Here is a 57,009-nt window from a genome sequence, read left to right as displayed (position 1 = left end):
CCACCCGGCACGTGCCGACCCGGGTGACGTGGGTCGTGGGCGCCGGGGCGGCCGCCATCGCCGGGTTCGTGCCGATCGGCGAGGCGGCCGAGCTGACCAACATCGGCATCCTGCTGGCCTTCGTGGTGGTGTGCGTGGCGGTGATCGTGCTGCGCTACCGGCAGCCCGACCTGCCGCGCGCCTTCCGCACCCCGCTGATGCCCTTCATCCCGGCGCTCGGCGCGCTGTTCTCGCTCTGGCTGGTCACCTTCCTGGAGTGGCAGACCTGGGTGCGGTTCGCCGTCTGGTTCCTGGTCGGCTGTGTCATCTACTTCGGCTACTCCTACCGGCACTCGGCACTGGCCCGGCGGACGCCCGCCGAGTGATCACTGCCCCATGGTGAGCCCGGCCTCGGCCGCACCCCGGCTCAGTACGGACTTCCGTACCCGGTCTCGGATGGCGGCGAGGTCGGCGCCCGCGGCGACGGCCCGGTTCACGTCGATGGCGCGGCCGGCGTCGAGGTCGTACACCTGGGGCAGGAACTCTGCGCGGCTCACCTCCCAGCGGGCGCCGGGCCCGGTGGGCGGGGCGAAGGCGAAGCGGGCGAGGGTGGACTCGTTGCCGCGCCACTCCCCCGGGCCGTCGCCGCCGTCCGCGATCTGGTCGCCCATGCCGTAGACCACCCAGGTGCCGTTGACCTTCTCGTATGGCTGGGGCACGTGGGCGTGGTCACCGAGGACGAGGTCGATGTCGGGGCGGCCGCCGGTCCGGGCGGCGGTGAGCTGCCTGGCGAGGGTGACCTGCCCGGCGTCCGGGGCGTCCTGCCAGGCGGGGCCCCAGTTGACGGAGAGCACGACCACGTCGGCGCCCGCCTTCCGCGCGGCCCGCGCGGCGGCGGCGATCCGGCCCGCGTCGGCCGGGTCCACCGCCCCGGACCGGCCGGTGGTGTCGTAGGCGTAGGACAGATGGGCGACCTTCGCGGTGCCCGCGCGCAGCAGGGTGACGGTGCGGGCCTCCGTGTCGGTGCGGGAGGTTCCGGCGTGACGTACGCCGGCCTGGTCGAGGGCGTTCAGGGTGCGGGTGATCCCGGCGGCGTCGGCCTGCGGGGACGCGGTGGAGCAACTGTCGTAGCCGGTGGCGGCGAGGGCCTGGGCCAGTGGGGGCAGCGCGGCGACGGCCGGGTCGCCGTCGGCTCCCTGCACCGGCTCCAGGTGACACAGCGCCAGGTCGGCCCCGGAGACGGCCGGCCGGGCTCCGGCGAGCACGGGGCGGAAGTCGTGCCCGCCGCCGGAGGCGTCGAAGCCCGCCCGGTCGGCGGCGGACGCGTACGGCTGGACGCCACCGGCGGCGACGAGCGTGAAGCCCTTCCCGGGGGGCGCGGGCTGCCCCGATCCAGCCCCGGCCCGGTCCTGATGCTGGCAGGCGGCCATCGCCGCGAGCACGGCGGTCAGCGCGAGGCCCACCTGGTGCCTGCGTCCGATCATCAACTCACCCCGGGATCGCCGGAAGGTACTTGTCGTATTGACAGACAAGTTCTGACGGGCATATGGGTATGAAGCTGACCTGCCGCCCAAACAGCCCCTAGCCCATCCGGTGCCGCCGGGCCGCAGGGCGACCGTTCGTCCGACCGTTCACCGCGCCCGGGCGACCGCCCGCCGCACCGGCGTGCGCGCGGGGTGTCGCCGGCGGCCGGGCTGCGCTGCCATACGGCCATGACGGCCGGGACCACTGCCCCAGGGACGACGACCGCCGAGCACGAACTCGCCGCGCTGGCGCGGGAGCACGGGCGGCCCCTCTTCGCGCTGCTGCTGCGGCTGAGCGACGGGGACCGGCAGCGCGCCGAGGACCTGGTGCAGGAGACCCTCGTCCGGGCCTGGCAGCATCCCGAGGCGCTGCGCGCCGAGAACTTCGCCTCGGCCCGCCCCTGGCTGCTGACGGTCGCCCGGCGGCTGGCCATCGACGCCCGGCGGGCACGGCGGGCCCGGCCTCCGGAGGTGGTGGAAGAGGTGCCGGAGAGCGCGCGCGTCACCGCCGACCACGCCGAGCGGGCCGCCGCCGCGCTCGACGTCCGCGAGGCTGTGAAGACACTCACGCCGCACCACCGTGACGTGCTGGTACTCGTGTACTTCCGCGGGGCCAGTGTGGCGGAGGCCGCGGAGATCCTGGGCGTTCCACCCGGTACCGTGAAGTCCCGCGCGTACTACGCACTGCGCGCCCTGCGCCAGGTCCTTCCGGGATACGCGACTGACCTGCGGTGAAACCGGACGCCTGGTCAAGCCTCGGTAAAGCGCCTTGCCGTGACCCCCGTCGGGGCCATGAGCTGTCCTCATCCGTGTTCCGGGCGGGGGGCCGGGTTCGGGCGACGCGCACGCACCGGAGGAAGGCAGGCAGGGATGCTCCACAGAGGCCACGAGAGCACGAGCGGCCCCGGCGGCGGTGAACTCACCGTCCCGATGGCCTGGTTCTACGCCGAGTACATCGCCGACGAGCTGCTGCGCACCGGCGACCTGATGCCGCCGACGTCCTTCGAGTTCCGGGCGGGCCGGGACGCGCTGGCGCTCACCGTCTTCCTGTCCGACACCGAGGGCGAACTCTCCGGGGTCCGGGTCATCTCGCAGTTGGAGACCTGGCTCTCCCTGACGGCCTACGACCAGCCGTGGCAGGAGTGGATCGGCGGCCGGATGGCCGAACTCACGGCCCGGGCGGCCGCTTCGAGGACCCCCGACCCGGACCTGGCGCTCGCGGGGGACGCCTGGCGCTGGCTGGAGGAGACCGAGCTGCTCGCACCGGACCTGGACGCGGTGCCGGGCGGTGGCGCGCCCTGGAGTGAGGACGAGGGGCCGAAGGTGTGGACCCCGGCCTGGCGGCTCGGCCTGCCGCTCGGCCACCTGGCCATCCATCTGTTCTGAGCCCGCCCGGGACACCGGACCCGGCGGGCTTTTCGGCCACTTGGAACTCGGACCAATCCGGGGCCCCGGCCGCTCCGAATCCCCATCGGGTTTCTGCGTGCGGCTTGAGTCATTCCGGCGTCCGGTGCGTACCAATGGGTGCACCGCGTAACCCCACCCGCACCCATAGGCACGAGGATTCGGCATGAGGTCCCTGGAAAGGCATCGCGCCGTCGGCGCGTACGCGCTCGGCGTGCTGGACGAGGCGGAGACCTTCCGCTTCGAGGACCACCTCGCCGAGTGCTCGCAGTGTGCGACGGACGCGGCCGAATTCGGCCCCACGGCACGGCAGTTGATGCTGTACCGGGAGGCCACGCCCGCCTTCGTACCCGTACTGGCCCAGCCCGGCCCCCGGCTGCTGGACCGGCTGCTCGGCGAGATCGCCGTACGCCACCGGGCCCGCCGGCGCAGAGTCCTGTACGGGCTCGCCGCCTCGGTGGTGCTCGCGGTGGCCGGTCCCTCGCTGATGGCCTTCGCCGGTCACGGGCAGCCCTCGTCCCGGGTCACGGCGGCGACCGATCCGGACACCGGGGTCTGGGCGCGGGTCACCACCGAGGGGGAGCGCTGGGGCAGCGGGCTGCGCCTGGAGGTGCGGGACAGCGCCGGTCCGCACTCGTGCCGGCTGATCGTGGTCGGCCGGGACGGCTCGGAGCAGGTGGCGGGCGGCTGGACGGTCGGCGCGCACGACGAGGGCACCACCGCGACCACGGCCGGCTCCTCGCTCGGACCGGACGACATCGACCACTACGAGGTGCGCACGGACAAGGGCGAGCGGCTGGTGACCCTTCCCGCGCGGTGACCGGCGCGGTTCACTTCAGCAGGCGGGACAGCCTGCGGTCGGCCAGCGGTTTGCCGCCGGTCTGGCAGGTGGGGCAGTACTGGAGCGAGGAGTCGCTGAAGGAGACCTCGCGGATGGTGTCCCCGCACACCGGGCAGGGTTCGCCGGTACGGCCGTGCACGCGCAGTCCGCTCTTCTTCTCCGCCTTCAGCCGCCCGGCCGCGACCCCCCGCGAGCGCTCCACCGCCTCGGTGAGGGTGCCGCGCAGCGCGGTGTGGAGGCGGGTGGTCTCCTCGGGGGTGAGGGAGGCGGCGAGCTTGAACGGGGACATCCCGGCCGCGTGCAGGATCTCGTCGCTGTAGGCGTTGCCGACCCCGGCGATCAGGGACTGGTCGCGCAGCGCGCCCTTGAGCCGGCGCCGCTCGCCCTTGAGCAGCCCCGCGAAGCGCTCCTCGTCGAAGTCGTCGGCGAGCGGGTCGGGGCCCAGCCGGGCGATCCCCGGCACCTCGGCCGGGTCGCGCACCACGTACACCGCGAGCCTCTTCTGGGTGCCGGCCTCGGTGAGGTCGAAGCCCTCGCCGCCCTCCAGCGCCACACGCAGCGCCAGGGGGCCCTTGCCGGGGCGCGGCGGGGCGTCGGGCACGGCGTCACGCCAGTGCAGCCAGCCCGCGCGGGCCAGGTGGGTGACGAGGTGCAGGCCGTTGTCGCTCTGAAGGTCCAGGAACTTGCCGTGCCGGCGCACGGCCGCGATCTCCGTGCCCTCCAGGGCGCCGACCGGCGGATCGTAGGTCTTCAGCACGCTGATGGCGAGCGGCTGCACGCGGGTCACCCGGCGTCCGGCCAGGTGCTCGGCGAGGAAGTCCTTGAGCGCTTCTACCTCGGGCAGTTCCGGCATGTGTCCAGGGTGCCACCGGCGGGCCGCGGTGACAGGCGGCGGTCAGCCGTCCGGGTTCGTCCGGAACTCGCACCACACGGCCTTGCCGCCGCCACGCGCCTCCACGCCCCAGGCGTCGGCCAGCATGTCGACGAGGAGCAGCCCGCGTCCCGAGACGCCGTCGTCCTGCGGTTCGCGGCGGCGGGGCAGCGCGCTGGAGGAGTCCTCCACCTCGACGCGCAGCCGCCGCTCGCCGCCGGTCAGCAGGCGCAGGGTGACGGTCGCGGAGCCTTCGGTGTGCATCAGCGCGTTGGTGATCAGCTCGTCGGCGACGAGTTCGATCTCGTCGGCGCGCTCCCCGGCGCCCCAGGCCCGCACCTCGGCGCCGATGAGGTGCCGGGCGCGGGTGAGGGCGTCGGGGTCGCCGGGTGCGACGTGCTGGCGGAGCCGGCCGCGTGCTCCGGGTTCCTCGGGTTCCCGTCGGCGCAGCAGGAGCAGGGCGACGTCGTCCTCCCCGCCGCGTTCCTCGGCCATGGCGATCAGGCGTCCGGCGATCTCACGCACGTCGTCCGGTCCCTCGGCGAAGAGTTCCGCCAGCTCACGCATGCCGTCGTCGAGGTCGGCGCCGGGCTGTTCGACCAGGCCGTCGGTGCACAGCAGCAGGGTGTGGCCGGGGTCCAGCTCCAGGGTGGCGACCGGGTACTCCAGCCGGCCGAACTCGGCGGAGAGGCCGAGCGGGAGCCCGCCCTGCAGGTGGAGGCGCCGGGTGGTGCCGTCGGCGTCCCGCAGCAGCGGGTCGAGGTGGCCGGCCCGGACGACCTGGACGACACCGGTGGAGAGGTCGGCCTGGGCGTACAGGCAGGTGGCGAAGCGGTCGGTGTCGAGCTCGTCGAGGAAGACGGAGGCGCGGGCCATCACGGTGGCCGGGGTGTGCCCCTCGGCGGCGTAGGCGCGCAGCACGATCCGGAGCTGGCCCATGACGGCGGCGGCATGGCTGTCGTGGCCCTGGACGTCCCCGATGACGGCGCCGACCCGGCCGCCGGGCAGCGGGATCAGGTCGTACCAGTCGCCGCCGATGTCCCGGCCGAGGGCGGCGGCCCGGTAGCGCACGGCCACGTCGGCGCCCCGGACGCCGGGGATGGTGCGGGGCAGCATGGCCTGCTGGAGGCTCTGGGCGAGGTCCTTCTCCTGCTCGTAGAGCATGGCGCGCTGGAGGCTCTGGGCGATGCTGCTGCCGAGGGCGACCAGCACGGCGCGTTCCTCGGCGGAGAACCCGCGCCGGTCGTCGTAGAGCAGGCCCATGGCGCCGAGCGGACGGGCCTGGGCGATCAGCGGGAGGTAGGCGGCGGAGGTGATGTGCAGGTCGGTGATGTGCGGCCAGAGGATCGGGTACTCCTCGGCGAACTCCTCGGGCGACTCGATGAACCGGGGCGCCAGGGTGCGCACCACCTCGCTCATCGGATAGGGCTCGTCGATCCGGGTGATGCTGGTGCCGGGTACGGAGCTCTCGGCGGGACCCTCCGCGACGAGGCGGATGCGCCCGGCCTCCACCAGTCCGATGACGACACTGGCCGCGCCGAGGTGGCGGATGCCGTGGGTGTCCTTCAGGGCGTCGATGACGTCCTGGACGCTGCGTGCGTGGGCGAGCGCGGCGGATACCGCCTCCACGATGCCGGCCTGCTGGCGGAACGCCTCCTCCTGCGCGGTGCGCGGGGCGCCGGCGGGGCTGTCGGCGAGTTCCCGGGTGGCGTCGCGGAGGAGGCCGACGACCCTGCGCGGCCGCCCGGAGCCGTCGCGGCGGATGGCGCCCTGGCTGTGTGCCCAGCGGACGGCGCCGTCGCGACGGCGGACGCGGAAGTAGGCGCTGTAGGTCTCGCTGCCGTTCTTGATGGCACGGGCGATCGCCGCGTCCAGCCGGGCCGCGTCCGGCGGGGGGACCCTGAGGGCCAGGGAGGTGGCCCGGCCGTCGTACTCGCCGGGGCGCAGGTCGAAGATCTCGTGGGCCCGGGCGTCCAGGTGGAGCAGGCCCGCGTCCAGGTCCCAGTCGAAGCTGCCCATGTGGTTGAGCGCCAGGATCGTCTCCGGGTCCGCGGGCCGGTTCTCCGGGAGTGACAGGGCACTCGCACCCCGATCAGCCATGGGGCCACCTTGCCAGCAAACGCAGGAATCTTCGAGTGGGGCGGGGCAGGGTGCTCCGGCCCGGCGCGTACCGGTTGCGCGGGCCGCGGCGCGGTACCCGGAAGAGCGGGCGGACGCCACGGGCGGGGAGCGGCCCCGGCCGGGCGGCAGCCGCCGAGGCAGGAGTACGTGCGCGATGGAGTGGTTCACCGCCCCCGACTACTTGCTGAGCCGGCTGGTGCTCCAGCGCGGACTGGCCGCGCTCTACCTGGTGGCGTTCCTGGCGGCGGTGCGCCAGTTCCGGCCGCTGCTGGGCGAGCGCGGGCTGCTGCCCGTACCGCGCTACCTGGCGCGGGTGCCCTTCAAGAAGTCGCCGAGCCTGTTCCACGGGTACTACTCGGACCGTTTCTTCGCGGGGTGCGCCTGGGCGGGCTGCGCTGTGTCGGCGGCCCTGCTGGCGGGGGCGGACTCGGCGCTGCCGCTCGGGGCCGGGATCGTGCTGTGGCTGGTGCCGTGGGCGCTGTACCTGTCGATCGTGAACGTGGGGCAGACCTGGTACGCGTTCGGCTGGGAGACACTGCTGCTGGAGGTCGGCTTCCTCGCGGCGTTCCTCGGCAACGACGAGGTGGCGCCACCGGTGGTGGTGCTGTTCCTGCTGCGCTGGGTGCTGTTCCGGGTGGAGTTCGGCGCGGGGCTGATCAAACTGCGCGGTGACGTCTGCTGGCGCAAGCTCACCTGCCTCGACCACCACCACGAGACCCAGCCGATGCCCGGCCCGCTGAGCTGGTTCTTCCACCACTTGCCGAAGCCCCTGCACCGGGTGGAGGCGGCCGCCAATCACGTCACCCAACTCGCCGTCCCGGTACTGCTGTTCACACCGCAGCCGGTCGCGTCGGCGGCCGCCGCACTGATGATCGTGACCCAGCTCTGGCTGGTGCTCTCCGGGAACTTCGCCTGGCTGAACTGGATCACCATCGTGCTGGCCCTGTCCGCGCTCCGGCTCCCCGCCGAGGCGCCCCCGGTGCCCGCCGCTCCGCTCTGGTACGAGGTGCTGGTGTCGGCGCTCGCCGTGATCCTGCTGGCGCTCAGCTCCCGCCCGGTGATGAACATGGTCTCCCGGCGCCAGGTGATGAACCGCTCCTTCGACCCGCTGCGCCTGGTCAACACCTACGGCGCGTTCGGCAGCGTCAGCCGGACCCGCTACGAGGTGGTGATCGAGGGAACCGGCGACGAGCGGCCCGGCGAGGACGGCGACTGGCGGGAGTACGAGTTCCACGGCAAGCCCGGCGATCCCCGGCGCTGGCCGCGCCAGTTCGCGCCGTACCATCTGCGGCTGGACTGGCTGATGTGGTTCGTCGCGCTGTCACCCGCCTACGCCGGGGACTGGTTCGGCAGGCTGGTGGAGAAGCTGCTGGAGGGCGACCGCGACACCCTGCGCCTGCTGCGGGTCTCGCCCTTCCCGCCCGGTGCCCCGCCCCGCTTCGTCCGCGCCCGCCTCTTCCGCTACCGCTTCACCACCTGGCGTGAGCTGCGCGAGACGGGCGCCTGCTGGGAGCGGACCTACGTCAGGGACTTCCTGCGCCCGACCCGGCTCGGCACGACGCGCTGACCGCGCCGCAGGGGCTGCTCCCCGCGGGCTCCGGGGGGGCGCGGCACGTCGTTGCGCTCGCCCCTGCCCGCGCCTCCGGACGGCGGGGTTGCCGGCCTCTCGACGTGGGGCGCGGGAGCGGGCACAGTGCTGCCGTGCGCGCCGTCCGCGCACCCGGAGTCCCCGAGGAGTGCCCGTGAGTACGTGGGTGGGCCGTACGGCCGCCGAGATCGCCGCCGCCGTCCGCGGGAAGCGGGTCGCCCCCAGGGAGGTGGTGGCGGAGCATCTCGCGCGGATCGCGGAGCTGGACGGGCGGGTCGGCGCGTTCCGCGCCGTGCGCGCGGAAGCGGCCCTGGCGGAGGCGGACGAGGTCGGCGCCCGCCCGGATCTGGCCGAACTGCCCCTGGCGGGCGTGCCGGTGGCGGTCAAGGACAACCTCGGCGTGCGCGGCGAGTCCACCCGCAACGGCTCCGCCGCGACGCCGGACACCCCGGCCGCCGAGGACCACGTGGCCGTGGCGCGTCTGCGCGCGGCGGGCGCGGTCGTGGTCGGTCTGACCAACGTGCCCGAGCTGTGCGTGTTCGGCACCACCGAGGGCGTTCACGGCACGGCCCGCAGCCCGTGGGACCTCAGCCGCACGGCGGGCGGCTCCTCCGGGGGCAGCGCGGCGGCGGTCGCCGCGGGCCTGGTCCCGCTGGCGCTCGGCAACGACGGCATGGGTTCGCTGCGGATCCCGGCGGCCGCCTGCGGTCTGGTGACCCTGAAGCCGGGCCACGGCGTGGTCCCCGCGGGCATCGGCCACGGCGACTGGTTCGGCATGTCGGAGAACGGTCCCCTCGCCACCACCGTCGAGGACCTGCGCCTGATGCTCGCCGTCCTCGCGGAGACCGCCTTGCCGGCATCCGGGGAGCGTACGCCACGCCGCATAGCGGCCGCCGTACGCAGCCCGCTGGCCGGGGTCACGGTGAGCGCACCGTTCCGCACGGCGGTCCGCGAGGCGGCGGCCCTGCTGAACGGTGCCGGGCACACGGTGCGGCGGGCCGAGCCGCCCTACCCGCTCGACCTGGGCGTGACCGCGCTGCGCCACTGGACAGCCGGCACGGCGGTGGACTCGGCCGGGCTGGACCCGGCCCGGCTCGCCCCGCGCACCCGCACCCACGCGGCCGTCGGCCGGCGCTTCGTCCGCTCGGTCCGCACCGGCACCGCCCGCGACCGGCTCCGCGCCCGGCTGCTGCCGTTCCTCACCGAGTACGACGTGCTGCTCACCCCGGCCCTGGCCCGCCGATCCCCCGCGGCGGCCCCCTGGCACCAGCGGAGCTGGCTCGCCAACGTGGCGGTGAACACGGCCACTTCGCCCTTCACCCCGGTCTGGAACCTGACCGGCTGGCCCGCGATGTCGGTCCCCTTCGGTGCTCTGCCCAGCGGCGCCCCGGCCGCGGTCCAGCTCGTGGGGCGTCCGGGCACGGAGGCTGATCTGCTGGCGGTGGCGGAGGACCTGGAGCGACTGCGCCCCTGGGCGCGTACGGCGCCGCTGGGCTGAGGGCCCGGCCTGTTTCCGGTCACGGCACTAGAGCACCTTGTGCATGATGTGCAGCCCGACCGGTCCGTCACGGGGGTGGTCGAAGGCGTTGGGGACCGTGCCGAGGACGGTGAAGCCCAGGGAGGTCCAGAGGCGGACGGCGGGGTTGGTCTCGACGACGGCGTTGAAGACCATCGCGCGGTATCCCTGGGCCTTCGCCTCGGCGAGGAGGTGCTCGGCGAGCGCCCGGCCGGTGCCCCGTCCGGCCCGGTCGGGGTCCACCAGGAAGCCGGCGTTGGCCACGTGCGCGGCGGCTCCGCCGTAGTTCGGGGTGAGGTAGGCCGTGCCCAGCAGGGCGCCGTCGGTGTCCTCCGCCACGTACACACGTTTGGCGGGGCTCATCCAGAGGGCGCGGGCGGCTTCCTCGGGGGTGCCGGGGTCCCAGGTGTAGGTGTCGCCTGCGGCGACGATGCGGTGCCAGACAGGCCAGATCCGAGGCCAGTCACCGGCCCCGGCTTCTCTGATCAGCATGGGCGTGAGTCTGTCACGCCCATGCGCCCGTAGGGTCGCGGGTGCGGAACGGGTCAGTCCACGCTGGGCAGGATGTGGGGCTCGGCGAGGTCGTCCTCGTAGCCCGCCAGGCGGATCGGGGCGGAGCGGGCCCACACGTCCAGGCTGCCCAGTTCTCCGGGCCTGCGGCGGGAGCGCTCCGTGCGTTCGTCGGGGCCCTGTTCGCTGGTCGTCGTCTCCGGTGTCACCGCGCACTCCTTATGTGTCGGATCACCCTGGGGGGCGTCCCGGACCCCCAGATTAACCAAATGAGCGGACCCTCGCTCGATAGGGAGTGCAAACAAGACGTAACTTCCGCCCGGCCACCACCCCCTCAATCCCCCTCAATATCGGGCCGATTACCGCAAAGCGCATCCTCTGCGGGGGCCGTCGATTCACCCACTCGGCCCAGTCATGCGTCTGCCCGGCCGATGCCCCGTCAATACGACGGCGCGGCACCGGACCGAGGTCCGGTACCGCGCCGTCAGGTACGCGGGGCGGGTCGCGTCACCACTTTCCGGGCGCGTAGTCCTTCATGAAGACGCCGTACAGATCCTCGCCCTGCTCGCCGCGCACGATCGGGTCGTAGACGCGGGCGGCGCCGTCGACCAGGTCCAGAGGGGCGTGGAAGCCCGCCTCGGCCAGCCGGAGCTTGTCGTAGTGCGGGCGCTCGTCGGTGATCCAGCCGGTGTCGACCGAGGTCATCAGGATGCGGTCGGTGTCGAACATCTCCTGGCCACTGGTCCGGGTCACCATGTTCATCGCTGCCTTGGCCGCGTTGGTGTTGGGGTGGCCCGCGCCCTTGTAGCCACGGGCGAAGACGCCCTCCATGGCGGAGACGTTCACGACGTACGCCCGTCCCCTGGCGGCGTGCTTCGCGGCGGCGGCCATGGCCGGGCGGAGCTTGCTGATAAGGATGAACGGCGCCGTGTAGTTGCAGAGCTGAGTCTCCAGCAGCTCCACCGGGGAGATCTGCTCGATGGACTGCACCCAGGTGTTGGTGTCCACCACGTCGGGCAGCAGGCCGCCGGCGTCGATCGCGGTGCCGTCCAGGTGCCGGGCGACGCTGGCGTTGCCCGCGACCAGGGCCAGGTCGGCGACCTTCTGGGCCTCCAGGCCGCTGGTGCCGACGGGCAGCGCGGCCAGGCCGTCGACCGCGCCGGAGTTGAAGGCACCGATGACCTCGTGGACGGGCAGCTCACCGGCGGGCAGCGGGGCGCTCTCGCCGTCGACCAGCGCGGCGTAGGCGGACGGGAGCCGGCGCACGGTCTGCGTCGCGTTGTTGATCAGGATGTCCAGCGGGCCGGCCTCGGTCATCCGGTCCGCGAGGGCGACGACCTGGGCCGGGTCGCGCAGGTCGATGCCGACGACCTCGAGGCGGTGCAGCCAGTCCGCGGAGTCCTCCATCGCCTTGAAGCGGCGGATCGCGTCCTTGGGGAACCGGGTGGTGATCGTGGTGTGCGCGCCGTCGCGCAGCAGCATCAGCGCGATGTACATGCCGATCTTGGCGCGTCCGCCGGTGAGCAGGGCGCGCTTGCCGGTGAGGTCGGCGCGCGCCTCGCGGCGGGCGCGGTTCTCGGCGGCGCAGCCCTGGCAGAGCTGGTGGTAGAAGTAGTCGACCTCGGTGTACCGCTGCTTGCAGATGTAGCAGGAGCGGGGACGCTGGAGTATGCCCGCGATCCGGCCCGCCTCGATCTTGGAGCTGGGCAGGATGCCCTCGGTCTCGTCGTCGATGCGCTCGGCGGAGCCGGTGGCGGTGGCCTCGGTGACCGAGCGGTCGTGCGCGGTCTTCGCGGCCCGGCGCTCCTGGCGGCGGCGCTGCTTGACCGTGCGGTAGATGTGCGAGGTGGCCCGGCGCACCTGGATGGCGTCGGGGTGGTCGACGTCGATCCGGTCCAGCTCCTCCAGCACGCTGAGGCAGACGGCCAGGCGCTCCGGGTCGATACCGGGCCCGTAGACCATCTCGTCCGTGGACACCGCGTCCGTGGACGCCGCGCCGTCCTCTGTCACCGTCATCGCGCTGCCGCTTCCCTGATCACCCGCGCGGGGGCATGAGCGCGCCCGCTGTCGGCCGGGGAATTTTACGGAGCGCCCGGCCCCTGGACCAAACCCGTACCGGTGGCGGGCGGCCCGGGAGCCGGGAACGGCCGAGGTCAGACCTCGCAGGCTGTGAGCAGGGTCTCCATCTCGCCGGTGAGCGCTCGGGCCAGGACGTCGAGGTCGGGCACCGCGCGGGCGTCGGCCACCAGCCCGTAGTGGACGCGCCCCCGGTAGGTGGAGACGGCCACCGCGAGGGACTGGCCGGGGGCGAGGGGGGCGAGCGGGAAGACCTCGGCCAGCTCCTGGCCGCCGAGCCTCAGCCCGATGCCGGGCAGCGGGACGCTGGTGACGAGGATGTCGAACCAGAGCCGCGCCGCCTGCCCGACCAGCGGTCCACCGAGCCGGTGCCCGAGCGCCGGGACGTGGTCCGCGAGCAGGGCGACGGCACCCGCCCCGCGATCGGAGCCCGCTTCCTTGTTGCGGACCATCGCGGCGCGCACCGTCTCCAGCCGGGCCAGCGGGTCGGGGTCGGCGACCGGAAGCCTCATCAGGTACCCGGAGAGCCGGTTGCCCTGCGGCTGGGCGGTGCGCGGACGGCGCCGGGAGACCGGGATGAGGGCGCGCGGGGCGGCTCCCTCGCTGCCGTCTCCGCGCTCGTCCAGCCAGCGGCGCAGTGCGCCCGCGACGATCGCGATCAGCACGTCGTTGACGGTGCCCCCGGTGCTCTTCCTGACCCGGTGCACGTCGTCGATGTCGAGCACCGCCCCGGCGGTGCGACGGGTGCCGCTGGGGGTGGAGGTCAGGGCCGGGACGGGGCTCATGCCGAGGGTGGAGCGGGCCAGCGAGGCGCCGATGTCCAGGGCCCGGCCCACGTCGGAGACCGCACCTCTGAACAGGTCGGGGACGCGGCCAGGCAGCGCGCGCACCTCGGAGATCAGGCCCGGCCGGGACTCGGCGGGGCGCGGGGCGCGGTCGGGCAGGTCGACGGGGTCGAGCAGGGAGGCGGCCAGCTTCAGGGCGCGCAGGCCGTCGGCGAGGGCGTGGTGGAACTTGAACAGCACGGCGAAGGACACACCGTCCGCACCGGGCAGCACGTGTGCCTCCCACGGTGGCCGTCCGCGCCGCAGCGGGCGCTGCATGAGCCGGCCGGCCATGCCGTGGAAGTCGTCGGTGGGGGCGTGCAGCCGTACGTGGTCCACGGGGTCGAAGTCCGGGACGGGCTCGCGGGTGGCGCCGCCGAAGGCGAGGGGCCGCCAGACGTCGCGGATGCGCATGCGCAGGCCGGGTACGGCGGCTGCGCGGGAGGCGAGCAGGTCCGCGGCGTGCGCCCCGGCGGTGGGCGACCGGGTGGCGAAGACGCCGAGCGCGCCGAGGTGCATGGGATGCCGGGCGGACTCCATGTTCCAGAAGGCGAGGTCGAGCGGGGCGAGCGGATCGGAAGTCAAGGGCGTGCCTCGCGTCGTCGACGGGTGGGCTTTCCCCGAGTCAATCCCCGAATCCTGATTACGGTCAAGTGCGATCGGCTCACGCACAGTTAACAACGGATAAAGTCCCGCCCCCGGACGGGGGCGGGACTCGGCAGACCCTCAGGTCACCTCAGTGCCGGGGGTGCCGCATGGGGTCCGGTGCCCCACTCGGACGGGCGCGGGCCGACCGTGAACGCGAGCGTCCGCAGTGACCGCAGGGTGCGGGTGGTCAGGTAGGTGCGGTCGTGCGCGGTGCGGTCGGTGCGGACGCCCTGGATGTAACGGTCGGCGGCGGAGGTGCCGGGGGCGGTGACGGTGAGGGCACCCCTGGGCCAGTAGCGGCGGTCCAGGGTGAGGTCGACGCGGTCGAAGACGGGGGTCGACAGGCCCCAGGTGCCAAAGCCGGGCTGGACCGGGAAGACGCCGATGGAGGACAGCACGTTCCAGGCGGACATGGTGCCCAGGTCGTCGTTGCCTGTCATCCCGGTCGGGCCGTCGGTGAACAGGGTCAGCGCCGCGTGCACCACGTCCGTCGTCTTCCACGGCTGCCCGGTGGACAGGTAGGTGTAGGGCGCGATCAGGTCGGGCTCGTTCTGCGGGTTGTACTTGTCCGCGTCGTAGTAGTCGTAGGCGTTGCCGTGGACCCACACCTGCCGGGCGGTCGTCCCGGGGTCGGCGAGGAGCCTGTCGTAGGCGAAGAACGAGTCCAGGCGGCGTTCGGCCGCCTGCTTGCCACCGATGAGGCCGATCATGCCGGGGAGGTCCTGCGGCACCAGCCACTGGTACTGCCAGGACGTGCCCTCGTGGAATCCCTCGCTCTTCGCCGGGTCCGCCGGTCCCGTGAAGGCGCCGGAGGCGTCACGGGCCCGGAAGAACCCGGTCGAGGGGTCGAAGACGTTGCGGTAGTTCCGGGACCGGGCCGCGTAACGGGCGGCGTCGCCGTGGTGACCGAGGGCGCGCGCCATCTGGGCGAGCATGGCGTCGGAGAGCGCGTACTCCAGGGTCACGGAGGCGCCGAAGTGGTAGTCGGAGTCACCTGCCTTGGCGTAGGGGCGGCCCTTGACGTACGGCGCGAAGCCGTGTGCCAGGTACTCGGCGTTGGATTCGCGGCCCACTCCCGGATAGGCGGTGGGCGGCACGCCGTCGGCGTTCCTCCTCAGGGCCCGGTAGGCCCGGTCCTCGAAGCCCTTCAGCAGGCCGAGGTGGTAGGCGGTGGTCAGGAAGGGGGTCACCGGGTCGCCGGTCATGATGTTGGTCTCGACCGGCCCGTATCCCCACTTGGGCAGCCAGCCGCCGTCCTCGTCGACTCGGACGACCGAGCGCGCCATGTCGCGCGCCTCGCGCGGGGCGAGCAGGGCGAGGAGCTGGGCCTGGGTGCGGTAGGTGTCCCACAGGGACCAGTTCTGGTAGTAGGTGAAGCCCCGTGCGTGGTGCGCCCGCTGGTCCCACCCCTTGTAGCGGCCGTCGGCGTCGCTGCCGATGTTCGGCGCGAGGAACGAGCGGTACAGCGACGAGTAGAAGGTCCGGCGCAGCGCCGGGCCGCCGCCGTGCGCCCGGACGGCCGAGAGCCGTTTCTCCCACGCCTCTCGGGCCCGCCGGCGCACGGTGTCGAAGGAGGTCCCACCCTCGGCGGCCAGGTTGACGGCGGCGCCGCGCGCGTCGACGTACGACAGCGCGGTGGTGGCCTCGACCGTACGGTTCTTCGTGGTGTCGAACCGGACGTAGGCCCCGCCCGTCCCGGTCCGCGCCCCGGCGGTGACCGCGCCGGAGTCCCAGGCGCCGTAGGCGGTGAAGGGGCGGCTGAACCGGGTGACCGTGTACACGGTGTACGGGCCGGTGCCGCGGCAGAAGCCGTGGCCGGAGATCTTCGTGCGCACGGTGCGGTCGTCGAGGATCTCCGCCTCGGCGCCGCCCGGTTTGTGCAGCGACTGGGCGGCGTTGAGCAGGACGTTGGCCTGCTTCGTGGCCGGGAAGGTGTAGCGCTGGACGCCGGTGCGGGCGGTGGCGGTGAGTTCGGCGCGGATGCCGGTGCCGAGGCCGACGCGGTAGTAGCCGGGGCTCGCCTCCTCGTCGTCGTGGGAGAAGGCGGCGGCGTAGCGGGAGTTGTCGGTGGCGGTGACCTCGCCGGTGGTGGGCAGTACGGGCAGGTCGCCGCCGATGCGGCAGCCGACGCCGGAGACGTGGAGCAGGGAGAACCCGCGGATGTGGTCCTGGGTGTGGTCGTAGCCCGTCCGGTGCCCGGTGTCCGGTGAGAGCTGCACCATGCCGAACGGCACGGCGGCGCCGGGGAAGGTGTTGCCCTCGTTCTGGGTCCCGATGAACGGGTTGACCAGATCGGTGAGGTGGCCGTCGGACGGTTCGGCGGCGCGGGCGGGGGTGGCGGCCAGCGCGGACGCTGCCATCACCCCGGCCAGGCACAGCCGGGTGCGCCGGGTCCCTCTCATGTCGGATGACCTCCGCTGGTTCGACGTCGTCGTTGCCTGCATCGTGCGGGGCGAACGGCGTGAACTCGGGCATCCGGAACGATTCGCGGGCGGCGCGTCGCGGGGGCCTCCGGTTTCCGGCGGCGGGTCAGGTGACGAGCTGGCCCTTGCCCAGGGCGATGACCCCGCCCTGGGAGACGGTGTACAGCTCGGCGTCGCGGTCGGGGTTGACCCCGATGGTCGCGCCGGGCGGGACCTCGACGTTCTTGTCCAGCACCGCGCCCCGCACCACCGCGCCCCGGCCGACGCGCACGTTGTCGTGCAGCACCGAGCCCTGGACGACCGCGCCGGGGTCGACCCGCACGCCGGGCGAGAGCACCGAGCGGCTGACCTGGCCGCGGATCAGGCAGCCGGCGCTGATGATGGACTCGCTGGCGATGCCGCCCGCGCTGAACCGGGCCGGGGATAGCTGGCCCGAGTGGGTGTAGACGGGCCACTGGGTGTTGTACAGGTTGAACGCGGGCCGCTCGGCGATCAGGTCCATGTGCGACTCGTAGTACGCGTCGAGGGTGCCGACGTCCCGCCAGTAGCCCTGGTCGCGGGTGGTCTCGCCGGGGACGTGGTTGTCGTGGAAGTCGTAGAGCTGGGCCTCGCCGCGGCCGGTGAGCTGGGGGAGGATGGAGCCGCCCATGTCGTGCGCGGACTGCTCGTCCTCGGCGTCCCGCTGGAGGGCCTCGATGAGGACCTTCGTGGTGAAGATGTAGTTGCCCATGGACGCGAAGACGCTGTCCGGGGCGCCGGGCAGGCCGGGCGGGTCGACGGGCTTCTCCAGGAAGCGCTGGACCATGCGGCCGTCCGACCCCGGTGTGATCACGCCGAACGAGGAGGACTCCGCGCGCGGCACCCGGATTCCGGCGACGGTGACACCGGCGCCGCCCTCGATGTGCTGGCGGAGCATCTGCCGGGGGTCCATGCGGTAGACGTGGTCGGCACCGAACACCGCGACGTATTCCGGCTGTTCGTCGTGAACCAGGTTGAGCGACTGGAGGATGGCGTCGGCGCTGCCGAGGTACCAGCGCGGGCCGAGGCGCTGCTGGGCGGGGACGGGGGTGACGTAGTTGCCGAGCAGGCTGGACATCCGCCAGGTGGTGGTCACGTGCCGGTCCAGCGAGTGCGACTTGTACTGGGTGAGCACGCAGATGCGCAGCACGTCGGCGTTGACCAGGTTCGAGAGCACGAAGTCGACGAGCCGGTAGGTGCCGCCGAAGGTGACCGCGGGTTTGGCCCGGTCCGTGGTGAGCGGCATCAGCCGCTTGCCCTCACCGCCGGCCAGCACGATCCCGAGAACCGAAGGACCTCCTCGGCGCATGGCGCCTCCCCTCCCCTTGGTTGATCACACTGATGCCCTGGCGGGCGGCGCCTAGGCCTGCTTGCGGATCTCCTCGTACAGTCCCGCGGTGCGCCGGGCCACCGCGTCCCAGCCGAACTCCCCCACCGCGCGCGCCCGTCCGGCCTCCCCCATCCGCCGCGCGGCCACCGGGTCGGCGAGCACGGAGTCGAGGGCGCGGGCGAGGTCGCCCTCGAAGTCGCCGTCGGTGTCGACCAGGAGTCCGGTGCTGCCGTGGTCGACGACCTCGGGGATGCCGCCTACGCGGGAGGCGACGACCGGGGTGCCGCAGGCCATGGCCTCCAGGTTGACGATGCCGAGCGGCTCGTAGACCGAGGGGCACACGAACACAGCGGCGTGCGTCAGGAGTTGGACGACCTCGGTGCGCGGCAGCATCTGCGGGATCCAGAACACGCCGGCCCGGACGGCACCGAGTTCCTGGAAGCGGTCCCGGAACTCCCGGTCGATCTGCGGGGTGTCGGGGGCGCCCGCGCAGAGCACGACCTGGGTGCCGGGGTCGATCTCCCTCACGGCGCGCAGCAGTTGGGGGACGCCCTTCTGCCGGGTGATGCGGCCGACGAACAGCACGTAGGGCCGCTCCGGGTCGATGCCGTGCCGGCGCAGGGCGTCGGTGCCGGGGTCGGGGCGGTACAGGCGGGTGTCGATGCCGTTGTGCACGACGTGCACCCGGTCCGCGTCCAGCGCGGGGTAGCAGGCGAGGATGTCGTCCCGCATGGCACCGGACACGGCGATCACGCCGTCCGCCGACTCGATGGCGGTCCGCTCGGCCCAGCTCGACAGGGCGTACCCGCCGCCCAGTTGCTCGGCCTTCCAGGGGCGCAGCGGCTCCAGCGAGTGCGCGGTCGTGACGTGCGGGATGCCGTGGAGCAGCTTGGCCACGTGGCCGGCGAGGGCCGCGTACCAGGTGTGGGAGTGGACGAGGTCACTGCCCTGGAGGGCGGCGGCCATGGAGAGGTCCACGGAGAAGGTGCGAAGGGCGTCGTTGGAGCCGTCGAGCACGGGCCACGGGCGGTGCCGTACGACGCCGACGCCTCTGCCCTCGCCCCAGCAGTGCACCTCCAGGTCCACGAGCCCGGCCAGCTCGCGGGCCAGGAACTCCACGTGGACGCCCGCGCCGCCGTACACGTCCGGGGGGTACTCACGCGTCAGCAGTCCCACTCGCACCCGGTGACTCCCTGGGGTCGGCGGCAGTTCCCTTCATGGTCACCCAGAAGCGGCGTGCGGGGAAGAGCCCGGCGGACGGCTGAAGCAGCAGTCCCCGCAGACGCCTCCGCCGGGGACCCGGTAGTAGAGGCAGCAGCTTCGGCGACGGAAGGTTCCGCCCGCCCGGACACCGGTGTCGCGCAACAGGGCGTGGGCGAAGAGGGTGCCGGTGAGTTCGGACGCTCTCTCGGCCACGTCCGTACGGGCGTTGCGACGGGCCCACTGCTCCAGTTGCCGTGCCGCTCCGGCGAGGGCGGAGGCGGCGTTGCCCCAGAGCAGGCCGGGCGCGACCCCGTACCGGCGGGTCAGGGCTTCCCCTAGGGGCTCCAGGTGGGCGTGGAGCACGGTGTCGGCGAGGGCTCCGGCGTCGCCGGGCAACGGTCTCACCTCGGTCAGCCAGAGGTCGTCGGGGGTGCCGGCGGCGGCGTCCCAGCGCAGCAGGCGCGGGGCCAGGTCGGGCACCTGGCCGTACAGCGCGGCGCAGGCGAGCGCGGCCGACCACAGGCGGGCGGCGATCCCCTGCTGGGCCAGCGAGGCGCAGACGCGGGGCTCACGGACGCCCAGCCGGTCCGCGACGACCGCGACCCGGTCCGCGAGGGCGTCGGACTGAACGTCCGTCAGCCGGCCCGCGTACGTGTCGTCGAGAGGAGGTGCGTTCAGTCCCGCGGGGCCCCCGGTACGCAGGACGAAGAAGCCGCCGAGGGGGCGCAGCGCGGTGAGGCCGGGATCGAGTTCCACGGTCAGCACTTGTACCAGTCCCCCGGAGGCCGGGTGCCCGGTCCCCCCCTTGGGGATGAGCGGCGTGCCTTCGTACTCCATCGGCAGTAGGACTCATCGCGTGCTCAGGGACGACGACTGATCGGGCGCGAGCGGGCAGAGTTTCCGTCATGGAAGCCGACCGTGCCCCGAGCCGGGCCCGCCTGCCGCTGGGACATGACGCCGGGAGCCGCAGATGAGCGCCCTCGCGTTGTCCGTGCTGCTGTCCTTCGTCTCCGCCTTCGCGTACGCGGGCGGCGCCGTCGTGCAGGAGCGCGTCGCGGAATCCTGCGCCGGTGAGCGGTTCGCCCCGCTGCGCAGGCCGGGGTGGTGGGCGGCGCTGGCGCTCAACGGCCTCGGCGGGGTGCTGCACGTCGTGGCCCTGGCGTTCGGCCCGCTGAGCCTGGTCCAGCCGCTGGGCGCGCTGACCATCGTCTTCGCGCTGCCGATGGCGGCGCTGTTCGTCGGCCGCGGGGCGGGGGCCACCGCCTGGCGGGGCGCGGTGATGGCGACGGCCGGTCTCGCGGGGCTGCTCTCGCTGGTCGGCTCCTCCGGCGCGGGCTCCCTGGGGCCGGCGCAGCGGACGGCGCTGGCGCTGGTGACGGGCTGCGGGATCGTCGCGCTGATGGTGGCGGCGCGGGCCGCGCACCGGCACCCGGCCGTGCGCAGCGTGCTGTTGGCGACCGGCGCGGGTGGGGCGTTCGGCATGTCGTCGGTGTTCACCAAGACGGTCGCCGTCGACTGGAGCGCGGGCGCCGGCCTGGCCGGGCTGCCGTCACTCGCGGTGATCGCCGTGCTCTCGGCGACCGGGGTGTTCCTCTCCCAGTCGGCCTACCGGGACGGCGGGCTCGCCGCGCCGCTGGCGACGCTGACCGTGGTCAACCCGGTGCTGGCCGCCGTCGTCGGCATCGTCCTGTTCGGCGAGACCTTCCGCCACGGCACGACGGGCACGGTGCTGGCGCTGGGCTGCGCGGTGGTGACGGGCGGCGGGCTCATCCTGCTGACGACGGAGCGGCTGGGCGGACCGGCGGACCGGGCGCCGTCTCCTTCGGACAGCGTGCGCGGAGCGGCCGTACCGGGTGCGAGGCGGCCGGTGGACCCGGCCGCGCCGGTGCTCACGTCCGTGGACGGCGAGGACGCCGGGCGGCACGGGAACGACGGGGACACCCCCGCCGGCCCCCGCTCCCTGCCCGACGTCCCTCTGTGCGCCTGACCGTCAGAGCCGGGCGCCGTGCGCCCGGAGGTATGCGACCGGGTCGACGTCGCTGCCGAAGCCGGGCCCGGTGCGCACCTCGAAGTGCAGGTGGGGACCGGTGACGTTGCCGGTCGCGCCGGACCGGCCCAGGCGCTGGTCCGCGCTGACGGTCTGCCCGGACCGCACGGAGATCGCGGAGAGGTGGGCGTACTGCGAGTAGCGGCCGTCGCCGTGCCGTACGACGACCTGGTATCCGTACGAACCGCCCCAGCCGGCCGAGACGACCAGGCCGTCGGAGATGGCATGGACCGAGGTGCCGGTGGGCACCAGGAAGTCGACGCCGGTGTGGTAGCCCTTCGACCAGTGGGAGCCCGCCGTGCGGTAGCTGGTGCCGATGGAGGCGTGCACGGGGGCGACGACGCCGTGACCGGAGTGGCTCGAAGACGTCTTGTGCTCGGTGGCGGCCTTGCGCTGCGGCTTCGGGGCTGCCTTCCGTTCGGTCTTCCGCGGCTGCGTCCGGTGCTCCGGTGCGGTGGTGACGGGCACCTTGGCGGCGCCGTGCAGGCTGAGCCGCTGTCCGGGGACGATCAGGTCGGGGTCGGCGCCGATGACGGTGCGGTTGTGCTCGTAGAGACCGCGCCAGCCCTCCCGTACCCGGTGCTCCCCGGCGATGCCGGACAGCGTGTCGCCGCGTACCACGGTGTACATCTCGGCGCGGCCGGCGCGGGACTGCGGGGTGGTCTGCGGGCGTACGTCCTGGGCGGCGGCGGGTCTCGCGTTGCCGGGTGCCGACCTGGCCGGACGGCCCGCCGCGCTCTCGACGTGGGGGGCGCTCCCGCCGCGGGCGAGTCCGGCGCGCGGGCCGCAGGCGGGCCAGGCTCCGGGGCCCTGGCCGTCGAGGACCTTCTCGGCGACGGCGATCTGCTGCGCCGGCGTGGCCTGGTCGGCGCGGGGCGCGTACCGGGTGCCGCCGTACGCCTCCCAGGTGGAGCGGGTGAACTGGAGGCCGCCGAAGTAGCCGTTGCCGGTGTTGATGCTCCAGTTGCCGCTGGACTCGCAGGCCGCGACCTTGTTCCAGGTGGAGGCGTCCGCCGCGTCCGCGGTGCCCGCCGCGACCAGCGGAATGGCGAGTCCGGCGCCGCCGGCGGTGACGGTGAGTGAGGCGCGGTTGATCCTGCTCGGCTGGTACCGGCGATGCCGGCCGCGTGCGGCCATGGTCCGAAATCCCCTCGACATGCGTCAGGAGGGGCAAAAGTAAGCGCCGGGAACAGGACAGTACAAGGGCGTAATCCGGCCTGTCACGCTGGTAAGTGGCCGGAGAGGGACTCCGGTTGAGGTCGGGGCCTTGCGGCACCCCGTGAAATGAGCCGGGACGGGTACCGCGTCCGTATCCATGCCTGGCGAGCCGGATGTGCGCTCGCCGGGGCGGCGCGACAGGATGGGCCGCAGGGCCCCCACCGGCGGAGCCGCAGCAACGACGCAGCTAGGGAGCAGGCGGTATGAGCACACACGCGCAGATCGGCGTCACGGGCCTGGCGGTCATGGGCCGCAACCTCGCCCGGAACTTCGCGCGCAACGGCTACACGGTCGCCGTCCACAACCGCACGGCGTCGAAGACGCGCGAGCTGGTCGAGGAGTTCGGGGGCGAGGGCGAGTTCGTCCCGGCCGAGACCGCCAAGGAGTTCGTGGAGGCGCTGGAGCGGCCGCGCCGGCTGGTGGTCATGGTGAAGGCGGGTGAGCCGACGGACGCGGTCATCAAGGAGTTCGCGCCGCTGCTGGAGCCCGGCGACATGATCATCGACGGGGGGAACGCGCACTTCGCGGACACCCGGCGCCGGGAGCGGGAGCTCCGTGAGCAGGGCATCCACTTCGTGGGCACCGGCATCTCCGGCGGCGAGGAGGGCGCGCTGCACGGGCCGAGCATCATGCCGGGCGGTTCGGTGGAGTCGTACGACTCGCTGGGGCCGATGCTGGAGAAGATCTCCGCGAAGGCGGACGACGGCGCGCCCTGCGTGACGCACGTCGGTCCCGACGGCGCCGGGCACTTCGTCAAGATGGTCCACAACGGCATCGAGTACGCCGACATGCAACTGATCGGCGAGGCTTACCAGTTGCTGCGTGATGTCGCCGGGTACTCGCCCGCCGAGATCGCGGACATCTTCCGTACCTGGAACCGGGGGCGGCTGGACTCCTACCTGATCGAGATCACCGCCGAGGTGCTGTCCCACGTGGACGAGGCGACCGGCGAGCCGTTCGTCGACGTGGTGGTGGACCAGGCGGAGCAGAAGGGCACCGGGCGCTGGACGGTGCAGATCGCGCTCGACCTCGGTGTACCGGTCTCCGCCATCGCCGAGGCCGTCTTCGCCCGCTCCGTGTCCGGCCACGCGGAGCTGCGCGAGGCCTCCCGGCACCTCGCCGGCCCCTCCGCCCGCACCCTCGGCAAGGAGGAGGCGGCGGCCTTCGCCGACAGGGTCGAGCAGGCGCTCTACGCCTCGAAGATCGTCTCCTACACCCAGGGCTTCCACCAGATCGCGGTCGGCAGCGAGGAGTACGGCTGGGACATCGACCTCGGCAAGGTCGCCGCGATCTGGCGAGGCGGCTGCATCATCCGCGCCGCCTTCCTCGACCGCATCACCCGGGCCTACGAGGCCAAGCCCGGCCTTCCCAGCCTCCTGGCCGACGAGGGCTTCGCCGACGAGATCGCCGCCGCCCAGGACGACTGGCGTGACGTGATCGCCACCGCCGTCACCCAGGGCGTCCCCACCCCCGCCTTCGCCGCCACCCTCGCCTACTACGACTCCCTGCGCGCCCCCCGCCTCCCCGCGGCCCTCACGCAGGGCCAGCGCGACTACTTCGGCGCCCACACCTACCACCGCACCGACCGCGACGGGACCTTCCACACCCTCTGGGGCGGCGACCGCACCGAAGTCGGCGCCTGACGGCCACGGGACCACCCCGAAGCCGCCCCCTGAGGAGCGGGCTCACCGAATCGCACGAAGGCCCGGGACAGACGGCCTGGTCCCGGGCCTTCGTGCGGCCGGCTCCGCGGCCAGGGCCGGAGAGCCGGGCGCGGCCGGGGACACGCCGCGTCGCCGGACGGCAAGGATCTTCGGATGCCGGACGGCAAGGATCTTCGGATAGCACCCGGCCGGGCCGGCCGCCGGCGCGGGTGCGATCCGCGACTCGGCCGCCGGCGTCCCAGCGCGTTCACCGTCTCGACCAGGCCTCCCGGTTCAGGACCTGGGCGTCCGCCTCCCGCGCACGCCCGCGGCCGTGTCCATGGACGGATCGCCCCGGTCTCGCCGGGCGTCCGCCGACACGGGCCGTCGCCCCGGCGGTTTCGGCAGGAACAGCCCTCCTTCGGGGGCGCGTGTCGGGTGACCGCGGGGATGGCCGCCCTTGCTAGTGTGCGCCTCGCCGAAATCGCCCAAAAGGAGGCGATTCGTGCCAGCTGGCGGTCGAGAGGACACGGACCATGAACGACTTTTCTCGTCGCGGACTACTGAAGGTGACGGCGGCCGCCGGCGCCGGCGCGGTCGTCGTCCCGGGCGTCGCGGTCGCGGAGGCCCCGGCCGCGAGTGCCGTGAACGACATGGCCGAGAGCGCGAAGTGTCCGCCGGCGAAGCTGACCGGCCGCATCGTCCGTCCCAACGACCCCAACTACGCGGAAGCGAGCCTGGGCTGGGACGAACTGTTCGTGCACTACCCGTTGGTGATCGTCTACGCCCAGAACACCCAGGACGTGGTCAACGCCCTCACGTGGGCGCGGCAGCACGACGTGGCACTGCGGGTGCGCAGTGGCGGCCACAGCCTCGAGGGCTGGTCGAACGTGGACAACGGCATCGTGATCGACGTAAGCGAGCTCAAGTCCGCGCACATCGACACGGCCAGCCGTACGGCGACGGTCGGAGCCGGGCTCAACCAGCTGGAAGCGGTGACCGCGCTCGCGAAGAAGAACCTCGCGGTGACGACCGGAACGGAGGGCAGCGTAGGCCTGTCCGGGGCGACGCTCGGCGGCGGTTTCGGCTTCCTCACCCGCTATCTCGGTATGGCCTGCGACAGCCTGATCGGTGCCGAGATCGTCATGGCGGACGGCGCCGAGTGCGCCAAGGTCGTCAAGGCGGATCTGGCGAACCACTCGGACCTGCTGTGGGCCCTTCGCGGGGCGGGCAACGGGAACTTCGGGATCGTCACGTCGCTCACCTACAAGGCCGCTCCGCTGAAGAGCGTCACCTACGTGCAGGCGACGTGGGACGGACTCGGAGACCTGCACCGGATCTTCGACACGTGGCAGCGCACGGCGCCGGTCGCCGACGACCGCCTCGGCACCCAGGTCGAGATCCACCGGAACCAGATCCTGCTGTTCGCGGTCCTCGCGGAAGGGACACCGGCGGAGGCGAAGAAGCTGCTGGCCCCGATCCTGTCCATCGGCGCGCCCCACGTCTCGGTGCAGGTCGGCAACTGGGGTGACGTGTACGCGGGGTTCCAGATTCCGACCGCGGACGAGCCGGCGAACTGGAAGTTCTTCTCGCAGTTCACCAACAAGCCGTTCCCGAGGAAGGCGATCAGCGTGATCGCCTCGTTCATGAAGGACGCGCCCACGGACGACAGCAACTTCTTCACCCAGGCCTTCGGCGGAGCGGTCAGGAAGAGCCCCCGCGGTGGTACGGCGTTCCCGCACCGCGACGCGCTGTTCTACTCCGAGCCGGGTGCAGGCTGGGGCAACCGCGGGGAGCCGGGCAGCGGCGACGAACTGACCTCGCAGGCCCAGGCCTGGATCGCCGAGTTCAGCCAGGCGCTGCGGCCCTACGTGAACGGCGCCTACGTCAACGTCCCGAACGTCGGCATGCAGGACTGGGAGACCGCCTACTGGGGCCGCAACTTCGACCGCCTGCGCGAGATCAAGGCGAAGTACGACCCCCGCAACGTCTTCCAGTACGAGCAGAGCATCCCGCCGGCGTTCTGCTGACCGGCACGGCCGGGCCCCCGTCCCGGCCGGGACGGGGGCCCGGCCGTGTCACCCCCACATGGCAGAGCCAGGAAGAACGAAGGGAACGGTGTTCCGCGCCGGTTCCGCACCTTCCAGGAAGGTCAGGGAAACGACCGGCAGATCCGTGATCACGGAATCGCGGCGGCACCGGCACGGAACTAGGATCGTTCCCGAGGCACAGATCACAGCGCCATGAGGGGCTGCCCCGGCGGGCCGTCCCGCAGGAGGTCAGCGATGGCGACGCTGCTGTCGGTCAACGTAGGCACGCCCAAGGATGTCTCCTGGCAGGGAAGGACCGTCCGCACCGGGGCCTGGAAGACCCCGGTGACGGGCCCCCGTATGGTCCGGCGGCTCAACGTCGAGGGAGACGGTCAAGGAGACCTCGCCGGGCACGGTGGCGAAATGCGTGCTGTCCTCGTCTACCAGCTTCAGTCCTACCAGTACTGGCAGACGCAGCTCCGCCGCGACGACCTGGCCTTCGGGATGTTCGGGGAGAACTTCACCGTCGACGGGCTGCCCGACGACGACGTGTGCATCGGCGACCGCTACCGCATCGGCGAAGCCGAATTCGAGGTCACCCAGCCACGCGTCACCTGCTACCGCGTCGGCATGCGCCTGGGTGAGCCGGCCATGGCCTCCCTGCTGGTGGCCCAGCACCGCCCCGGCTTCTACCTGCGCGTCCTCGCAGAGGGCCGTGTCCAGGCCGGCGACGAGATCACACTCACCCGCAGGGGTCCGGAAGAACTCAGCGTCGCCGACACCGACGCACTGCTGTACCTGCCCGGCCGCGACCCGGCGAAGCTGCGCAAAGCCCAGAACATCCCCGCCCTGAGCCCGGGATGGCAGCAGTCCTTCCGCGAGCTCGCCGCCGCCCGGCAGCCCGGACGAGAACCGGCACGGCCCGGTGAAGGCGACACCACCCGGCAGCCCGCCCAGGCGCCGGGATGGCCCGGGTTCAGGACGATGCGCGTCGCCCGCATCGTCCAGGAGACCCCGAGCGTCTCGTCGGTCCACCTCCAGGCCATCGACGCCACACCTCTCCCCGAGGGACACCCGGGCCAGTACCTTTCCCTCCGCGTGCCCGTCGACGACGCCGCCCCCGCGGTGCGCACCTACTCGCTCTCGTCCACTCCCGTGGACGGCACCTACCGCATCAGCGTCAAGCAGGAGCCCCACGGGAAGGTCAGCGGCTACATCCACTCCAGGCTTCGTCCGGGGGACCTGCTGGGCGTCGCCAGCCCGCGCGGAACGTTCGTACTCGAAGACGGGACCCGGCCGATCGCTCTCGTCTCGGCGGGAATCGGAGCCACCCCGGTGCTCGCCATGCTCCACCACCTGGCCGCCAGAGGGGATCCACGTCCTGTCTGGTGGATCCACACCGCGCACGACCGCGCCCACCACGCCTTCGCGGACGAGGCCCACACGCTCCTGGAGCAGCTGCCCGACGCCCACGAGCACATCTACTACACCTCGGGAATCCCCCGCCCCGGACAGTCCCGCGTCACCCAGGGCCGCCCCACCGCGTCATCCCTCGCGGGCCTCGGCATCCCCGCAGACGCGGACGCCTACCTCTGCGGACCGGCCGCCTTCATGGAGGACGTCGCCGCCTTTCTGCGCGGTCGCGGTCTGAGCCCGGAGAGGATCCACGCGGAACAGTTCAGCGCCCTCCCAGCCGTCAACCCCGGCATCGCGCCGGCGGCCGCTGTCCGGCCGCACCCACCAGCCGGTACCAAGGGCACCGGCCCCCTCATCACCTTCGCGCGCAGCGGCTTCACCACCCCGTGGTCGTCGGCACATGCCTCCCTGCTCGAGCTCGCGGAAGCGTGCGACATCCCCACGCGCTGGTCCTGCCGCACGGGTGTGTGCCACACCTGCGTCACCCAGCTCGTGGCAGGTGACGTCACCTACACCACCCCGCCCCTCGAACTGCCGGAAGCCGGCACCGTCCTCGTCTGCTGCAGCGCACCGACGACCGAGGTGGTCCTCGATCTTTGACGGGCCGGCGGCCGCAAGCCACTGCTCGGCTGCCCCACGCCGGACGAGTCGTGCCTGCCGACAGAGCGGTCGAGGACCACATGACCGACGGAGGCGGCTTCGTGGCCGAACCGCTGATTCGACGCGCACACGACTCGGCGAGTGGACAAGACACTCACCTTCCATCTCGCGGTCAGGTGGGCCGACGCGGGCGCCCAGACTCGAGACCGGCGGCCTGCACCGGGCGACGAGCGTCCCCTCCACGAGCGCGGAGGCTAGGCCGGTACCAGTCCGCACACGTGCCGGGGATTCGTGCCGATGACGACGCGTGCGCGGCGGAGCCGCGACGGATGGGAACTACCCCCGGCCGTCGCGGCTCCGCCGTTCACTGGACCGAGGTGGGGCGCCCGGCCCTCAGAACCGGTCAGCGGCTCAGCGGGGGTCCCGGCTCAGGGCTCGGCGCGGGCTCCGGGCCCGGTGGGACGGGCGACGGAGAGGGGCCGGGCGGCACCGGCCCGGGGGCCGGAGGCGGTGGGCCGGGCGCCGGGGGTGCCGGCTCGGGGGACGGGTCCGGCGGTGGTACCGGGGTGGGGTACGGGTCCGGTGGGGTGGGACCGGGCACCGGGGGAACCGGGTCGGGATTCGGCTGTGTCATGACTGCCTCCGTGCGGTCGCCGGACTTCGTGGTGACCACCTCCCGACTACCCGCCGGGTTCCGCTCCACTCCCCCGCGCTCAGCGACGCACCGACTCCTTCGCGGCGGCGACCAGCGCGGGATCTGCGGCGGGAGCCTCGTCGGGGTGCCGCTCGGCCCAGGAGACGACGTAGGGGCAGAGCGGAGCGACGGCCACACCCTCCCGGCCGGCGAGCGCGTACAGCTCCCGGGCGAGCGACCCCGCGATGCCCTTGCCCTCATGGGCGGGCTCCACGATGGTGTGGACGGGAACCAGGGCGCGCGCGGGCGCGTCGAGCACGAAGTACTCGATGTAGCCGACGACCTCACCTTCGGCGACGGCCTCGAGCCGGCCGGCCTTCCGGTCGTCACGAATCTCGGCACCGCTCATGGGCACGCACGCTCCTGGTCGTCGTTCACGGTCAGGCCGACACGGCCTGCGGGCTGCGCCGCTGGCCGGAACCGGGCACCGGCTCGGACGCGTCGGCGCCGAGGGCCACGATCCGGTTCCCCGCGTCCACATGCACGACCCTGGGCTTCAGCTCGCGCGCCTCGGCGTCGGAGACCTGAGCGTAGCTGATGATGATCACCAGGTCACCGGGCTGCACGAGATGCGCGGCGGCCCCGTTGATCCCGATCACCCCGGACCCACGCTCCCCCTCGATGACGTACGTCTCCAGCCGGGCGCCGTTGGTCACGTCCACGATGTGCACCAGCTCGCCGGGCAGCAGATCCGCCGCCTCCAGCAGCTCGGCGTCGATGGTCACCGATCCCACGTAGTGCAGGTCGGCCTGGGTGACGGTGGCGCGGTGGATCTTGGACTTGAACATTGTACGAAACATGAGGAAACTCCCGATTCGTCCTGCTCCCTGCCTGCTTCTGCAGGTCAAGGGCGATGTTTCGGAGGCTACAACGTTTCGCATGTGTGGTCAGCTGCCGCCGGGTGTTTGAGGACTCACGCTGACCGATTGCTGACTTTCCTGACGACTACACCTGGACCCGCCCCGACCACGCCTGAACGGCAGAGTCCGTGGAGAGCACGGTACTCGGAGACGGGTACGCCGGCTTCGGCGAGCGGCACGGAGAAACGGACCGGTGGCAACACCGGCACCGCGCTCCGTGCCGACTCAACAGGCCCCCCGCCGCTGGATACGGGCCGACGGGCCGACGGGCGTGGGCGCCCGGGCGCTGACTGGAGTCCGCGCATCTGGATGGGTTTTCTACATGACGACGACGGCGTTCTTCCCGCCGTCCACGGCGAGTGTTGCTCCGTTGATGTAGGACGCCTGGGGGGAGACGAGGAAGCGGATGGCGTTCGCGACCTCGTTGGGGTCTCCGCCGCGGCCGGAGGGCAGCGAGGCGAGGTAGGTGGTGAACATGGAGCGGATGTCCTGGTTGACGCGGGTGAGGATGTAGCCGGGGTCGACGGAGTTGACCCTGACGCCTCGGGGGCCGTACTCGGCGGTCCATGACTTGGTCATCATGGACAGAGCCGCTTTTGATGCCTGGAAGGCGCAGGTGCCGGATGCGGCCATCGAGGTGCTCAGGCTGCCGACGTTGATGATGACCCCGTGTCCGCGTTCGGCCATGGCGGGGGCGAACGCGCCGGTCAGGAGGAACGGTGCTTTGGCATGGACGTTGAACGCGGTGTCGAACATGGTCTCCGGCGTGGCTTCGGTCGGTGCGAAGCTGCCGCCGCCGGCGTTGTGGACCAGGACTTCGAGCGGGCCGTCGATGGCCTCACGTACCTGGCCGATGAGGGTGCGTACCGCTGCGGGGTCGGCCAGGTCGGCGACCAGGTCGATCGCACGGCCGCCCGCGGACTCGATGATTCGGCGGCTCTCGGCGGCCCGGTCCCTGTCGCGGCCGGTGATGATGAGCGCGTATCCGTCGCCGGCCAGGCCCAGTGCCGTCGCCCGGCCGATCCCGCTGGTCGAACCGGTCACCAGTGCCCACGGCGTGTCCGAGGGGGAAGTGCCTGAAACGTCTGTATGAATGCTCATCGCTGAGTCCTCTCAGGTGGTCAAAGGGTGTCGCGGGCACAGTCGTTGCGGGCTGCGGGCGGGTCCGAGCCCGTTGATCGGCGTGGTGGCCGAGGGGTGTTCGGGTTACGGACTGGCCTGGTCGGTGAGCAGTTCTGCGAGGCCGGTGCGCCGGTGGAACTCGGCGCGTGTGCGGTCGTGGACGGCGGAGACGACTTCGCTGCCGTCTTTGCTGGGGTCGGCGTGGACACGAAAGGTCGAGGAGAAGCACTACACCAACCGGGCAACGACCGAACGAACGAACCTCAAACCCCGTCAACCCGCCCTGGCCAGCTGACCAGCACCTCCCACAGGCCGGGGGAACCTCAGATCCGTTCCCTGCGCGAGCGCGACGGCAACGACGGTGCATAGCCGTGCCCGCGTAGTGGCCTTCGGTGGCGGCCCGTCGGGCCACGGTCAGGAGTTGGCGGCGGTGGCATCGGCCGGGCGGGGCGCCACTGGCCCCCGCGCGGCGAACGCGGAGCCAGGCAGGGCGAGGGTGTGCAGCAGGCGGGCCAGGGCCGGGACGCGGGCCGCGCGGTGGAGGACGACGTACCCGATGAGCCCGCCGAGCGTGTTGACCACGAGGTCGGTGACATCGGTCAGACGGGCGTTGTTGCACATGATGTACATGAGGAGCTGGATCAGCTCGATCGACAGACTCACCACCGCTGTGAGGGCCGTGACCCGCCCCTTCGACCCGGCCCGGGCCGACATCAGCGGGAGCAGCATGCCGAGCGGGACCGTCAGGATCATGTTGGCGACGATGCTCGGGTCGGGGCTGGGCAACGGGATCCAGTTGATCTGGTTGGTCCAGGGCATCTGGTTGGCGTACTTGCCGTAGGTCACCACGACCGGGAAGAGCGTGAGGGCGAGGACGCCGGCTGCGTATCCGGCCGCCAGCAGGCGGGTCACGGCGTGCCCTCCCGTCCAGCCGGGTCTGCCCTGGCGTACCCGGACGGCCACCAGCACGCCGAACGAGGCCAGCAGCGGCCCCAGCACGGTGGGGGCACCGATCTCGAAGTTGACGTCGGACATGGGGAGTTGCTCCTTGCTTTGCCGGGTTGACTGCCGGTGGCGTCCGGCGGCGAAGTCAACTCTCGTCCGCCGCGCCCGGGCGGCGGATCTTGCGAAAGTCAGATCTTTCAGAGAGCACTACGACTTTCGGCCGACCTTCCGGCTAGGCTCCCGACATGACGTCCTGGCGATCTTGGCGATGGTCGTGGGCGCGCACGGCGATGTGGCCCGTCGTGGGCGTGCTGCTGCTCTGTCTCGGTTGGTTCGACTACCTGATCGGCGCGTTCGGTCTGCTGGGCCGGGCGTTCACCAGCATCGACGCACACACGGCCGGTCCGCTGATGGTGTGCTCGGCGATGCTGTCGGCCGCCGCTCTCCTGCTCTGGCCCCGGCTGGGCGCCCAGGGCCTGCCGCTCGTGACCGGTGCCGTGGCGGCGCTGTCGCTCGGTACGACGGCCTTCGTCCACGTCATCTGGGTGTTGTCCGTCCGGAACGAGAACGGGTACACGCCCGTGGAGCCACCGGTCGGATTCACCGAACCGGCGGCGCTGCTGGGGTTGTTGACGCTGACCGCATGGCGCGGCGCACCGAGGAGGGCGGCTGCGGCCGCGGCGGCCTGCATCGCGGCGATCGTCCTGCGCCCGGTGGCCGTCGAGATCGATCTGAGCAGCATGGTCCTGGCGTTCTTCTTCACCCTGGCGGCCATAGCCGCCCTGGCCATCGGCCTGACCATACGTCTGGTCGTCACCGACCGGCAGCGCAGGGAGACCGCCGTACGGCTCGAGCAACGCGCCGAGTTCGCCCGGGACCTGCACGACTTCGTCGCCCATCATGTCACGGGCATCGTCATCCAGGCACAGGGGGCGCGCTCGATCGCCGCCCGCCGCCCGGACCTGGTGCCGCCGGCACTGGAACGGATCGAGCACGCGGGGGCGGAGGCGCTGAAGTCGATGCGTGCGATGGTCGGGATGTTGCGCGACACCCCCCCGGCGGACGCGGGCGAGACGCGGGAAACGGTCACCGCCCCGCTCGTCGGCATGTCGGAAGTGCGTTCCCTCGTCGGGGAGTTCGCCCCGGTCGGCGGCGGCCGGGCGAGCCTGCGGACGGAGGGCGACTTTGAGGACCTGCCCGTGGAGGTGGTCACCACCCTGCACCGGGTGGTCATGGAGGCGCTGACCAACATACGCAAGCACGCTCGCGACTTCACCGAGGTTCAGGTGCGCCTGGTCCGCTCCGGGCCCCGGGTCACCGTGACCGTGAGCGACGACGGACGGACCCGCGCCGGCCACCAGGCCCTCCAGGCGCTCGGCGGTGGTTTCGGACTGAAGGGGCTGGCGGAGCGGGTGGGCATGATCGGTGGCCGGGTCCAGTCGGGCCCCGCGGCGGCCGGAGGCTGGCGCGTCGAGGCGACACTGCCGGTAGGCGCACGCCTGGACGCGTCCGTGGGAAGCGCGGCATGACGGGCCGGGAGAAGATCCGTGTGCTGCTGGCCGACGACCAGGCCATGGTCCGGACCGGCTTCGAGATGATTCTGGCAGCCGAGGACGACGTCGAGGTCGTCGGACAAGCTGCGGACGGCCTGGAGGCGGTGGAACTCGCCGAGCGACACCGCCCCGACGTCGTCCTGATGGACATCCGCATGCCCCGGCTGGACGGCCTGGAGGCGCTGCGCCGGCTGACCCGTCCCGGCCTGGTCGACCCCCCGAAGGTCGTCGTGGCCACGACGTTCGACGACGACGAGTACGTCCACCGCGCCCTGCGCGACGGGGCCTGCGGCTTCCTGCTCAAGGACTCCGGCCCCGCGCTGCTGGTCGAGGCGATCCGCGCCGCGGCGTCCGGGGAAGCCCTGGTCAGCCCGTCGATCACGCTTCGACTGTTCAGGGGCCTGCCGACCCCGGCCGCGCACGGCGCCCGGGAACCGCGGTCCTCTGGCCTGTCGGCCCGCGAGACGGACGTGGTACGGCTCGTGGCCAACGGCCTCACCAACGCGGAGATCGCCGCAGAACTGTCGATCTCCGTGGGCACGGTGAAAACCCATCTGGGCAACGTGCAGACCAAACTCCCCGCCCGAAACCGCGTCGAGATCGCCGCATGGGCCTGGCGGTCGGGCATCGTCGACCGCTGAAGTTTCGACCTGCCCCGATCGTGCCGGGCACCGCGGCCCCAGGCTCATGACCACCACCGGTACCCACTCGAACTGCCCCCACCCGCGCATCAGGGCCGGCCTGCACAACCTCGCCGTCGGTGTCCACTGTCAGGACGGCCACACGGGCGGTCTCCGTGAGACCGCCCCCGCACGATCGAAGTCCCGCTGCACCCCCGCCGCCCAGCGACAGCGAAACCATGCTGGAGTCCTGGACGCGGTTGCCTGGGAGTGTTTGGGCCAGGCTGACCAGGCGCCGGGTAACTAGAGTCGGAACATGTTGGAAAGCAACAACTTCGGAGCGATGCTGCGGCAGTGGCGCGATCGAACGTCGCGGCCAGGGCCGCCCGTCCACCCTCCCGCCAGGTTGGCAACGACTCGATGGGTCTCTCCGGGGCGCCGCGTTAAGTTCTTACGAACGAACTCGACCAAATGAGGGATGTGGCGGGTGCCTGGCGAAGCATTGCGTGACCGGCTGCTGGACGCGGCCCTTGAACTGGCCTCTCCCGGCCTGGTTCTCGCCGTGCCGTCCTTGCGGTCGGCGGCCCGGGCCTGCGGGGTGTCCGCCACGGCGGTGTATCGCTACTTCGCCTCGCAGAGTGAGCTCAACCGAGCCATTCTCCTGCGCATCGATGCCATCTTCGTCGCTGCGCTGACCGAGGCCGACGATCCGAAGCTGCCTCCTCTCGACCGCCTCCGCCGCATCGCCGCTGCCTACTTGGCCTGGGGCGTCGCCAACCCAGGGCTGTACCAGCTGCGTTTTGAGAGTGCCGGCCAACTGGGCGACGACTACGTACAGAGCGGGGCGGCGGACGTCGTCCTGGGAGGCATCGGCCAACTGGCCAGAGGGGCGGGCGCAGACGAGCGCGTCACTGCTGAGGATCTCTGGGTCGGCATGCACGGAGTGGTCTCCCTGCGCATCCACAAGCCACACCTGGCGTGGCCGGACGTGGAGACACACGTCGACCGGCTCTTCATCCTGTGGGGCTTCACTGCCTGAACGCCGTCACCAGGCCGCCCCTCTTCTCCCTCTTCGCCTTTCGGCGTGTCAGCGGTCACCCCTTCCCGCTCCGGTCATCCGAGGCCGACGACACTCGACATGGCAGGTTGACGCCTGTTAACTTCAGTCGCGGTTAACAGGTGTCAACCTGTGTGCCCAGGCCTGATCTGCCATGGAAAGGACCGAGAGCATGCTCACTGTCCACGACCTCCCGGAGCCGTCGGCGTTTCCCCTGCTGGGTCACCTCCCGGCCCTGGCACGCGGTCCGGCCATGCACCGCGTGCTCCATGACTGGCGGGACACGTACGGCCCGACCTACCGGATCCGGTTGGGCCGTACTCCCCTGGTCGTCACCTCGTCGCCGAACATCGTTCAGACAGTTCTGCGCGAGCGACCGGGAGCATTCCGGCGGGCTCCGCTGCTGGCGCAACTCATCCACGAGATAGGCGCTCCAGGTCTGTTCGATGCAGAAGGCGAGGACTGGCACCGTATGCGACAGATCGCAATGCGGGGCTTACGTGCCGAGGCATTGCGTGACTCCTTCTCCGTGATCATCCGGTCTGTAGAGCGGCTCCAGATGCTCTGGGCCGCTACGGGGGGTGCGCGGGTGAACGTCCTCGACGACCTGATGCGCTACACGGTCGAAGTGTCGACGGCCTTGTTCTCAGGCCACGATCTGGACGCCCTGGGACCACAGCAAAGCGATGGCCTGGCCGGGCGCCTGCCACTGGCTTTCGAGAAACTCGGGCGCCGGATCTCCAGCCCGATCCCGTACTGGCGGTGGGTCCGCCTGCCCGCTGACCGCAGGCTGGACGCCACCATTGCGGAGCTCCGTGGCTTGGTGGAGAAACAGTACGTCCAGGCCAGGCGTAGCGTGGCAGAAGGGCGGGAGCCGGTTACCTACCTCGAGGCGCTCGCCGAGGCAGGCACGAACGGCGGCGAACAACTGGCGGAGAAGGACGTCGTCAGCGCCGTGGTCAACATGATCGTAGCGGGGGAGGACAACACTGCCGCCGCTGCCGCATGGGCGCTGTACTACCTGGCCGCCCATCCCGAGGTGCAGCGGAAGGTACGGGAAGAGGCAGAGGGGGTGCTGGGGGACACGGGACTCCGAGCCGACCCGGCCGCCCTGTCCCGGTTGCGCTATGCCGAGGCGGTGGTCAACGAATCGATCCGCCTGCGCCCGACGAGCCCTTTCTTGATCATGCAGACCGCCCGTGACATCACCGTTGCGGACGGAGCGGACGCCTTGCATCTGAAGGCCGGAACCCTTGTCATGCCGCTACTGACACACGCTTCGGATGCCGACGACAGCAGATACCCGGACCCCGGCGCATTCGAGCCTGAGCGCTGGCTGTCCTCCTCCGCCCCGCGGACGACCGGCGTATCACCGTTCCTGCCCTTCGGAGGCGGGCCTCGGTTCTGCCCCGGACGCAACCTCGCCCTCATCGAGATGACCATGGTCGTCGCAATGGTGTGCCACCACTTCGAGTTGGAGGCCGACACAACAGCCGGCCCGGTCGGCGAACGCGTGACCTTCGCGATGATGCCAACGAACCTGGGCATCCGGATGCACCCCACGGATCGCCTCCGCATGGGCCACCGGAAATCCAGCGCCGACGCCTAGTAGTGCTCGTTACGTTGGGTGATCTCGGCTGGTGGTGGGTTTCCTGCGGAGCGTCGGGCAAACGGGCGAACTGCCAGGTCGCGGTCAGCGTGCATACCGCCCGACACCGCTTCCTGTCCGCTGGAGTGGGAACTGTTCCTGTCCGAGGAATGGGCGCACGACGACCGGCGGCGGCAGCGGGCCGGGATACCCGAAGAGGTCGGGGATGCCTCCAAGACGCACCTGGCTCTGGGGCTTCTGGACCGACTGGCCGCACAGCAACTGCAGGTGCCGGTGATCGTGGCCGATGCCGGCTACGGCCGCAGCGTGGCCTTCCGGCTCGCACTGGAAGAGCGCGGCTGGTCCTATGTGACGGCCGTCTACCCCAAAGAGATCGCACGGCCGGTCACCGCCGAGCCGTACCAGCCGGCCCATGGCGGGCTCGGACCTCCCCCTCTGCCCCGCTGCCGTGACAAGCCCCGCTCGCTGCCCGGCCCTGTTGCCGAGGCTGCCGTGATTGAGCCGGTCACCTGGCGCCAGGGCAGCAAGTCCATGATGACCTCGCACTTCGCCGTGCTCCAAGTGCGGCCCTCGGGTAAGGAAGCCACCCGCATCGCACAGGAACAGGCCGGAGGACCCCGTCGCTGGGACGGAGTGCTGCCGGTGCGGACCCTGCTGGTCGAACGGCCCGAAGAAGCCGGCGAGCCGACCGGCTACTGGATGACCAACCTGCCCGCCACCACCCCGGTCGCCGACCTGGTGCGGTGGGCGAAGATGCGCTGGCGGATCGAGCACGGCTACCGCGAGCTCAAGCACGGCCTGGGCCTGGACCACTTCGAAGGCCGCACCTGGCGCGGCTGGCACCACCACGTCACCCTTAGCGGGAGACGCCGCGGTGATCACGGACCAGAGATGTGATCATCTGGCTGTAGCGGTCGGCGTACCGGATCCCTTCGAGCACCCCGTGAAAGCCGGCGTTCAGTGCTTCGCGTGCGATCCTGCCCAGCAGGGCGATGTTGGCGCCGCGCGCGGTGTCGTGTTCCCTGAGCACGTTGCGGCGGATCACGTCCTGGCCCACGATCGCGACACCGCGGCCGTAGTGATCACGCAGTCCCTGGGCCACACTCGACTTGCCTGACGCCGAGTTGCCACGGATCACCACGGGGCGGGTGTCCTCACGTCCGGCCGCAGTCGCCCTCGACACGCGACGGTGTGCGCGGTTCGTTGTGCCGGTCATGCGGGCCAGCCCGTCTCGCTGTACAGCTCCCCGTTCTGGATCTTTCCGATGGCCAGCCGGGTGTAGGAGACGAGGTCGTCGGGGAGTTCAGCAGGGTCCCAGAATTTCCACTCGGTGCATTTGTCCGGCTCGCGCAGCTCCGGCTCGCCGCTCCAGGCGTGGGCGCGGAAGAACAGACCCATGCGGGGCCGGTCTCCGGCCTTGTCGATGTGGTGGACGACGTGGACGAGTTCGACGTCCTGGCGCTCGATGCGTAGGCCGGCTTCCTCCCGTGCCTCCCGGACAAGGCAGGCGACGGCGTTCTCCTGCTCGCAATGGCCAGCGAGGACGTGCCAGGTGGACGGAGCGAACTGGGAGTTGGGGTGACGCAGCCCGAGCAGCACCGTCCCGTCGGGGCGCTCCAGGTAGAGGTGGACGCCGATGACGTTGAGGACCGTGCCGTTCGGCGAAGCAGGGTGACGCTCCTCGGGCGAGGAGAGCCCGCTCTGCGGCGCGGTGCTCGCCGGGCGGCTGGCGGCGTGGCGCCGTACGAGGTCGCCCGTGGTGTCGGCGATACGCAGGCGGTGGAGGTCGTCCGGGGCGAACCAGGCCAGCATCACCCCTTCCGTCAGGCGGAGTTCGCGGGGATCGCCGTTCCAGCGGCCCGCGTAGACAGCGATGGGCACGACCGCGCCGGCGTCGTCGGAGGCGTGCTCGGTGCCGAACGGGGTCAGATCGGCGATAGCGAGGCCGGCTTCCTCTGCCAGTTCACGCCGAACCGTGTGTTCCAGGGTGGCGTCCTGGGACTCTCGGCCGCCACCCAGCAGGGACCACATGCCCGGCTCCCAGATCTCGCCGGGAAAGTAGTCGCGCAGGTGGAGCAGGTACTCGCCGCGGTCGTTGTAGATCAGTGCGGAGGCGTTGGCCGTCTCCGGTTCGGCCTGGAGCGGGAGCTTGAGGAGCTTCTCGCGCAGGGAAGGGGAGGCCGCCCTGTCCACGGGCCGCCACTCGATGCCGCCGATCTCCTCTTCCTGCAGCATCACCTCCACCTCGTTCGCGGTGCGCAGGCGGAAGAGGAACCGGAGGTCGAAGTGCTGGTGCCCTGGTTCGTTTTTGCCAGGTTTGGCGTCGATGTCGTGGATGTCGATGTCGAGCGGCACCGTCTCGTAGCCGGGCCACGGCGTGACGGCCTGGGGCGGGATCCCGGTCTCCTCGTACAGCTCCCGCAGTGCTGCTGCTGCCAGGGACTGGTGTGTCCGCCAGGGGCGAGGACCTTCCCGCTCGCCAGGTGCAGCACGTGCAGGACGCGGCCGAGTGGGTCGATGACGATTGCGCCGCAGGTGACGTGTCCGGTGAACGTGGAGCGGCTTGCGATCTCGTCGCCGGTCCGGTCGAGGGCATCCAGTAGTCCGCCGAGCTGCTCGCGCTCGTGAGGGTGGCGAGCGAGGTAAGCACCGACGGTGGTGCGGATGTGATCGTGCGACAACGGCATGGGGCTACCTCACAGGGCGTGGAGCGGGAGGAGTCGAGGTGGGGGTGGGCGCGTCGGGTCAGCTCAGCCGCATCCCCTCCGCCGGGATCTCCTCGACGGCGGCGGTGCGAGCGATGGGCAGCCCCCACCGCTTGCGTGCCGTCTCCGCCGCGAGCTGGGCTTGCCGCGCTCCCGGTGGGCCCCATCCCAGCAGCGCGGCTGCCTGGGCGGGCGTGACGAGCAGGCGGGCGAGGGGGTGGCCGGTGGCGGGGTCGACGGCCGCCGGCCCGACGGGGGTGACCCGGGCGGCCGGGCGGAGCTTCGCGTTGGGCCCCACGCCGCCGTAGACCTCGCCCGTCTCGTCCAGCACCCAGCCCAGTCGCACCGGATCGGACAGGGTGAGCTGGGCCTCCTCGGCAGCTTCGCGGTGCAGGGTGTCCTCGGGAGGCGCGTCGGTCGTCTCCACGGTGCCGCGGGGCAGCTCCTTCCGGGTTGATCGGGCGGTTGGAACGTGGTGCGAAGAGAGCGTCAGGAGCGGGCCGGTGTCTCTGCGCCGGCAGACCGGTGGCCCTGGCGCGGCCCGGTGGTCACGGGGTGTCCCCGCTCATCCGGCGCTGCAGCTCCCACAGGGTCCGGAACAGCCCTGGCTGCTGGGTGAGCTGGGCGTAGGTGCCCTCCTGGACGATCCGCCCTTCGTTCAACACCACGATCCGGTCGGCGACGGCGACGTTGGTGAGGCGGTGCGTGATCAGCAGGATGGCGCGGTCCTTGGCCAGTTCGCGCAGGCCGGCGAAGATCCGGTGCTCCGCGCGGGCGTCGAGGGCGGCCGTGGGTTCATCCATCACCAGTAGCGCCGCCTGTCGGTGGAACGCGCGGGTGAGGACCAGGCGCTGCCACTGCCCGCCGGAGAGCTGCTGTCCGCCGAACCACTCGCTGGTCAGCAGGGTGTTCAGGCCGGAGCGCAGGCCCGGCAGCATCTCCGCGGCGCCGGACGCCTCGCAGGCGGCGAGCAGGGCCGCGTCGCTGGTGTCGCCCTGCCCGAACGTGATGTTGTCGCGCATCGTCAGCGGCAGGTATGTGAACTTCTGCGGCACCAGCGCGACGTGCTCCCACGACCCCCACGGGTCCAGGTCCGCTGTGGAGGCGTGGTCCCAGGCCACGTCGCCCTCGGTGGGCAGCAGCAGCCCGCACAGCAGGCGCGAAAGGGTCGTCTTGCCGGAGCCGTTCTCCCCGACCAGCGCCACGATCTCCCCGCGCCGCATGTGCAGGGAGACGCCGCTCAGGCTGTCCTTGGGGGCACCGTCGTAGCGGTATGTGACGTCGCGGACCTCGAAGCGCTCCGGGGCCGCGGTCACGGGAGCGGTGCCGCGTGAGTCGGTCATGGCCTGGCCGTGGGCGTTGTCGAGGAAGTTCTGCCAGTCCTGCACGTACCATCCGGTGCGCACCAGGCGGGCCCCGCCGTTGATGATGCCGCGCACCGAGCCGGTGGCGGTCTGGAGAGCGAAGACGGCGCCGCCGCCGGCCGCCAGACTCATCCGGCCGGAGGCCAGGAGCCACAGCAGCGCCGCCCACACCGCGGTCGAAGCGATCCCGCCCGCCACGGCTCCGGCCAGTCCCATCCGGGCACCGGTGTTGGCGGCCTTGCGTTCGGCCGCGTTGACCGAGGCGGCCAGCCGCCGGTACCGGCCGATCAGGAAAGGGCCGGCCAGGCATGCGCGCATCTCCTCGCTTGATTCCATGTAGGCCATGTGCCAGCGCAGTTTGCCCAGCATCCGGCGCCGTCCGGAGGTCTCCAGGGCGGCGAGGTAGAGCACGCGTGCGGAGCGGATGTAGGCGGCGGCCTGCGGCAGGCAGGCGAGGAAGAGAAGGGGAAGGAGCAACGGGTGCAGGACGGTCAGGACGGTGGCGCCGGCCGTGAGGGTGGCGGTCGCCGCGAGGACGTCCTGCGCTTCTTCGACGAGGTCGGGGGTGACCTGGGCGCCGCGGTCGGCGATGTCGTAGGCGTCGTTGTAGCCGGGCTTGTTGTTGGCGGCCAGTTCAGCGCCGAGCGCGGCCTCGATCATCGTCAGCTCAGCCGCCCGGCCGAGCACCGGGCGCAGGCGGCCGGTCAGCCAGACGACGGCGATGCCCAGCAGCGCGCGCAGGCCGGTGGCGGCGGCGATCACGGCCAGCTGCGGGGCGGCGTCCCACAGCCGCTCGGTGATGTCGCCCGAGGAGATCAGCGCGGTGATCGTACCCGTGACGGCCAGAAGGCCCAGGGCCGCGAGGACGCCGGTCCCGATCTGGCACACCACCAGGCCGATGGTCGCGCCGCGGTCCACCCGCCAGGCCATCTGCACCGAGCGCCGCACGAGCGAGGGCAGCCGCCGCGCCATGGTGCGGGAGGTCAGCAGGGAGCCGGCCTGGAGCCTCGACTCGTCGCGGTAGAGATATTCCTCATCTCGAACACCAGCTTCCTGCGGTTCGTCGTCCGGCGCGGTCCCCTTGGGTGGTTGCGGCGGCTGGTCCTGCGTAATGGCCGAGGTCATCGTTCCCCCTAGGACGGTCGCTGCGGCAGATTCGTGAGGTCCAACGACACGACTGCGATATCGAACACACGTCATTCGGTCGTGTGGGGAAGCCCGGTATTCCCTGCGTCCACGGATCCCGCAGGCGCCCGATCCCTGGTCTGGCTTGGAGCTGCTGCGAACGGGAAATGGCCGAAACGCCGACATCGCGTAACCGCGTGGGGATGTACGGCCGGGCGTCACGGGCCGGCCCCTCTCAACCGGGATCCGGATCTGCCTGCAGCAGCCTTTCCAACTTCCTCTCGGCGTGGCCGACCGCGCCCGTCAGGGCATCGCGGTCGTGGGCGGACAGGGTGCCGGCTCCCAGTCCGGCTGCGGCGATCACCGTGGTCAATGCGACTGTCGCCTGGTCGTCCAGGGCGGACGCGGCGACGGGATGGTGCGGAGCGTCTCGTGCGACGCAGGCGTCGAGTCGGGCGACGCTGACGAGGTGACGAGTATCCGGGTGGCATGGCGTCCGGCCCGGTGAAGTTCCAGGGCCGACAGGCCCGTCCGGGCCTGGAAGGCAGCGGGCGGCGGATCGGGGCGGGCAAGGAGCTGGACGGCTTCATCAAGGGTGCGGTCCAGGTCAGCTTCGGGTACGGGGCTCTGCGGGCCGACGAAGGGCGCGCAGGACGAGAGCGACGGTCTCCTCCCAGGCGTCGGCGGGCTGGGTGGCGTCGCTCAGGTCGCGGGCCTGCTGGTCCAGGCACTGCTCCATCAGGGCCATGATCTTGTCACCGCCGCAGCGATCGCCTCTGGCTCTGCCAGTGATCCGCCGGACGGAACCTAGCCGGTCGCGTCAGGGGCGATGGCCTGCTCAGTCCAGATGATCTTGCCGGTCCTGGTGTACCGAGTGCCCCACCGGCCGGCGACCTGGGCGACGATCAGAAGGCCCCGGCCCCCCTCGTCGGTGGTCCGCGCGTGACGCAGCCGCGGCGCGGTGCTGCTGGCGTCGGAGACTTCGCAGATCAGGCCGCGATCCCGGATCAAGCGCAGGCAGACCGGTCCAGCGGCATGGCGGATCGCATTGGTCACCAGCTCGCTGACGATGAGTTCCGTCGTGAAGGCGAGATCGGGCATGCCCCACTCCGTGAGCTTCTGGGTCGCGAGGTCGCGGGCGTGCCCTACGGCAGCCGGATCACTGGGAATGTCCCAGGAGGCGAAGCGGTCCGGAGCCAGGACGCGGGTGCGGGCGAGGAGCAGGGCCGCGTCGTCGGCGGGCGGACCGGTCAGCAGATTGTCGATCACGCGTCGGCCGGTCTCCGCCAGGGTCGGCAGGGGCGCGGCCAGGGCGCCCCCCAGGCAGGAGAGCCCGACGTCGATGTCCCTGTCGAGGGATTCGATGAGGCCGTCGGTGTAGAGAGCGATGAGGCTGCCGTCTTCCAGCTCGGTCTCGATGGACTCGAAGGGGAGGTAGCCGAGGCCGAGCGGCGGCCCGGCGGGCAGGTCCAGGATGGCGGCGGCACCGTCGGGGTCGACGATCACCGGGGGGAGGTGACCGGCCCGGGCCATGGTGCACAGCCTGCTGACCGGGTCGTAGACGGCGTAGAGACAGGTGGCGCCCAGGAACGCGGTGCCCGTCGCTTCGTCCTCGGCGGCCGCCGGCGTATCGATGTCGTGCGCTCCCATGAGGCCGATGACCAGATCGTCCAGATGGGCGAGCAGTTCGTCGGGCGAGAGGTCGAGGTTGGCAAGCGTGCGTACCGCGACGCGCAGGCGTCCCATGGTCGCGGCGGCGTTGATGCCGTGCCCTGCCACGTCTCCGACGACCAGCGCGACCCTCGCCCCGGAGAGCGGGATAACGTCGAACCAGTCGCCGCCCACTCCACTCGGGGCGTCCGCCGGCAGGTACCACGAGGCCACGTCGAGAGCGGAACCTCCCGTCAGGTCCTGTGGCAGCAGGTAGCGCTGCATGGAGCGGGCCGCGGTGCGTTCACGGGTGAACCGGCGCGCGTTGTCGATGCACACCGCCGCACGCGAGACGAGCTCCTCGGCGAGGCGGACGTCGTCGTCCTCGAAGGGGCCCAGGCTCCGGGACCGGGCGAACGTAGCCACTCCCATGGTGACCCCGCGCGCCCGCACGGGGACCACCATGACCGAGCGGAAGTCGTATTCCAGGAACGAGGCGCCGAGTGTCTCGTCCACGGTCACCCATGGACTGTTGGTGCGGTCCAGGACCCGTTCGACCAGGGTCCTGCTCTCGAGCAGACAGCGGGTCACGGGCGACGCGGGCGCACGTCGGACTGTTTCCCCCACGGCCAGTGATGCCTCGGGGCAGCCCTCGCGGACCGACTGCTGTGCCGCACGGCGGACGACCGGCGCCATCCCGACGGGCCCGGGTGCCGGCTCCTCGCCTCTCATGACCGAGTCGAGCAGGTCGACGGCGACGAAGTCCGAGACGGCCGGGACCGCGTCGTCGGCCAGTTCCTGCGCGGTCCGGTTCACGTCCAGGGTGCTGCCGATGCGCGTGGCGGCGTCATTGAGCAGGGCCAGGCGTTCCTGCGCACGCCATCGCTCGGTGATGTCGATGATCATGTACCAGACGCCCACGCTCCGGTCGTGGCGGTCCTTCATCGCGAAGAAGGAGGCGGAGACCGCGCGGCCTCGGTCGTGCGCCGTGGAGCCGGCACCGCGGTACTCGAAGTCCATCACCGGCGCGCCGGTCCGGAGGACTTCGCGCATCTGTTCCTCGAAGGCGTCAGCCTCGGCCTGCGGCAGCACCTCCGCCATCCGCCGCCCCAGCCGCCGCTGCAGCGAGATCCGGCGGTTCAGCGGCTCGTTCACCCAGACGTACCGCAGATCCGTGTCGAGAACGGCGATGCCGACCGGGGCGTGGCTGAGGAATGGGGTGAGCATCAGCTGGCTCACCCCGCCGCCCGGCATCCGCCAGAAGGCGCGTTTCGGGGGCCGCCCGGCGAACCTGCCGAAGACCAGTGCGGCGAGCGTGGCGACCAGGACGCCCGGAATCATCTCGTAGACACCGGACCAGAAGGGGCCGTGCGACGGCTTGACCAGGCGCCACAGGAGCACCGTGACCGCGCCGGAGACGATCCCGGCCATGGCCCCTGCCCAGGTCATGCGCGGCCAGTACAGCGAGAGCAGGACGACCGGGCCGAAGGCGGCGCCGAAGCCCGCCCAGGCGTAGCCCACGATGCCCAGCAGCCCGCCGCCCCTGAGCGCGATCAGTGAGGCCACCAGCGTCACGGCGACGACGGCGCCGCGTCCCACCCAGACCAGCGTCCGATCCGAGGCGCGCCGCTTGAGGAACGCGTGGTAGAAGTCCTCCGTGAGGGCGACGGACGACACGAGGAGCTGGCTGTCGGCGGTCGAGATGATCGCGGCGAGTACCGCGATCAGCAGCACACCGGCGCCCCACGGACTGAACAGTGTCCGGCTCAGGGCGATGTAGACCGTCTGCGGGTCGTGGAGCGGTGTGCCGAACCGCGCGATGCCCAGCAGCCCGACCACCGTCGCACCGGCCAGCACCACGAACACCCACCCCGTCTGGATGCGGCGGGCCGCGGGGACGGCGCCGGTGCTGCGGATACCCATGAAGCGGGCCAGGATGTGCGGCTGCCCGAAATAGCCCAGGCCCCACGAGAGCAGGGAGATGATCGCGACGGCGCCGAGCGACCCACCGCCTCCCGACCACCGCCCGTCCGTGAAGTCGACCTTGGCACCCATGTCCAGGAGACCGGGCGTCTTGCTGTTGAGGCTGTCACGAAGCGCGCCGAAGCCGCCGAGCGTCGCGATTCCGACGACGGGGAGCACGAGCAGGGCGAGGAACATCAGCGTGGCCTGCATGACGTGCGTCAGGCTCACGGCCAGGAAGCCGCCCAGGCAGGAGTAGACGACGATCACCAGGGCGGTCAGGGCCACCCCGAGACGGAAACCCGCGCCGAAGATCTGTCCGAAGAGCAGCCCGCCGGCCACGAGTCCGCTGGCGACGTACACGGTGAAGAACACCAGGGTCACCGCCGCGGAGACCATCCGGAGCATCCGTGTGCGGTCCTCGAACCGCTGCTCCAGGTAGGCCGACAGGCTCACCGCGTTCCCAGCGCGCTCCGTGTAGGTGCGCAGCCTCGGCGCGACGAACAACCAGTTGAGGTAAGTCCCGAGCACCAGGCCGACCGCGAGCCAGGTGGCACCGACGCCGGCCGCGTACACCGCTCCGGGGAACGCCAGGAACAGCCAGCCGGACATGTCGCTGGCACCGGCGGACAGGGCGGCGACGAACGCGGGCAGCCTGCGGCCTCCCAGGGCGAAGTCGGCGAACGTGTGCGTACGGCGGTAGGCCCAGACACCCGTACCGATCATGACGGCCACGTACACGAGGAACGTGGCCATGATCGGCACACTGAAGTCGGACATGCTGCCTCGCTTGCGAGGTTCATGAGCGCGGGCCTGCCACCGCAGGACTGACAGCCGTGATCCCTACCAGACAAATATATAGATTCCGATCGCCTTCGGCGTCCGGGAGCAGCGCCGTCCGGGCGACCGGCCCGGCCGGGACCGGCGCCCGCGGCGGCAGGCACCGGCGTATCTTCACGTGGGTGCCTGCCGAGGTCCGGAGGGTGGTCAGGCAGCCGTGCGGAGCCACCTCTGGTTGGTGCCGCCGTTGGAGCTCCACTGGATCAGGGACGTGCCGTCACTCGCCGAGGTGTTGGTCACGTCGAGGCATTTGCCGCTCTGCACGGCGGTGAGCTGCACGGTGCCGCCTGAGCCGGTCGCCCTCCACTGCTGGGCGGCCGTCCCGTCACAGGAGTACTGGACGATCGCGGCCCCGTCGGTGGTCGAGCCGTCCCGTGCGGCGAGGCACTTCCCGCTGTACCGGGCGACGATCTCCACCCGGCCGTTCCCTACGGACTTCAGCCAGAACTGCTGGTTGACACTGTTGCCGCAGCTCCACTGGACGAGTGCGGCGCCGTCGGCGGTGGAGCGGTCGGCCACGTCGGCGCACTTGCCGCTCTGCACGGCGGTCAGCGTCTCCCAGCTTCCGGTGCCCCGCACACTGCCGGCGGCCGTGTCCACGACGATCTGCGGGTAGTAGTCCATGGCCATGGTGGTCCTGGACGGGAACTTCAGCGGGAGCCACACGTACCGGGAGTCCTGCACCATGCCGCCCATGGAATTGCCCCAGCGGTCGGGCAACGCCTGGGTCAACGGCTTCGCGCTCGGCCGCTACTGGTCCCGCGGCCCGCAGCGGTCGCTGTACGTCCCCGCCCCCGTGCTGCGTGCCGGAACCAACGAGGTCGTCGTACTGGAGCTCCACGCCGCCCACCGCTCACGAACCGTGGACTTCGTCGACGCTGCCGACCTCGGCCCCACCGAGGAGTGAGCGGGCGCCCGCCGGCTGGAGCCCCCGCCGCGAGGCGACCGCGCTTCGCGCCCTGTCCAGACCGGCCCTGGCTGAGGTTCCCCGAACCGATCGGGGCCGGCCGCCCTCAGCCGCGGTGGACGCTGACGGCGTAGCCGCCGCCGGTGTACGGGGCCGCCTCCCAGGTGGCGTAGCGGTCGACGAGTGTGAGACCGGCCTCGGCGCAGCACTTGTCGTACTCCGGCAGAGTGATGCCGGGCGGCACCGGCAGATGGGCCCGGTCGAGACCGAAGCCGGCGACGAGCAGACCGCCCGGGCGCAGCGCCGCGGCCAGGCGGCCGACCACACCGGCCTCGGTACCGGCGGCCAGCAGCGGGAGCACGTTGCCTGCGACGACCACCAGATCGAAGTCCGCGACGATACCGAGCCGGTCCGGATCGAACTCGGCCAGATCCGCCTGCAACCAGGGAAGGTGCGGCGCCATCCGCCGCGCCACCGCCAGCATCGACGCGTCGAGATCGACCCCGACGCAGTCGTGGCCCAGTTCCGAGAGCCGGATCATGACCCGCCCGGTGCCGCAGCCGGCGTCCAGCACCCGCGCCCCGGGGCGTACGAGCGCGGCACAGAAGCTCGCCTCGCCGTGCACGTCCGCGCCGTCCTCGGCCAGGGCCGCGAACCGCGCGGCGTAGGCCTGTCCGGACACGCCTCCGGTCAGCTCTTCCCAACGGTTCATGACAGCAGCATAGAGGCGGAACCGCGTGACCCCCCGGTGGCCCCGTGGGGCCGCCCGACCCGTCCGGAGCGAGGCGCGCTAGAGGCCTCCTCCGGGATTCCGCCAGCCCGTACCGGTCCCGGACGGCCGGGTCACGCGAGGCGTGTCCGCGGCCCGGCCGCCTCGTTACCGAATACGGACACGACCGAGTGAACGACGCCGGCGCGCAACTCGTCTCACGGGGTGCAACGAAGCCGATGCGGAAGCTCGCCCTGCGGTAGCGGGGAAGTGCCGCGTCCCGGCCCATCCTGGGGGATTCTCATCATGACCACGCACAGCGCCCGCCGCACCACCCGATCCGCCGCCCTGGCCGCCGTCACCGTGGCACTGGCCCTGGGTCTGACCGCCTGCGGCGGCTCCGGGAAGAACTCGAAGGCCGCGGCCGACGACCACCCCGCCGGTCCCGCGCCGAGCCGCGCCGCGTCCGCCGCGGCCCACCCGGCGGCCGTCATGAACGACGCGCACCAGACGGCCGGCAAGGGCACGACGGCTGCCGTGCAGCAGTGCCGCGGAGACGAGATGCTGGTCACCGCGGTACACCGGTTCGCGGGTCAGCAGGGCGACCACCTGCTCGTCACCGCCTCGAACGAGGGCAGCGCGGCCTGCTGGGTCACCTCGTACCCGGCCGTCAAGCTCGGCGGGGACGTCGGCAGCGCCACCCTGCCGCACTCGAAGAAGGACGCCCCGGGCGGCGGCAAGCACATCACGCTCCGGCCCGGAGCCAAGGTGTACAGCGCGGTGAACCTCTTCGACTACGGCTCGAAGAACCACACGGCGCGGTCGTTCGCCATCGCGCTGCGCGGCGCGGACGGCAGCACGGGCCCCTTCTACTCCGTCGACTCCAAGGGCCAGAAGCCGCGGTTCACCTGGAACGAGGCCGATGTGCTGAACTGGAACACCCGCAAGCCGTACGACTTCTGACGCCGCCTCCGCCGGGGCGGTCACTCGCGGCGGTGCACGCCGTCCGCCGGCGCCGTACCAGAGGACGCGGGGGGCGGCCCGCGTCGCGGACCCGGACGGCGCGCTGCCGCCGACCGCCTGAAGGTCAGCGGGATGCCGGCGCCCAGCCGGGCGGGCCCAGCAGGTACCCGGCGCGGTCGCGCCAGGTGCGGGCAGCGCGGACGTCGCGCCAGGCGGCCCCGTACTCGTGGAAGGCGACGCGGAGCGGGTTGTGGGTCTCGATGTTTTTGGTCAGGCCGTAGACCGCGCGCTCGCCCTCGGCCTCGAAGCTGCCGAACAGGCGGTCCCAGACGATCAGGATGCCGCCGTAGTTGCGGTCCAGGTAGACGTGGTTGGAGCCGTGGTGCGCGCGGTGGTGGGAGGGGGTGTTGAAGACCCACTCCACCGGCCGCCACAGCTTGTCCACCCGCTCGGTGTGCAGGAAGAACTGGTACACCAGGCTGACCGACTGCTGGAGCAGGATCATCCACGGCGGTACGCCGAGCAGCGCGAGCGGCAGCCAGAACGGCAGCGTCGTCATCGGCGTCCAGCTCTGCCGCAGCGCGGTCGACAGGTTGAAGCGCAGGCTCGAGTGGTGGACCACATGGCTCGCCCACAGCACCCGCACCCGGTGGTGGGCGCGGTGGAAGACGTAGTACGCCAGGTCCTCGGCGAGGAACAGCAGCAGCCAGGTCCACGGGGAGGACGGGGGGAGGTGCCACGGGGCGACGGCGAAGGCGGCGGCGAACACCACGACCGTCACCGCCTTCCACGGCAGCCCGATCACCTGGCTCCCGGCACCCATGGACATGCTGGTGACGGTGTCGCGCAGCTCGTAGCCGCGTTCGTCGTCGTCGGGAAGGAAGCGGTACGACAGCGCCTCGACGACGACCAGGAGCACGAACGCGGGTATCGCGTAGACGACGGCCGGGATCATGTCACTTCACCCTTCCGGGACTTCGGTGGGGACACTGCGGGACAGCAGCTCACGGGCGAGGCGTTCGGCACCGTGGGCGTCGCGGGCGGCGATCAGCGTGCCGAGCCGCACATGGGCCTCGGCGTCGAGGAGTTCACCGGCGCGCAGGGCGTCCGGCACCTCCGCGACCGGCAGCGCGCCGGTGACCAGGCTGTTGAAGGCCAGCAGGTACGCGAGGTTCCCGGAGCCCTCCACGATCAGCCGCCACCAGGCGACGTCCGCCTCGCCCAGCTCCGCGAGGTCCGGGCCCTGTACGGCGTACCGGCCCGCGCTCTCCACGATGTGCGCGGCGGCCCGGTCGGAGCAGCGCAGCGCGCACAGGCGGGCCGCGTCGGCGCCCACGCAGGCGCGCATCTCCATGGCGTCGCGGCCGAGTTCGGCGATGGTGGGGCCGGTGTCGGCCGCCGCGACGCCCAGGGCGAGGTCGAGTCCGGCGGTGCGCCGCCAGTCGAGGACGAGGGTGCGGCCGCCGTGGCTGACCTCGACCAGCCGGGCCTGCTGAAGCCTCTTCACGGCCTCGCGGACCGCGTGCCGGTTCACCCCGGACTCGGCCGCGAGGTCGCGTTCGGCCGTGAGCGGGGAGCCGGGCGGGAGTGCCCCGCCGAGAATCCGGTCGCGCAGTACGGCGTAGAGCTGGTCGGAGACCGCCTCACGCCGCACGGGTGAGGGAGCCATGGGGAACAGAGTGGGTGAGGGCCGGGCACTGGTCAACTGGTTGGACCAGATCGGCCGGGTGGCTGCCGGAGACCGCGCCGGGGGCCGCTACCCGGCGCGCGTGAGCCCGGCCTCGGCCGCCTCCGGACTGGGGAAGGTGGGCAGCACCTGGGCGGTGCCGGTGACTTCGAGCACGCGGTCCACGAACCGGTTGGTACCCATCAGTCCGACCGGGCGCTGCCGCCGGGTGGCGAGGAGGTGGTTGACGAGCAGGGAGTCGGCGAAGCTCAGGTGCCGGAGGTCGTACACGAGCGGGCCGGGGAAGCTCCGCAGGACGTCGGCGGTGGCGCGCTCGACGTGGTCCATGAAGGCCAGGTCGAGTTCGCCGCGCAGCTCCATCACCCACACCGAGCCCCGCTGCGCGGAGGCGGATACTCCCGTACCGCCCCCGTTCTGCTGTTGCTGGGAGTACATGCGCACGAGCATTACGCATCGCTTGACCCATGACAACGTTGCGTGCCCATGCGGACACCAGTCGTGTTCGACTGCTGTGGCCCGCCCCTTTCGGGCGCATCACCCGCACTCATCAGGGCAGACGGTCCCGGTCCGGGCGCCGAGAGACCCGGATTCGAGGGAATGGATCACGGTGTCAGTACAGAGTGCGGAGGACCGCCGCTCCGGCGAGTCACACGAAAGAGGGACAACGAGCAGGGCCTCCCGTACGGATCGCGCCGAAGCGGGCGGTCTGAACGGGCACATGCTGATGGCGGCCGTCGTGTCGGCGATCAGCGGACTGCTCTACGGCTACGACACCGGCGTCATCTCCGGCGCGCTGCTCCAGATCTCCGACGAGTTCCACATCGGCAGCGCGATGAAGGAGACCATCGCGGCCGGCATCCTGCTCGGCGCGGTGATCGGCTCCCTGGTGTGCAGCCGGCTGTGCGAGCGCTTCGGGCGGCACCGCACCATCCTGCTGATCTGCGGGATCTTCATCTTGGGCAGCCTGGCCTGCGCGTTCGCACCCAACGCGGTGGGCCTGGCCCTCGCCCGCGTGCTGCTCGGATTCGCCGTCGGCGGCGCCACCCAGACCGTGCCGATGTACGTGGCCGAGCTCGCCCCCATGGCGATCCGCGGGCGGCTGGTGCTCTGCTTCCAGCTCGCCATCGGCGTGGGGATCGTCGTCGCCACGGTGGTCGGGGCGAGCGAGGCCGTGTCCTGGCGGGTGGCGATCGGCGCGGCCGCCGTACCGGCGCTGCTGATGCTGCTCGGGCAGTTGCGGCTGCCGGAGAGCCCCCGCTGGCTGATCCTGCGCCACGGACGGACGGACCGGGCGCGCGAGGTACTCCAGGAGCTGCGCCCCAAGGGGTGGGACGTGCGGGCCGAGCTGGACGAGATCGCCGGCCTGGCCGAGCAGCAGGAGGGCACCGACCGCGCCGAGCGGGGCTGGCGCGGCCTGCGGCAGCCGTGGGTGCGCCCGGCGCTGGTCGTCGGCTGCGGCATCGCGGCCCTCACCCAGCTCTCCGGCATCGAGATGATCATCTACTACGCCCCGACCATCCTCACCGACAACGGCTTCCCGCAGGCCGACGCGCTGCGGATCAGCGTCGCCCTCGGCGTGGTCTACCTGGTGATGATGATCGTCGGGCTGTGGATCGTGGACAAGGTCGGCCGCCGCAGGCTCACCCTGGTCATGGTGCCCGGCGCCGCACTCAGCCTCTTCGCGCTCGGCGCCCTGTACGTCACCGGCCACGGCACCCGTTCCTACGTCCCGGCGATCGTGGGCTGCCTGCTGGCCTTCATGTTCTTCAACGCCGGCGGCCTGCAGCTGATGGGCTGGCTCACCGGCTCGGAGATCCACCCGCTCTCGGTCCGGTCGGCCGCCACCAGCGTGCAGTCGGCCACCCTGTGGAGCACCAACCTGCTGATCACCCTCACCCTGCTGACGATGATCAACGCGTTCGGGGTGGGTCAGGTCTTCTGGATCTACGCCCTGTTCAACGTGGCCGCCTGGCTGTTCGTCCGGCAGCGGATGCCGGAGCTGACCGGGCGGAGCCTGGAGGAGATCGAAGGGCACCTGAAGGACGGGAAGTTCCGGCCGCGGGACTTCGCCCGGCCGTGACCCCGGCCGGGGAGGCGCGGGACGCCCGCGCCTCCCCGGTGCACGATGCTTGACCCATGCGTGCCGCCCGTCTGATCCGCATGGCGCTCCTCGTCCAGTCCAGCCCCGGCCTGACCGCCGACGCCCTCGCCCGTGAACTGGGCGTCTCCCGGCGTACGGTGATCCGCGACGCCCAGGCGCTCCAGGAGGCGGGCGTCCCCGTCCGGGCCGAGCGCGGCCGTGCGGGGGGCTACCGGCTGGCGCCGGGTCACCGCACCCGCCTCACCACCCTCCATCCCGCCGAGGCCGAGACCCTCTATCTCTCCGGCCTGCCTTCCGCCCTGCGCGACCTGGGACTCTCCGGCGCTGCGGACACCGCCCGGCTGAAGCTCTCCGCCACCCTGCTGCCGTCCCTGCGCGCCGCGGCCGAGTCATCGGTGCGCCGCTTCCACCTGGACGCCCCTGCCTGGTTCCGCGAGCCGTCGGCACCCGGGCTGCTGCCGGAGCTGGCCCGTGCGGTGTGGTCCGACCGCACCGTCGGGATCACCTACGCGCGTCCCGGCCGGGACCAGGTGACCCGCCCGCTCCAGCCGTACGGGCTCGTGCTCAAGGCGGGCGTCTGGTACGTCGTGGGCCGGGTCCCGGCCGGGCGGGACGGCGCCTGGCGCACGTACCGCGTCGACCGGGTCACGGGCCTCTCCCCCGCCGAGGGCGAACCCTTCGTCCGCGACCCCGGCTTCGACCTGGCCGAGTACTGGCGGGCGAACGCGGAGGCTTTCGTCCGGACCCTGTTGCGGACGACGGCCACCGTGCGTCTCACCGACCGCGGGCTCGCCCGCCTGTCCGCCGTGGCGGACCCGGCCGGCGCCGCGGAGGCGCTGGCGTCCGCGAGCGGGCCGGACGCGGACGGCCGGGTGACGGCCGAGCTGCCGGTGGAGTCCGAGGAGGTCGCGTTCGCGCAGCTCAGCGGGTTGGGCGTGGACGTGGAGGTGCTGGCCCCGGAGGGACTGCGCGCACGCTTCCGTACGCAGGCGCGGGACCTCGCCGCGCTGTACGGCGTGACCGGTCAGCGGTAGTCGTCGGGTGTCCCCTCCTTGCCGCCGAACTTGACCTCCTCGAAGTAGGCCCAGGCGTCCGGCCGGCTGCCGTCGACGTCCGTGAGGCCGTAGGTCCGCGCGAGTTCCGCGCTGGAGGTGGACCTGCCGTTCCAGCGGGCCGCGCGGCCCGGGTCGGCGGCCAGGGCGGCGACGCCTCGGGCGAGGTAGGCGGGGGACTCGGCTGTGGCGAAGTCGGGTTCCTGGGCGGCGGCGTCGCGCCAGTTCTCCTCGGTCACGCCGAAGTGGCCGAGCATCTGCTCCGAGCGCAGGAAGCCGGGCGTGACGGCGACGGCCGTCCCTCCGTACTCCGCCAGTTCCTCACCCAGGCCGAAGGCGATACGGATGGGGGCGTTCTTGGCGAGGTCGTAGTAGAGGTTCTCCCGGTACCGGCGGTTGTGGACCGCCGTGCCGTCGGTGACCTCCACGTGCAGCGGGCCGTCGGAGCGGATCAGGAGCGGGAGGGCGAGCGCGGCGGTGACGACGTGCGAGCGCACCCCGAGTTCCAGGATGCGCAGGCCGTCCTCCAGCGGGGTCTCCCAGCTCTTCTTGCCGAAGACGGAGTTCACCAGCAGGTGTTCGCCGCCCCAGAGGTCGTTGACGAGGACGTCGAGCCGCCCCTGCTCGCGCTCGATCCGCGCGACGAGCGCCCGCACCTGGTCGGGGTCCAGGTGGTCGGTGGGGACGGCGGTCCCGGCCCCGCCGGCGGCCGTGACCAGCTCCGCCGTCTCCTCGATGGTCTCGGTGGGCCGCCCGACTTCGCTGACCCGCTCGCGGGTGGTCCGTCCGGTGACGTAGACGGTGGCTCCGGCCCGGCCCAGCTCGACGGCCATCGCCCGGCCGGCGCCCCGGGTGGCGCCGGCGACGAGTGCGACGCGGCCGGCGAGGGGGGTGGTGTGGTCTTTGGTCATGCTTCCACGGTGCACTCCAAAGGTGACAGCCTGCGTCACCTATTTCTCGCGCCCTCACCTTTCCCCGCCGGCCGCCGGGGACGCCGCGTCCCGGTGGGTGTCGGGCTCCGCCGGGCGGGCGGGCGGTCGGGCGGGGACGTCGTCGTAAGTGTCCGGGCCGAGGAGCGGACGGAGCGGGGCCGCGCCGGTGTCCACCAGGCCGATCACGGCCCGGGGCGATCCTCCGCGGGACGGTCCGCGAGGGCGTCCGCGAAGACTGCCCGGTGCGGGCGGTGCCGGTGACGTGGAGGCGGTGGGGTCCGGGCCGGTCGCCGTACCGGGCCGGCAGGGCGTCCATCGCCTCGGGGCGGTGCGAGGTGACCGCCCTCCGGCCCGTGCGGGCAGCCGCTCCGTGAGGAGGCGGCCGAACCCGGACGAGGTGCCCGTGACGGACCGGACAGGCGGTCAGGCCGGGTGGATGGACCGCACCTCGTAGTCGACCGCCGGGCTCGGTACGGGGCCCCGGCAGGTGAGCCGGCAGGGGGCCGTTCGGCGGGCGTGCACCTCGACGTCGAACGCGGTCGGGCGGGGCGCGCGGAGTTCGACGCGGACGCGCCAGGCGTCGCCGTCGCGGGCGGTGCCGGTGACCGTGCAGTCACGCCGGCCGGCCGGGCCGAAGCGGGCGAGCAGCGCCGCGACGGCGACCTGCTGGGGCGGGGTCAGGTCGGTGTATCCGCGCAGGAAGTCGGGATGGACGCGTCCGGCGAGGTGCTCCTCGACCACGTGGACGGCGGAGCCGGGGTCGAGGCAGCCGTAGTACGTCCCGTCGGGCACCACGACGACGTTGGCGGCGAACCGGTCCCCGCCCACGTGGGTGCACTCCCAGACGAGGCCGGGCCACCGCTCGCCGAGCGCCCGTGCCACGGGCCGGCCGCGTACCGCGCAGCAGATGTCGTGCTGCCCGTGCACGCAGACCAGGACCACCGGCGGCTCGTCGGGCCGCCCCGGCGACCGGAGGGCCCCGGCGATCTCCACGAGGTCCTGGTCGGTGCTCCAGGTGCCCCAGCGCTGGCGGTGGGCGCCCGACCGCTCGTGGTGCAGCACGGCCCAGCGGCCGGGCCCCCCGGGGCGGGGACGGGCGGTCCGCCGGACGAGGAGGACGCGGGCCCGGACCGCGTGCGCGGCGGCCCAGACGTGTGCCTTGACGGCCGGGTCCAGGTCGATTCCATCGTAGCCGTCGGCCGGCCAGGCGCCCCGGTACTCGATCAGCACCCAGACCGTGCCGCGCGGTGCGGTGCCCGCGAGATGGTCGCCGCGTATCCGGGCGGCGTCGGCGCAGAAGAACCGGTCCGTGGTGGTCACCGGGCTACTGCCCGCCCGGCACCAGCACGCCCGCGCGGAGCAGCCGTCCGGTGAGGGGGATCCCGAGGTCACCGGCCGCGCGGACATCGCCGTCCAGCAGCCGGGTCACGGCGGGCAGATCGGCCTCGGGGAAGTCGAGCCGGCCGACACGGGTCGTCAGACGGCTCCCCTCCAGCCGGGCTTCCAGGGCGTCACGCAGACGTACGGGCGACTCGGGGGCGAGGGCGTCGGCGGCGGCGAGCTGGGCCAGCGGTCCGAGGGGCGCGGGACGGCCCTGGCCGCGCCGGGTGCGGTGGAGCAGCGGGGCGGGGTCGGCTTCGGCGACGGCCGCGGCGAGGCGCTCGCGGACGCCGTCGAGCACCTCGGCCGTGACGTCGGCGCCCAGCGGCAGCGTGGCGCGGGCCCAGGGGTCCTCGCGGAGCGCGGCGAGGGCCGCCTCGGCCAGTTGTTCGGCCAGCGCGAACCGGGTCCAGACGTGAACGCCGAGGGTCAGGTGGACCGAGACCTCGCCCTTGGCGCGGGCGGCGTGCAGCCAGCCGCGCGGCAGGTAGAGGACGTCTCCGGGCTGCAGCACGGTGTCGATGCGGGCAGGCCCCTCGGCCGCCTCGGCGACGGCGGCCCTGCGGTCGGTCCACGGCTGGTCCCGGAGCGGATCGCGGTGGACGGGCTCGTGGACTAGCCAGCGCTTGCTGCCCTGGATCTGGACCACGAACACGTCGTGGACGTCGTAGTGGTCGTCGAAGCCCTGGTTCTGCGGCGGCGTGATGTAGGCGTTGGCCTGCACCGGGTGCCCCAGCTCGGCACCGAGAGCGGCGCACAGCCCGCCCACCGGCGCCCAGGTGCGATGGAGGGCCTGGAGGACCAGGGTGGCGCCGTCGGCGAACAGCCGCCACAGAGCGGTGTCGTCCAGCTGGTCCGCGATGGTGGCGCCGACTCCGCCGGGCGAGGTGTAGGACGACTCGGGGAGGACGACGCCGTCCTTGGCGACGCGGAGGAAGGGCGTGCGCAGACCGCGGCGCGCGAGGAGTTCGTCCACCGCGCCCGCGTCGAGCACGTCGGAGAAGTCGCTCGCCCGCCGGGTGAGCAGGGCGGTGCGTGACCACACGTCCCGGGCGAAGACGTCGGGGGCGAGGCCGGTCAGACGGCGCTCCAGGATCCCGGCACTCCTGGGAGTGCCGGGATCGGGGAAGTCTCCGGCCGGGCGGGTCAAGCGCCGCCGTCCGCGCCGCCGTCGTGGGCACCGGGCTCGCCGGCCGCGCCACCGTCCGCGGGACCCTCGGCACCCCCGTCCGCGCCACCGTCATGGACACCGGGCTCGCCGGCCGCGCCACCGTCCGCGGGACCCTCGGCACCCCCGTCCGCGCCACCGTCATGGACACCGGGCTCGCCGGCCGCGCCACCGT

General features: G+C 72.2%; 46 protein-coding genes and 3 pseudogenes (1 of these 49 cut by a window edge). 19 read left to right on the top strand and 30 right to left on the bottom strand.

The annotated features are described in order from the left end of the window. Nucleotides 1–365 carry the 3' portion of an amino acid permease gene (locus ACWCV3_RS05590; protein WP_451218761.1) on the top strand. It extends 1,057 nt beyond the left edge of the window, so 365 of the gene's 1,422 nt are visible here — the last part of the coding sequence; its start codon lies off the left edge, out of view; the stop codon is at nt 363–365. On the opposite strand, the gene ACWCV3_RS05585 is transcribed toward ACWCV3_RS05590, so the two are convergent. After that, the gene (locus ACWCV3_RS05585) at nt 366–1,463 is read right to left on the bottom strand and encodes a CapA family protein (protein WP_451218758.1); all 1,098 of its coding nucleotides are present in this window, start codon (nt 1,461–1,463) and stop codon (nt 366–368) included. Between the two features lie 228 nt (nt 1,464–1,691). Here ACWCV3_RS05585 and ACWCV3_RS05580 point away from each other — a divergent pair, with 228 nt between their 5' ends. From ACWCV3_RS05580 to ACWCV3_RS05570, 3 genes are all read left to right on the top strand, one after another. Continuing rightward, entirely contained in the window at nt 1,692–2,237 is a 546-nt protein-coding gene (locus ACWCV3_RS05580) for a sigma-70 family RNA polymerase sigma factor (RefSeq protein ID WP_451218755.1), read from the top strand. A gap of 135 nt (nt 2,238–2,372) precedes the next feature. Then, entirely contained in the window at nt 2,373–2,888 is a 516-nt protein-coding gene (locus ACWCV3_RS05575) for a hypothetical protein (protein ID WP_451218752.1), read from the top strand. Nucleotides 2,889–3,072: 184 nt separating this feature from the next. Beyond that, nucleotides 3,073–3,726, top strand: a complete 654-nt coding sequence (locus ACWCV3_RS05570) for a zf-HC2 domain-containing protein (protein ID WP_451218749.1) — start codon at nt 3,073–3,075, stop codon at nt 3,724–3,726. Between the two features lie 10 nt (nt 3,727–3,736). On the opposite strand, the gene ACWCV3_RS05565 is transcribed toward ACWCV3_RS05570, so the two are convergent. Continuing rightward, nucleotides 3,737–4,600 carry an Fpg/Nei family DNA glycosylase gene (locus tag ACWCV3_RS05565; protein WP_451218746.1) on the bottom strand — a complete coding sequence of 288 codons (864 nt, stop codon included), beginning with the start codon at nt 4,598–4,600 and terminating at the stop codon, nt 3,737–3,739. A 42-nt stretch (nt 4,601–4,642) separates the two neighbouring features. After that, complete coding sequence (locus tag ACWCV3_RS05560; protein ID WP_451218743.1) at nt 4,643–6,718, bottom strand: SpoIIE family protein phosphatase; 2,076 nt, start codon at nt 6,716–6,718, stop codon at nt 4,643–4,645. Nucleotides 6,719–6,893: 175 nt separating this feature from the next. Here ACWCV3_RS05560 and ACWCV3_RS05555 point away from each other — a divergent pair, with 175 nt between their 5' ends. Both ACWCV3_RS05555 and ACWCV3_RS05550 read left to right on the top strand, forming a co-directional pair. Continuing rightward, a complete protein-coding gene (locus tag ACWCV3_RS05555; RefSeq protein WP_451218740.1) occupies nt 6,894–8,306 on the top strand; it encodes a lipase maturation factor family protein in 1,413 nt (470 codons plus the stop codon). Nucleotides 8,307–8,481: 175 nt separating this feature from the next. Then, on the top strand, nt 8,482–9,825 hold the full coding sequence (locus ACWCV3_RS05550) for an amidase (protein ID WP_451218737.1): 1,344 nt from the start codon (nt 8,482–8,484) through the stop codon (nt 9,823–9,825). A 27-nt stretch (nt 9,826–9,852) separates the two neighbouring features. Here the strand turns inward: ACWCV3_RS05550 and ACWCV3_RS05545 are convergent, their stop codons facing one another. From ACWCV3_RS05545 to ACWCV3_RS05510, 8 genes are all read right to left on the bottom strand, one after another. Then, complete coding sequence (locus ACWCV3_RS05545; RefSeq protein ID WP_451218734.1) at nt 9,853–10,335, bottom strand: N-acetyltransferase family protein; 483 nt, start codon at nt 10,333–10,335, stop codon at nt 9,853–9,855. A gap of 53 nt (nt 10,336–10,388) precedes the next feature. Beyond that, complete coding sequence (locus tag ACWCV3_RS05540; protein WP_384366621.1) at nt 10,389–10,562, bottom strand: hypothetical protein; 174 nt, start codon at nt 10,560–10,562, stop codon at nt 10,389–10,391. Between the two features lie 298 nt (nt 10,563–10,860). Then, nucleotides 10,861–12,369 (bottom strand): SDR family NAD(P)-dependent oxidoreductase, encoded by a 1,509-nt coding sequence (locus ACWCV3_RS05535; protein ID WP_451218731.1) that lies wholly within the window; start codon nt 12,367–12,369, stop codon nt 10,861–10,863. Between the two features lie 137 nt (nt 12,370–12,506). After that, complete coding sequence (locus ACWCV3_RS05530; RefSeq protein WP_451218728.1) at nt 12,507–13,838, bottom strand: wax ester/triacylglycerol synthase family O-acyltransferase; 1,332 nt, start codon at nt 13,836–13,838, stop codon at nt 12,507–12,509. A 146-nt stretch (nt 13,839–13,984) separates the two neighbouring features. Next, entirely contained in the window at nt 13,985–16,303 is a 2,319-nt protein-coding gene (locus tag ACWCV3_RS05525; RefSeq protein WP_451218725.1) for a GH92 family glycosyl hydrolase, read from the bottom strand. 127 nt (nt 16,304–16,430) lie between these two features. After that, complete coding sequence (gene glgC, locus ACWCV3_RS05520) at nt 16,431–17,651, bottom strand: glucose-1-phosphate adenylyltransferase (RefSeq protein ID WP_451218722.1); 1,221 nt, start codon at nt 17,649–17,651, stop codon at nt 16,431–16,433. Nucleotides 17,652–17,702: 51 nt separating this feature from the next. Further along, nucleotides 17,703–18,854 carry a glycogen synthase gene (glgA, locus tag ACWCV3_RS05515; protein WP_451218718.1) on the bottom strand — a complete coding sequence of 384 codons (1,152 nt, stop codon included), beginning with the start codon at nt 18,852–18,854 and terminating at the stop codon, nt 17,703–17,705. Nucleotides 18,855–18,893: 39 nt separating this feature from the next. Beyond that, nucleotides 18,894–19,631, bottom strand: coding sequence for a (2Fe-2S)-binding protein (locus ACWCV3_RS05510; protein WP_451218988.1), 738 nt, complete (start codon nt 19,629–19,631; stop codon nt 18,894–18,896). Between the two features lie 214 nt (nt 19,632–19,845). Between ACWCV3_RS05510 and ACWCV3_RS05505 the strand changes: the two genes are divergently transcribed. After that, nucleotides 19,846–20,862, top strand: a complete 1,017-nt coding sequence (locus tag ACWCV3_RS05505) for a DMT family transporter (protein ID WP_451218716.1) — start codon at nt 19,846–19,848, stop codon at nt 20,860–20,862. Nucleotides 20,863–20,865: 3 nt separating this feature from the next. Here ACWCV3_RS05505 and ACWCV3_RS05500 read toward each other — a convergent pair whose 3' ends face one another. Further along, a complete protein-coding gene (locus ACWCV3_RS05500) occupies nt 20,866–22,059 on the bottom strand; it encodes a transglycosylase family protein (protein WP_451218713.1) in 1,194 nt (397 codons plus the stop codon). A 284-nt stretch (nt 22,060–22,343) separates the two neighbouring features. Here ACWCV3_RS05500 and gndA point away from each other — a divergent pair, with 284 nt between their 5' ends. The 3 genes from gndA (at nt 22,344) to ACWCV3_RS05485 (ending at nt 27,829) form a co-directional block, all read left to right on the top strand. Next, nucleotides 22,344–23,783, top strand: a complete 1,440-nt coding sequence (gndA, locus tag ACWCV3_RS05495) for an NADP-dependent phosphogluconate dehydrogenase (RefSeq protein ID WP_451218710.1) — start codon at nt 22,344–22,346, stop codon at nt 23,781–23,783. A gap of 536 nt (nt 23,784–24,319) precedes the next feature. Continuing rightward, nucleotides 24,320–25,813: an FAD-binding oxidoreductase gene (locus tag ACWCV3_RS05490; RefSeq protein WP_451218707.1), complete on the top strand. Its 1,494-nt coding sequence runs from the start codon at nt 24,320–24,322 to the stop codon at nt 25,811–25,813. Between the two features lie 255 nt (nt 25,814–26,068). Next, nucleotides 26,069–27,829 carry an MOSC domain-containing protein gene (locus ACWCV3_RS05485; protein ID WP_451218704.1) on the top strand — a complete coding sequence of 587 codons (1,761 nt, stop codon included), beginning with the start codon at nt 26,069–26,071 and terminating at the stop codon, nt 27,827–27,829. Nucleotides 27,830–28,542: 713 nt separating this feature from the next. On the opposite strand, the gene ACWCV3_RS05480 is transcribed toward ACWCV3_RS05485, so the two are convergent. The 4 genes from ACWCV3_RS05480 to ACWCV3_RS05465 form a co-directional block, all read right to left on the bottom strand. After that, complete coding sequence (locus ACWCV3_RS05480; RefSeq protein ID WP_451218702.1) at nt 28,543–28,872, bottom strand: GNAT family N-acetyltransferase; 330 nt, start codon at nt 28,870–28,872, stop codon at nt 28,543–28,545. 31 nt (nt 28,873–28,903) lie between these two features. Then, entirely contained in the window at nt 28,904–29,323 is a 420-nt protein-coding gene (gene panD / locus ACWCV3_RS05475; protein ID WP_451218699.1) for an aspartate 1-decarboxylase, read from the bottom strand. A gap of 378 nt (nt 29,324–29,701) precedes the next feature. Continuing rightward, nucleotides 29,702–30,484, bottom strand: a complete 783-nt coding sequence (locus tag ACWCV3_RS05470) for an SDR family NAD(P)-dependent oxidoreductase (RefSeq protein ID WP_451218696.1) — start codon at nt 30,482–30,484, stop codon at nt 29,702–29,704. A 435-nt stretch (nt 30,485–30,919) separates the two neighbouring features. Then, nucleotides 30,920–31,540: a VanZ family protein gene (locus tag ACWCV3_RS05465; protein ID WP_451218693.1), complete on the bottom strand. Its 621-nt coding sequence runs from the start codon at nt 31,538–31,540 to the stop codon at nt 30,920–30,922. Nucleotides 31,541–31,695: 155 nt separating this feature from the next. Here ACWCV3_RS05465 and ACWCV3_RS05460 point away from each other — a divergent pair, with 155 nt between their 5' ends. The 5 genes and pseudogenes from ACWCV3_RS05460 to ACWCV3_RS05440 all read left to right on the top strand — a co-directional run. Next, on the top strand, nt 31,696–32,979 hold the full coding sequence (locus tag ACWCV3_RS05460; protein ID WP_451218690.1) for a sensor histidine kinase: 1,284 nt from the start codon (nt 31,696–31,698) through the stop codon (nt 32,977–32,979). Further along, entirely contained in the window at nt 32,976–33,644 is a 669-nt protein-coding gene (locus ACWCV3_RS05455; protein ID WP_451218687.1) for a response regulator, read from the top strand. The genes ACWCV3_RS05460 and ACWCV3_RS05455 overlap by 4 nt, the downstream gene beginning before the upstream one ends. Nucleotides 33,645–34,110: 466 nt before the next feature. Next, nucleotides 34,111–34,662 (top strand): TetR/AcrR family transcriptional regulator, encoded by a 552-nt coding sequence (locus tag ACWCV3_RS05450; RefSeq protein WP_249834976.1) that lies wholly within the window; start codon nt 34,111–34,113, stop codon nt 34,660–34,662. 190 nt (nt 34,663–34,852) lie between these two features. Further along, nucleotides 34,853–36,289: a cytochrome P450 gene (locus tag ACWCV3_RS05445; protein WP_451218684.1), complete on the top strand. Its 1,437-nt coding sequence runs from the start codon at nt 34,853–34,855 to the stop codon at nt 36,287–36,289. A 44-nt stretch (nt 36,290–36,333) separates the two neighbouring features. Continuing rightward, nucleotides 36,334–37,147 (top strand): annotated as a pseudogene (locus tag ACWCV3_RS05440) (IS701 family transposase); the annotation flags it as partial. Here ACWCV3_RS05440 and ACWCV3_RS05435 read toward each other — a convergent pair. The 7 genes and pseudogenes from ACWCV3_RS05435 to ACWCV3_RS05405 all read right to left on the bottom strand — a co-directional run bounded on the left by ACWCV3_RS05435 (nt 37,146) and on the right by ACWCV3_RS05405 (nt 46,622). Beyond that, a complete protein-coding gene (locus ACWCV3_RS05435) occupies nt 37,146–37,430 on the bottom strand; it encodes a hypothetical protein (protein ID WP_451218681.1) in 285 nt (94 codons plus the stop codon). The pseudogene ACWCV3_RS05440 and the gene ACWCV3_RS05435 overlap by 2 nt on opposite strands. Nucleotides 37,431–37,501: 71 nt before the next feature. Further along, nucleotides 37,502–38,686, bottom strand: a complete 1,185-nt coding sequence (locus ACWCV3_RS05430) for an NUDIX hydrolase (protein WP_451218985.1) — start codon at nt 38,684–38,686, stop codon at nt 37,502–37,504. A 348-nt stretch (nt 38,687–39,034) separates the two neighbouring features. After that, nucleotides 39,035–39,496, bottom strand: a pseudogene (locus ACWCV3_RS05425) (NUDIX hydrolase); the annotation flags it as partial. 46 nt (nt 39,497–39,542) lie between these two features. Further along, on the bottom strand, nt 39,543–41,483 hold the full coding sequence (locus ACWCV3_RS05420; protein ID WP_451218678.1) for an ATP-binding cassette domain-containing protein: 1,941 nt from the start codon (nt 41,481–41,483) through the stop codon (nt 39,543–39,545). Nucleotides 41,484–42,090: 607 nt separating this feature from the next. Further along, nucleotides 42,091–42,222 (bottom strand): hypothetical protein, encoded by a 132-nt coding sequence (locus tag ACWCV3_RS05415; protein WP_451218675.1) that lies wholly within the window; start codon nt 42,220–42,222, stop codon nt 42,091–42,093. A 68-nt stretch (nt 42,223–42,290) separates the two neighbouring features. Then, nucleotides 42,291–45,875, bottom strand: coding sequence for a sodium/proline symporter PutP (putP, locus tag ACWCV3_RS05410; protein ID WP_451218672.1), 3,585 nt, complete (start codon nt 45,873–45,875; stop codon nt 42,291–42,293). A 207-nt stretch (nt 45,876–46,082) separates the two neighbouring features. Next, nucleotides 46,083–46,622, bottom strand: coding sequence for an RICIN domain-containing protein (locus ACWCV3_RS05405; RefSeq protein ID WP_451218669.1), 540 nt, complete (start codon nt 46,620–46,622; stop codon nt 46,083–46,085). A 28-nt stretch (nt 46,623–46,650) separates the two neighbouring features. Between ACWCV3_RS05405 and ACWCV3_RS05400 the strand changes: the two are divergent. Then, nucleotides 46,651–46,842 (top strand): annotated as a pseudogene (locus ACWCV3_RS05400) (beta-galactosidase); the annotation flags it as partial. Between the two features lie 106 nt (nt 46,843–46,948). Here ACWCV3_RS05400 and ACWCV3_RS05395 read toward each other — a convergent pair. Beyond that, complete coding sequence (locus ACWCV3_RS05395) at nt 46,949–47,554, bottom strand: class I SAM-dependent methyltransferase (RefSeq protein ID WP_451218666.1); 606 nt, start codon at nt 47,552–47,554, stop codon at nt 46,949–46,951. Between the two features lie 303 nt (nt 47,555–47,857). Between ACWCV3_RS05395 and ACWCV3_RS05390 the strand changes: the two genes are divergently transcribed. After that, on the top strand, nt 47,858–48,514 hold the full coding sequence (locus ACWCV3_RS05390) for a DUF4232 domain-containing protein (protein WP_451218663.1): 657 nt from the start codon (nt 47,858–47,860) through the stop codon (nt 48,512–48,514). 124 nt (nt 48,515–48,638) lie between these two features. Here the strand turns inward: ACWCV3_RS05390 and ACWCV3_RS05385 are convergent, their stop codons facing one another. The 3 genes from ACWCV3_RS05385 to ACWCV3_RS05375 form a co-directional block, all read right to left on the bottom strand. Then, nucleotides 48,639–49,469 carry a sterol desaturase family protein gene (locus ACWCV3_RS05385; protein WP_451218660.1) on the bottom strand — a complete coding sequence of 277 codons (831 nt, stop codon included), beginning with the start codon at nt 49,467–49,469 and terminating at the stop codon, nt 48,639–48,641. A gap of 6 nt (nt 49,470–49,475) precedes the next feature. Next, entirely contained in the window at nt 49,476–50,183 is a 708-nt protein-coding gene (locus ACWCV3_RS05380) for a FadR/GntR family transcriptional regulator (RefSeq protein WP_451218657.1), read from the bottom strand. Between the two features lie 87 nt (nt 50,184–50,270). Further along, complete coding sequence (locus tag ACWCV3_RS05375; protein WP_451218654.1) at nt 50,271–50,636, bottom strand: STAS domain-containing protein; 366 nt, start codon at nt 50,634–50,636, stop codon at nt 50,271–50,273. A gap of 271 nt (nt 50,637–50,907) precedes the next feature. Here ACWCV3_RS05375 and ACWCV3_RS05370 point away from each other — a divergent pair, with 271 nt between their 5' ends. Continuing rightward, nucleotides 50,908–52,281, top strand: a complete 1,374-nt coding sequence (locus tag ACWCV3_RS05370; RefSeq protein ID WP_451218982.1) for a sugar porter family MFS transporter — start codon at nt 50,908–50,910, stop codon at nt 52,279–52,281. Between the two features lie 56 nt (nt 52,282–52,337). After that, nucleotides 52,338–53,336, top strand: coding sequence for a helix-turn-helix transcriptional regulator (locus ACWCV3_RS05365; RefSeq protein ID WP_451218651.1), 999 nt, complete (start codon nt 52,338–52,340; stop codon nt 53,334–53,336). Here the strand turns inward: ACWCV3_RS05365 and ACWCV3_RS05360 are convergent. The 3 genes from ACWCV3_RS05360 to ACWCV3_RS05350 all read right to left on the bottom strand — a co-directional run bounded on the left by ACWCV3_RS05360 (nt 53,327) and on the right by ACWCV3_RS05350 (nt 56,816). Next, nucleotides 53,327–54,265 carry an SDR family oxidoreductase gene (locus tag ACWCV3_RS05360; protein ID WP_451218648.1) on the bottom strand — a complete coding sequence of 313 codons (939 nt, stop codon included), beginning with the start codon at nt 54,263–54,265 and terminating at the stop codon, nt 53,327–53,329. The two genes, ACWCV3_RS05365 and ACWCV3_RS05360, sit on opposite strands and share 10 nt — an antisense overlap. Before the next feature lie 444 nt (nt 54,266–54,709). Continuing rightward, entirely contained in the window at nt 54,710–55,606 is an 897-nt protein-coding gene (locus ACWCV3_RS05355) for a sucrase ferredoxin (protein ID WP_451218645.1), read from the bottom strand. A 4-nt stretch (nt 55,607–55,610) separates the two neighbouring features. Further along, nucleotides 55,611–56,816, bottom strand: coding sequence for a cupin domain-containing protein (locus ACWCV3_RS05350; protein WP_451218642.1), 1,206 nt, complete (start codon nt 56,814–56,816; stop codon nt 55,611–55,613). Nucleotides 56,817–57,009 lie beyond the last annotated feature (193 nt).

Source organism: Streptomyces sp. NPDC001781 (genome assembly GCF_053596035.1).
Note: the sequence above shows the minus strand (reverse complement) of the source record. Positions and strands in the feature narration are given on the sequence as shown.

What these genes read in the sequence shown, in the direction of transcription:
- ACWCV3_RS05460 (WP_451218690.1), top strand. Translation starts at nt 31,696, where the DNA reads ATGACGTCCTGGCGATCTTGGCGATGGTCGTGGGCGCGCACGGCGATG.
- glgC (WP_451218722.1), bottom strand. Translation starts at nt 17,651, where the DNA reads ATGCGCCGAGGAGGTCCTTCGGTTCTCGGGATCGTGCTGGCCGGCGGT.
- ACWCV3_RS05485 (WP_451218704.1), top strand. Translation starts at nt 26,069, where the DNA reads ATGGCGACGCTGCTGTCGGTCAACGTAGGCACGCCCAAGGATGTCTCC.
- ACWCV3_RS05585 (WP_451218758.1), bottom strand. Translation starts at nt 1,463, where the DNA reads ATGATCGGACGCAGGCACCAGGTGGGCCTCGCGCTGACCGCCGTGCTC.
- ACWCV3_RS05575 (WP_451218752.1), top strand. Translation starts at nt 2,373, where the DNA reads ATGCTCCACAGAGGCCACGAGAGCACGAGCGGCCCCGGCGGCGGTGAA.
- ACWCV3_RS05545 (WP_451218734.1), bottom strand. Translation starts at nt 10,335, where the DNA reads ATGCTGATCAGAGAAGCCGGGGCCGGTGACTGGCCTCGGATCTGGCCT.
- ACWCV3_RS05565 (WP_451218746.1), bottom strand. Translation starts at nt 4,600, where the DNA reads ATGCCGGAACTGCCCGAGGTAGAAGCGCTCAAGGACTTCCTCGCCGAG.
- ACWCV3_RS05405 (WP_451218669.1), bottom strand. Translation starts at nt 46,622, where the DNA reads ATGGTGCAGGACTCCCGGTACGTGTGGCTCCCGCTGAAGTTCCCGTCC.
- panD (WP_451218699.1), bottom strand. Translation starts at nt 29,323, where the DNA reads ATGTTTCGTACAATGTTCAAGTCCAAGATCCACCGCGCCACCGTCACC.
- ACWCV3_RS05380 (WP_451218657.1), bottom strand. Translation starts at nt 50,183, where the DNA reads ATGGCTCCCTCACCCGTGCGGCGTGAGGCGGTCTCCGACCAGCTCTAC.
- ACWCV3_RS05470 (WP_451218696.1), bottom strand. Translation starts at nt 30,484, where the DNA reads ATGAGCATTCATACAGACGTTTCAGGCACTTCCCCCTCGGACACGCCG.
- ACWCV3_RS05395 (WP_451218666.1), bottom strand. Translation starts at nt 47,554, where the DNA reads ATGAACCGTTGGGAAGAGCTGACCGGAGGCGTGTCCGGACAGGCCTAC.
- ACWCV3_RS05490 (WP_451218707.1), top strand. Translation starts at nt 24,320, where the DNA reads ATGAACGACTTTTCTCGTCGCGGACTACTGAAGGTGACGGCGGCCGCC.
- ACWCV3_RS05480 (WP_451218702.1), bottom strand. Translation starts at nt 28,872, where the DNA reads ATGAGCGGTGCCGAGATTCGTGACGACCGGAAGGCCGGCCGGCTCGAG.
- ACWCV3_RS05390 (WP_451218663.1), top strand. Translation starts at nt 47,858, where the DNA reads ATGACCACGCACAGCGCCCGCCGCACCACCCGATCCGCCGCCCTGGCC.
- ACWCV3_RS05420 (WP_451218678.1), bottom strand. Translation starts at nt 41,483, where the DNA reads ATGACCTCGGCCATTACGCAGGACCAGCCGCCGCAACCACCCAAGGGG.
- ACWCV3_RS05580 (WP_451218755.1), top strand. Translation starts at nt 1,692, where the DNA reads ATGACGGCCGGGACCACTGCCCCAGGGACGACGACCGCCGAGCACGAA.
- ACWCV3_RS05365 (WP_451218651.1), top strand. Translation starts at nt 52,338, where the DNA reads ATGCGTGCCGCCCGTCTGATCCGCATGGCGCTCCTCGTCCAGTCCAGC.
- ACWCV3_RS05375 (WP_451218654.1), bottom strand. Translation starts at nt 50,636, where the DNA reads ATGTACTCCCAGCAACAGCAGAACGGGGGCGGTACGGGAGTATCCGCC.
- ACWCV3_RS05385 (WP_451218660.1), bottom strand. Translation starts at nt 49,469, where the DNA reads ATGATCCCGGCCGTCGTCTACGCGATACCCGCGTTCGTGCTCCTGGTC.
- ACWCV3_RS05560 (WP_451218743.1), bottom strand. Translation starts at nt 6,718, where the DNA reads ATGGCTGATCGGGGTGCGAGTGCCCTGTCACTCCCGGAGAACCGGCCC.
- ACWCV3_RS05570 (WP_451218749.1), top strand. Translation starts at nt 3,073, where the DNA reads ATGAGGTCCCTGGAAAGGCATCGCGCCGTCGGCGCGTACGCGCTCGGC.
- ACWCV3_RS05505 (WP_451218716.1), top strand. Translation starts at nt 19,846, where the DNA reads ATGAGCGCCCTCGCGTTGTCCGTGCTGCTGTCCTTCGTCTCCGCCTTC.
- putP (WP_451218672.1), bottom strand. Translation starts at nt 45,875, where the DNA reads ATGTCCGACTTCAGTGTGCCGATCATGGCCACGTTCCTCGTGTACGTG.
- ACWCV3_RS05555 (WP_451218740.1), top strand. Translation starts at nt 6,894, where the DNA reads ATGGAGTGGTTCACCGCCCCCGACTACTTGCTGAGCCGGCTGGTGCTC.
- ACWCV3_RS05525 (WP_451218725.1), bottom strand. Translation starts at nt 16,303, where the DNA reads ATGAGAGGGACCCGGCGCACCCGGCTGTGCCTGGCCGGGGTGATGGCA.
- ACWCV3_RS05455 (WP_451218687.1), top strand. Translation starts at nt 32,976, where the DNA reads ATGACGGGCCGGGAGAAGATCCGTGTGCTGCTGGCCGACGACCAGGCC.
- ACWCV3_RS05465 (WP_451218693.1), bottom strand. Translation starts at nt 31,540, where the DNA reads ATGTCCGACGTCAACTTCGAGATCGGTGCCCCCACCGTGCTGGGGCCG.
- ACWCV3_RS05415 (WP_451218675.1), bottom strand. Translation starts at nt 42,222, where the DNA reads ATGGAGCAGTGCCTGGACCAGCAGGCCCGCGACCTGAGCGACGCCACC.
- ACWCV3_RS05360 (WP_451218648.1), bottom strand. Translation starts at nt 54,265, where the DNA reads ATGACCAAAGACCACACCACCCCCCTCGCCGGCCGCGTCGCACTCGTC.
- ACWCV3_RS05445 (WP_451218684.1), top strand. Translation starts at nt 34,853, where the DNA reads ATGCTCACTGTCCACGACCTCCCGGAGCCGTCGGCGTTTCCCCTGCTG.
- ACWCV3_RS05500 (WP_451218713.1), bottom strand. Translation starts at nt 22,059, where the DNA reads ATGGCCGCACGCGGCCGGCATCGCCGGTACCAGCCGAGCAGGATCAAC.
- ACWCV3_RS05535 (WP_451218731.1), bottom strand. Translation starts at nt 12,369, where the DNA reads ATGACGGTGACAGAGGACGGCGCGGCGTCCACGGACGCGGTGTCCACG.
- gndA (WP_451218710.1), top strand. Translation starts at nt 22,344, where the DNA reads ATGAGCACACACGCGCAGATCGGCGTCACGGGCCTGGCGGTCATGGGC.